The 57,671-nt window shown below is 54.7% G+C and carries 50 protein-coding genes, 2 tRNA genes and 4 rRNA genes (2 of these 56 only partly in view); 26 read left to right on the top strand and 30 right to left on the bottom strand.

What is annotated here, in order from left to right; all coding sequences use genetic code 11:
- The 6 genes from EnteroDNA1_RS11845 to rrf (EnteroDNA1_RS11820) all read left to right on the top strand — a co-directional run.
- Window positions 1-434, top strand: a 16S ribosomal RNA gene (locus tag EnteroDNA1_RS11845); it begins 1,108 nt to the left of the window's first position.
- A gap of 85 nt (window positions 435-519) precedes the next feature.
- A tRNA-Glu gene (locus tag EnteroDNA1_RS11840) sits at window positions 520-595 on the top strand.
- Window positions 596-777: 182 nt separating this feature from the next.
- A 23S ribosomal RNA gene (locus EnteroDNA1_RS11835) occupies window positions 778-3,682 on the top strand.
- 70 nt (window positions 3,683-3,752) lie between these two features.
- Window positions 3,753-3,868, top strand: a 5S ribosomal RNA gene (gene rrf / locus EnteroDNA1_RS11830).
- A gap of 14 nt (window positions 3,869-3,882) precedes the next feature.
- A tRNA-Thr gene (locus tag EnteroDNA1_RS11825) sits at window positions 3,883-3,958 on the top strand.
- A gap of 43 nt (window positions 3,959-4,001) precedes the next feature.
- Window positions 4,002-4,117 (top strand): 5S ribosomal RNA (rrf, locus tag EnteroDNA1_RS11820).
- The 16S, 23S and 5S rRNA genes sit together here with 2 tRNA genes alongside, the layout of an rRNA operon.
- Before the next feature lie 104 nt (window positions 4,118-4,221).
- On the opposite strand, the gene EnteroDNA1_RS11815 is transcribed toward rrf (EnteroDNA1_RS11820), so the two are convergent.
- From EnteroDNA1_RS11815 to EnteroDNA1_RS11785, 7 genes are all read right to left on the bottom strand, one after another.
- Complete coding sequence (locus tag EnteroDNA1_RS11815) at window positions 4,222-4,980, bottom strand: amino acid ABC transporter ATP-binding protein (protein WP_023309440.1); 759 nt, start codon at window positions 4,978-4,980, stop codon at window positions 4,222-4,224.
- Between the two features lie 7 nt (window positions 4,981-4,987).
- Window positions 4,988-6,091, bottom strand: coding sequence for an amino acid ABC transporter permease (locus EnteroDNA1_RS11810; RefSeq protein ID WP_069303358.1), 1,104 nt, complete (start codon window positions 6,089-6,091; stop codon window positions 4,988-4,990).
- 9 nt (window positions 6,092-6,100) lie between these two features.
- A complete protein-coding gene (locus EnteroDNA1_RS11805) occupies window positions 6,101-7,282 on the bottom strand; it encodes an amino acid ABC transporter permease (RefSeq protein ID WP_048981143.1) in 1,182 nt (393 codons plus the stop codon).
- 67 nt (window positions 7,283-7,349) lie between these two features.
- Complete coding sequence (locus EnteroDNA1_RS11800; RefSeq protein WP_023333654.1) at window positions 7,350-8,375, bottom strand: amino acid ABC transporter substrate-binding protein; 1,026 nt, start codon at window positions 8,373-8,375, stop codon at window positions 7,350-7,352.
- 473 nt (window positions 8,376-8,848) lie between these two features.
- Window positions 8,849-9,070 carry a lipoprotein gene (locus EnteroDNA1_RS11795; protein ID WP_008502867.1) on the bottom strand — a complete coding sequence of 74 codons (222 nt, stop codon included), beginning with the start codon at window positions 9,068-9,070 and terminating at the stop codon, window positions 8,849-8,851.
- A gap of 303 nt (window positions 9,071-9,373) precedes the next feature.
- Window positions 9,374-12,487 (bottom strand): efflux RND transporter permease subunit, encoded by a 3,114-nt coding sequence (locus tag EnteroDNA1_RS11790; protein WP_069303357.1) that lies wholly within the window; start codon window positions 12,485-12,487, stop codon window positions 9,374-9,376.
- 11 nt (window positions 12,488-12,498) lie between these two features.
- Window positions 12,499-13,638, bottom strand: a complete 1,140-nt coding sequence (locus EnteroDNA1_RS11785) for an efflux RND transporter periplasmic adaptor subunit (protein ID WP_069303356.1) — start codon at window positions 13,636-13,638, stop codon at window positions 12,499-12,501.
- 385 nt (window positions 13,639-14,023) lie between these two features.
- Here EnteroDNA1_RS11785 and envR point away from each other — a divergent pair, with 385 nt between their 5' ends.
- The gene (gene envR / locus EnteroDNA1_RS21900; protein WP_071891644.1) at window positions 14,024-14,743 is read left to right on the top strand and encodes an acrEF/envCD operon transcriptional regulator; all 720 of its coding nucleotides are present in this window, start codon (window positions 14,024-14,026) and stop codon (window positions 14,741-14,743) included.
- Here the strand turns inward: envR and EnteroDNA1_RS11780 are convergent.
- The 14 genes from EnteroDNA1_RS11780 to acuI form a co-directional block, all read right to left on the bottom strand.
- Window positions 14,659-16,740, bottom strand: a complete 2,082-nt coding sequence (locus EnteroDNA1_RS11780) for a putative bifunctional diguanylate cyclase/phosphodiesterase (RefSeq protein WP_069303355.1) — start codon at window positions 16,738-16,740, stop codon at window positions 14,659-14,661. The genes envR and EnteroDNA1_RS11780 overlap by 85 nt on opposite strands.
- A 139-nt stretch (window positions 16,741-16,879) precedes the next feature.
- Complete coding sequence (locus EnteroDNA1_RS11775) at window positions 16,880-17,044, bottom strand: DUF2556 family protein (RefSeq protein WP_008502862.1); 165 nt, start codon at window positions 17,042-17,044, stop codon at window positions 16,880-16,882.
- A gap of 177 nt (window positions 17,045-17,221) precedes the next feature.
- Window positions 17,222-17,518 (bottom strand): DNA-binding transcriptional regulator Fis, encoded by a 297-nt coding sequence (gene fis / locus EnteroDNA1_RS11770; protein ID WP_000462905.1) that lies wholly within the window; start codon window positions 17,516-17,518, stop codon window positions 17,222-17,224.
- A 23-nt stretch (window positions 17,519-17,541) separates the two neighbouring features.
- Complete coding sequence (gene dusB / locus EnteroDNA1_RS11765) at window positions 17,542-18,507, bottom strand: tRNA dihydrouridine synthase DusB (RefSeq protein WP_023309409.1); 966 nt, start codon at window positions 18,505-18,507, stop codon at window positions 17,542-17,544.
- Window positions 18,508-18,837: 330 nt separating this feature from the next.
- Window positions 18,838-19,578 (bottom strand): carbonic anhydrase, encoded by a 741-nt coding sequence (locus EnteroDNA1_RS11760; protein WP_033146772.1) that lies wholly within the window; start codon window positions 19,576-19,578, stop codon window positions 18,838-18,840.
- A gap of 128 nt (window positions 19,579-19,706) precedes the next feature.
- The gene (gene prmA, locus EnteroDNA1_RS11755) at window positions 19,707-20,588 is read right to left on the bottom strand and encodes a 50S ribosomal protein L11 methyltransferase (protein ID WP_047650964.1); all 882 of its coding nucleotides are present in this window, start codon (window positions 20,586-20,588) and stop codon (window positions 19,707-19,709) included.
- Window positions 20,589-20,599: 11 nt separating this feature from the next.
- Window positions 20,600-22,051, bottom strand: a complete 1,452-nt coding sequence (gene panF / locus EnteroDNA1_RS11750; RefSeq protein ID WP_048981157.1) for a sodium/pantothenate symporter — start codon at window positions 22,049-22,051, stop codon at window positions 20,600-20,602.
- Entirely contained in the window at window positions 22,041-22,283 is a 243-nt protein-coding gene (locus tag EnteroDNA1_RS11745; protein WP_006178860.1) for a YhdT family protein, read from the bottom strand. Before EnteroDNA1_RS11745 ends, panF begins: the two co-directional genes overlap by 11 nt.
- 108 nt (window positions 22,284-22,391) lie before the next feature.
- Window positions 22,392-23,741, bottom strand: a complete 1,350-nt coding sequence (gene accC, locus EnteroDNA1_RS11740) for an acetyl-CoA carboxylase biotin carboxylase subunit (RefSeq protein WP_023333644.1) — start codon at window positions 23,739-23,741, stop codon at window positions 22,392-22,394.
- A gap of 10 nt (window positions 23,742-23,751) precedes the next feature.
- The gene (gene accB / locus EnteroDNA1_RS11735) at window positions 23,752-24,213 is read right to left on the bottom strand and encodes an acetyl-CoA carboxylase biotin carboxyl carrier protein (RefSeq protein WP_010436174.1); all 462 of its coding nucleotides are present in this window, start codon (window positions 24,211-24,213) and stop codon (window positions 23,752-23,754) included.
- Between the two features lie 21 nt (window positions 24,214-24,234).
- Window positions 24,235-24,687, bottom strand: coding sequence for a type II 3-dehydroquinate dehydratase (gene aroQ, locus EnteroDNA1_RS11730; protein ID WP_023309405.1), 453 nt, complete (start codon window positions 24,685-24,687; stop codon window positions 24,235-24,237).
- A 234-nt stretch (window positions 24,688-24,921) separates the two neighbouring features.
- On the bottom strand, window positions 24,922-25,521 hold the full coding sequence (gene msrQ, locus EnteroDNA1_RS11725) for a protein-methionine-sulfoxide reductase heme-binding subunit MsrQ (protein WP_032659655.1): 600 nt from the start codon (window positions 25,519-25,521) through the stop codon (window positions 24,922-24,924).
- Window positions 25,522-26,523, bottom strand: coding sequence for a protein-methionine-sulfoxide reductase catalytic subunit MsrP (gene msrP, locus EnteroDNA1_RS11720; RefSeq protein ID WP_069303354.1), 1,002 nt, complete (start codon window positions 26,521-26,523; stop codon window positions 25,522-25,524).
- Between the two features lie 77 nt (window positions 26,524-26,600).
- Entirely contained in the window at window positions 26,601-27,575 is a 975-nt protein-coding gene (acuI, locus tag EnteroDNA1_RS11715) for an acrylyl-CoA reductase (NADPH) (protein WP_048981160.1), read from the bottom strand.
- Between the two features lie 182 nt (window positions 27,576-27,757).
- Between acuI and csrD the strand changes: the two genes are divergently transcribed.
- From csrD to tldD, 8 genes are all read left to right on the top strand, one after another.
- A complete protein-coding gene (gene csrD, locus EnteroDNA1_RS11710) occupies window positions 27,758-29,698 on the top strand; it encodes an RNase E specificity factor CsrD (RefSeq protein WP_048981162.1) in 1,941 nt (646 codons plus the stop codon).
- 282 nt (window positions 29,699-29,980) lie between these two features.
- Window positions 29,981-31,024 carry a rod shape-determining protein MreB gene (mreB, locus tag EnteroDNA1_RS11705; protein ID WP_000913396.1) on the top strand — a complete coding sequence of 348 codons (1,044 nt, stop codon included), beginning with the start codon at window positions 29,981-29,983 and terminating at the stop codon, window positions 31,022-31,024.
- Between the two features lie 62 nt (window positions 31,025-31,086).
- The gene (mreC, locus tag EnteroDNA1_RS11700; RefSeq protein ID WP_033146767.1) at window positions 31,087-32,103 is read left to right on the top strand and encodes a rod shape-determining protein MreC; all 1,017 of its coding nucleotides are present in this window, start codon (window positions 31,087-31,089) and stop codon (window positions 32,101-32,103) included.
- Window positions 32,103-32,591 (top strand): rod shape-determining protein MreD, encoded by a 489-nt coding sequence (gene mreD, locus EnteroDNA1_RS11695; protein WP_023309399.1) that lies wholly within the window; start codon window positions 32,103-32,105, stop codon window positions 32,589-32,591. The genes mreC and mreD overlap by 1 nt, the downstream gene beginning before the upstream one ends.
- Window positions 32,592-32,600: 9 nt before the next feature.
- The gene (locus tag EnteroDNA1_RS11690; protein ID WP_023309398.1) at window positions 32,601-33,194 is read left to right on the top strand and encodes a Maf family protein; all 594 of its coding nucleotides are present in this window, start codon (window positions 32,601-32,603) and stop codon (window positions 33,192-33,194) included.
- Window positions 33,184-34,653 carry a ribonuclease G gene (rng, locus tag EnteroDNA1_RS11685; protein ID WP_010436156.1) on the top strand — a complete coding sequence of 490 codons (1,470 nt, stop codon included), beginning with the start codon at window positions 33,184-33,186 and terminating at the stop codon, window positions 34,651-34,653. The genes EnteroDNA1_RS11690 and rng overlap by 11 nt, the downstream gene beginning before the upstream one ends.
- A 42-nt stretch (window positions 34,654-34,695) precedes the next feature.
- The gene (gene yhdP / locus EnteroDNA1_RS11680; protein WP_069303353.1) at window positions 34,696-38,499 is read left to right on the top strand and encodes an AsmA2 domain-containing protein YhdP; all 3,804 of its coding nucleotides are present in this window, start codon (window positions 34,696-34,698) and stop codon (window positions 38,497-38,499) included.
- 84 nt (window positions 38,500-38,583) lie between these two features.
- A complete protein-coding gene (gene tldD, locus EnteroDNA1_RS11675) occupies window positions 38,584-40,029 on the top strand; it encodes a metalloprotease TldD (RefSeq protein WP_029740073.1) in 1,446 nt (481 codons plus the stop codon).
- 77 nt (window positions 40,030-40,106) lie between these two features.
- Here the strand turns inward: tldD and aaeR are convergent, their stop codons facing one another.
- Complete coding sequence (aaeR, locus tag EnteroDNA1_RS11670; RefSeq protein ID WP_023616809.1) at window positions 40,107-41,033, bottom strand: HTH-type transcriptional activator AaeR; 927 nt, start codon at window positions 41,031-41,033, stop codon at window positions 40,107-40,109.
- Window positions 41,034-41,212: 179 nt separating this feature from the next.
- On the opposite strand from aaeR, the gene aaeX reads away from it, so the two are divergent.
- From aaeX to EnteroDNA1_RS11645, 5 genes are all read left to right on the top strand, one after another.
- Window positions 41,213-41,416 carry a p-hydroxybenzoic acid efflux pump operon protein AaeX gene (gene aaeX, locus EnteroDNA1_RS11665; protein WP_003860416.1) on the top strand — a complete coding sequence of 68 codons (204 nt, stop codon included), beginning with the start codon at window positions 41,213-41,215 and terminating at the stop codon, window positions 41,414-41,416.
- A gap of 7 nt (window positions 41,417-41,423) precedes the next feature.
- On the top strand, window positions 41,424-42,356 hold the full coding sequence (aaeA, locus tag EnteroDNA1_RS11660; RefSeq protein WP_023309394.1) for a p-hydroxybenzoic acid efflux pump subunit AaeA: 933 nt from the start codon (window positions 41,424-41,426) through the stop codon (window positions 42,354-42,356).
- Between the two features lie 5 nt (window positions 42,357-42,361).
- Window positions 42,362-44,329 carry a p-hydroxybenzoic acid efflux pump subunit AaeB gene (aaeB, locus tag EnteroDNA1_RS11655; protein ID WP_048977697.1) on the top strand — a complete coding sequence of 656 codons (1,968 nt, stop codon included), beginning with the start codon at window positions 42,362-42,364 and terminating at the stop codon, window positions 44,327-44,329.
- Between the two features lie 90 nt (window positions 44,330-44,419).
- A complete protein-coding gene (locus tag EnteroDNA1_RS11650; RefSeq protein WP_069303352.1) occupies window positions 44,420-45,874 on the top strand; it encodes an NAD-dependent succinate-semialdehyde dehydrogenase in 1,455 nt (484 codons plus the stop codon).
- 45 nt (window positions 45,875-45,919) lie between these two features.
- Window positions 45,920-46,192: a barstar family protein gene (locus tag EnteroDNA1_RS11645; RefSeq protein ID WP_023309391.1), complete on the top strand. Its 273-nt coding sequence runs from the start codon at window positions 45,920-45,922 to the stop codon at window positions 46,190-46,192.
- A gap of 61 nt (window positions 46,193-46,253) precedes the next feature.
- Here EnteroDNA1_RS11645 and yhcN (EnteroDNA1_RS11640) read toward each other — a convergent pair whose 3' ends face one another.
- From yhcN (EnteroDNA1_RS11640) to argR, 3 genes are all read right to left on the bottom strand, one after another.
- A complete protein-coding gene (yhcN, locus tag EnteroDNA1_RS11640) occupies window positions 46,254-46,520 on the bottom strand; it encodes a peroxide/acid stress response protein YhcN (RefSeq protein WP_032659672.1) in 267 nt (88 codons plus the stop codon).
- Between the two features lie 110 nt (window positions 46,521-46,630).
- Window positions 46,631-46,894 carry a peroxide/acid stress response protein YhcN gene (gene yhcN / locus EnteroDNA1_RS11635; RefSeq protein WP_023309389.1) on the bottom strand — a complete coding sequence of 88 codons (264 nt, stop codon included), beginning with the start codon at window positions 46,892-46,894 and terminating at the stop codon, window positions 46,631-46,633.
- 375 nt (window positions 46,895-47,269) lie between these two features.
- Window positions 47,270-47,740 carry a transcriptional regulator ArgR gene (argR, locus tag EnteroDNA1_RS11630; RefSeq protein WP_023309388.1) on the bottom strand — a complete coding sequence of 157 codons (471 nt, stop codon included), beginning with the start codon at window positions 47,738-47,740 and terminating at the stop codon, window positions 47,270-47,272.
- Between the two features lie 397 nt (window positions 47,741-48,137).
- Here argR and mdh point away from each other — a divergent pair, with 397 nt between their 5' ends.
- The gene (gene mdh, locus EnteroDNA1_RS11625) at window positions 48,138-49,076 is read left to right on the top strand and encodes a malate dehydrogenase (protein WP_023309387.1); all 939 of its coding nucleotides are present in this window, start codon (window positions 48,138-48,140) and stop codon (window positions 49,074-49,076) included.
- Window positions 49,077-49,134: 58 nt separating this feature from the next.
- On the opposite strand, the gene degS is transcribed toward mdh, so the two are convergent.
- The 3 genes from degS to zapG all read right to left on the bottom strand — a co-directional run bounded on the left by degS (window position 49,135) and on the right by zapG (window position 52,231).
- A complete protein-coding gene (degS, locus tag EnteroDNA1_RS11620; RefSeq protein WP_023309386.1) occupies window positions 49,135-50,202 on the bottom strand; it encodes an outer membrane-stress sensor serine endopeptidase DegS in 1,068 nt (355 codons plus the stop codon).
- 91 nt (window positions 50,203-50,293) lie between these two features.
- Complete coding sequence (gene degQ / locus EnteroDNA1_RS11615) at window positions 50,294-51,661, bottom strand: serine endoprotease DegQ (protein ID WP_063442140.1); 1,368 nt, start codon at window positions 51,659-51,661, stop codon at window positions 50,294-50,296.
- 171 nt (window positions 51,662-51,832) lie between these two features.
- Entirely contained in the window at window positions 51,833-52,231 is a 399-nt protein-coding gene (zapG, locus tag EnteroDNA1_RS11610; RefSeq protein WP_008502832.1) for a Z-ring associated protein ZapG, read from the bottom strand.
- A 189-nt stretch (window positions 52,232-52,420) separates the two neighbouring features.
- Between zapG and zapE the strand changes: the two genes are divergently transcribed.
- The 5 genes from zapE (at window position 52,421) to sspB (ending at window position 56,123) form a co-directional block, all read left to right on the top strand.
- Window positions 52,421-53,545 (top strand): cell division protein ZapE, encoded by a 1,125-nt coding sequence (zapE, locus tag EnteroDNA1_RS11605; protein ID WP_069303351.1) that lies wholly within the window; start codon window positions 52,421-52,423, stop codon window positions 53,543-53,545.
- A 291-nt stretch (window positions 53,546-53,836) separates the two neighbouring features.
- Window positions 53,837-54,265 carry a 50S ribosomal protein L13 gene (gene rplM, locus EnteroDNA1_RS11600; protein WP_006178824.1) on the top strand — a complete coding sequence of 143 codons (429 nt, stop codon included), beginning with the start codon at window positions 53,837-53,839 and terminating at the stop codon, window positions 54,263-54,265.
- Between the two features lie 15 nt (window positions 54,266-54,280).
- Window positions 54,281-54,673 carry a 30S ribosomal protein S9 gene (gene rpsI / locus EnteroDNA1_RS11595; RefSeq protein ID WP_003860436.1) on the top strand — a complete coding sequence of 131 codons (393 nt, stop codon included), beginning with the start codon at window positions 54,281-54,283 and terminating at the stop codon, window positions 54,671-54,673.
- Window positions 54,674-54,981: 308 nt separating this feature from the next.
- Window positions 54,982-55,620, top strand: coding sequence for a stringent starvation protein SspA (gene sspA, locus EnteroDNA1_RS11585; protein ID WP_014885418.1), 639 nt, complete (start codon window positions 54,982-54,984; stop codon window positions 55,618-55,620).
- A gap of 5 nt (window positions 55,621-55,625) precedes the next feature.
- On the top strand, window positions 55,626-56,123 hold the full coding sequence (gene sspB / locus EnteroDNA1_RS11580; RefSeq protein WP_029740078.1) for a ClpXP protease specificity-enhancing factor: 498 nt from the start codon (window positions 55,626-55,628) through the stop codon (window positions 56,121-56,123).
- A 28-nt stretch (window positions 56,124-56,151) separates the two neighbouring features.
- Here the strand turns inward: sspB and gltD are convergent, their stop codons facing one another.
- Complete coding sequence (gene gltD, locus EnteroDNA1_RS11575) at window positions 56,152-57,570, bottom strand: glutamate synthase subunit GltD (protein ID WP_023309377.1); 1,419 nt, start codon at window positions 57,568-57,570, stop codon at window positions 56,152-56,154.
- A 9-nt stretch (window positions 57,571-57,579) separates the two neighbouring features.
- A protein-coding gene (gene gltB, locus EnteroDNA1_RS11570) for a glutamate synthase large subunit (RefSeq protein WP_064673375.1) crosses the window boundary here: on the bottom strand, window positions 57,580-57,671 show its end. Its footprint extends 4,369 nt past the window's final position; 92 of the gene's 4,461 nt are visible here — the last part of the coding sequence; its start codon lies beyond the right edge, outside the window — the gene reads right to left on this strand; the stop codon is at window positions 57,580-57,582.

Raw genomic sequence — 57,671 nt, 5'->3', positions numbered from 1 at the left:
CAACCCTTATCCTTTGTTGCCAGCGGTTAGGCCGGGAACTCAAAGGAGACTGCCAGTGATAAACTGGAGGAAGGTGGGGATGACGTCAAGTCATCATGGCCCTTACGAGTAGGGCTACACACGTGCTACAATGGCGCATACAAAGAGAAGCGACCTCGCGAGAGCAAGCGGACCTCATAAAGTGCGTCGTAGTCCGGATTGGAGTCTGCAACTCGACTCCATGAAGTCGGAATCGCTAGTAATCGTAGATCAGAATGCTACGGTGAATACGTTCCCGGGCCTTGTACACACCGCCCGTCACACCATGGGAGTGGGTTGCAAAAGAAGTAGGTAGCTTAACCTTCGGGAGGGCGCTTACCACTTTGTGATTCATGACTGGGGTGAAGTCGTAACAAGGTAACCGTAGGGGAACCTGCGGTTGGATCACCTCCTTACCTTAAAGAACCTGCCTTTGTAGTGCTCACACAGATTGTCTGATGAAAAGTAAATAGCAAGGCGTCTTGCGATTGAGACTTCAGTGTCCCCTTCGTCTAGAGGCCCAGGACACCGCCCTTTCACGGCGGTAACAGGGGTTCGAATCCCCTAGGGGACGCCACTTGCTGGTTCGTGAGTGAAAGTCACCTGCCGTCATATCTCAAAACTCATCTTCGGGTGACGTTTGAGATATTTGCTCTTTAAAAATCTGGATCAAGCTGAAAATTGAAACGACACACATGTTATGTGTGTTCGAGTCTCTCAAATTTTCGCAATCAGAAGTGAAACATCTTCGGGTTGTGAGGTTAAGCGACTAAGCGTACACGGTGGATGCCCTGGCAGTCAGAGGCGATGAAGGACGTGCTAATCTGCGAAAAGCGCCGGCGAGGTGATATGAACCTTTGACCCGGCGATGTCCGAATGGGGAAACCCAGTGTGATTCGTCACACTATCGTTAACTGAATACATAGGTTAACGAGGCGAACCGGGGGAACTGAAACATCTAAGTACCCCGAGGAAAAGAAATCAACCGAGATTCCCCCAGTAGCGGCGAGCGAACGGGGAGCAGCCCAGAGTCTGAATCAGCTTGTGTGTTAGTGGAAGCGTCTGGAAAGTCGCACGGTACAGGGTGACAGTCCCGTACACGAAAGCACACAGGCTGTGAACTCGAAGAGTAGGGCGGGACACGTGGTATCCTGTCTGAATATGGGGGGACCATCCTCCAAGGCTAAATACTCCTGACTGACCGATAGTGAACCAGTACCGTGAGGGAAAGGCGAAAAGAACCCCGGCGAGGGGAGTGAAAAAGAACCTGAAACCGTGTACGTACAAGCAGTGGGAGCACCCTTGTGGTGTGACTGCGTACCTTTTGTATAATGGGTCAGCGACTTATATTCTGTAGCAAGGTTAACCGTATAGGGGAGCCGAAGGGAAACCGAGTCTTAACTGGGCGTTAAGTTGCAGGGTATAGACCCGAAACCCGGTGATCTAGCCATGGGCAGGTTGAAGGTTGGGTAACACTAACTGGAGGACCGAACCGACTAATGTTGAAAAATTAGCGGATGACTTGTGGCTGGGGGTGAAAGGCCAATCAAACCGGGAGATAGCTGGTTCTCCCCGAAAGCTATTTAGGTAGCGCCTCGTGAACTCATCTTCGGGGGTAGAGCACTGTTTCGGCTAGGGGGCCATCCCGGCTTACCAACCCGATGCAAACTACGAATACCGAAGAATGTTATCACGGGAGACACACGGCGGGTGCTAACGTCCGTCGTGAAGAGGGAAACAACCCAGACCGCCAGCTAAGGTCCCAAAGTCATGGTTAAGTGGGAAACGATGTGGGAAGGCACAGACAGCCAGGATGTTGGCTTAGAAGCAGCCATCATTTAAAGAAAGCGTAATAGCTCACTGGTCGAGTCGGCCTGCGCGGAAGATGTAACGGGGCTAAACCATGCACCGAAGCTGCGGCAGCGACGCTTAGGCGTTGTTGGGTAGGGGAGCGTTCTGTAAGCCGTTGAAGGTGTCCTGTGAGGGGTGCTGGAGGTATCAGAAGTGCGAATGCTGACATAAGTAACGATAAAGCGGGTGAAAAGCCCGCTCGCCGGAAGACCAAGGGTTCCTGTCCAACGTTAATCGGGGCAGGGTGAGTCGACCCCTAAGGCGAGGCCGAAAGGCGTAGTCGATGGGAAACAGGTTAATATTCCTGTACTTGGTGTTACTGCGAAGGGGGGACGGAGAAGGCTATGTTAGCCGGGCGACGGTTGTCCCGGTTTAAGCATGTAGGCGGAGGTTCCAGGTAAATCCGGTACCTTTTAACGCTGAGGTGTGATGACGAGGCACTACGGTGCTGAAGTAACAAATGCCCTGCTTCCAGGAAAAGCCTCTAAGCATCAGGTAACATCAAATCGTACCCCAAACCGACACAGGTGGTCAGGTAGAGAATACCAAGGCGCTTGAGAGAACTCGGGTGAAGGAACTAGGCAAAATGGTGCCGTAACTTCGGGAGAAGGCACGCTGATATGTAGGTGAAGCCCCTGCGGGTGGAGCTGAAATCAGTCGAAGATACCAGCTGGCTGCAACTGTTTATTAAAAACACAGCACTGTGCAAACACGAAAGTGGACGTATACGGTGTGACGCCTGCCCGGTGCCGGAAGGTTAATTGATGGGGTTAGCGGCAACGCGAAGCTCTTGATCGAAGCCCCGGTAAACGGCGGCCGTAACTATAACGGTCCTAAGGTAGCGAAATTCCTTGTCGGGTAAGTTCCGACCTGCACGAATGGCGTAATGATGGCCAGGCTGTCTCCACCCGAGACTCAGTGAAATTGAACTCGCTGTGAAGATGCAGTGTACCCGCGGCAAGACGGAAAGACCCCGTGAACCTTTACTATAGCTTGACACTGAACACTGGTCCTTGATGTGTAGGATAGGTGGGAGGCTTTGAAGCGTGGACGCCAGTCTGCGTGGAGCCAACCTTGAAATACCACCCTTTAATGGCTGGTGTTCTAACGTAGACCCGTGATCCGGGTTGCGGACAGTGTCTGGTGGGTAGTTTGACTGGGGCGGTCTCCTCCCAAAGAGTAACGGAGGAGCACGAAGGTTAGCTAATCCTGGTCGGACATCAGGAGGTTAGTGCAATGGCATAAGCTAGCTTGACTGCGAGAGTGACGGCTCGAGCAGGTGCGAAAGCAGGTCATAGTGATCCGGTGGTTCTGAATGGAAGGGCCATCGCTCAACGGATAAAAGGTACTCCGGGGATAACAGGCTGATACCGCCCAAGAGTTCATATCGACGGCGGTGTTTGGCACCTCGATGTCGGCTCATCACATCCTGGGGCTGAAGTAGGTCCCAAGGGTATGGCTGTTCGCCATTTAAAGTGGTACGCGAGCTGGGTTTAGAACGTCGTGAGACAGTTCGGTCCCTATCTGCCGTGGGCGCTGGAGAATTGAGGGGGGCTGCTCCTAGTACGAGAGGACCGGAGTGGACGCATCACTGGTGTTCGGGTTGTCATGCCAATGGCACTGCCCGGTAGCTAAATGCGGAAAAGATAAGTGCTGAAAGCATCTAAGCACGAAACTTGCCCCGAGATGAGTTCTCCCTGACCCTTTAAGGGTCCTGAAGGAACGTTGAAGACTACGACGTTGATAGGTCGGGTGTGTAAGCGCAGCGATGCGTTGAGCTAACCGATACTAATGAACCGTGAGGCTTAACCTTACAACGCCGAAGCTGTTTCGGCGGATGAGACAGAGACGATTTTCAGCCTGATACAGATTAACAGAATTTGCCTGGCGGCTTTAGCGCGGTGGTCCCACCTGACCCCATGCCGAACTCAGAAGTGAAACGCCGTAGCGCCGATGGTAGTGTGGGGTCTCCCCATGTGAGAGTAGGGAACTGCCAGGCATCAAATTTAGCGTGCTGATATGGCTCAGTTGGTAGAGCGCACCCTTGGTAAGGGTGAGGTCCCCAGTTCGACTCTGGGTATCAGCACCACTTTATACTTAGGTTAAAGTTCGGCAAGAAGTAAAAGAATTTGTCTGGCGGCTTTAGCGCGGTGGTCCCACCTGACCCCATGCCGAACTCAGAAGTGAAACGCCGTAGCGCCGATGGTAGTGTGGGGTCTCCCCATGTGAGAGTAGGGAACTGCCAGACATCAAATAAGTGAAAAGGCCATCCGAAAGGATGGCCTTTTTGCGTTTATGGGCGAAAAAAGGTAGGCCGGGTAAGGCGAAGCCTCCACCCGGCAGAGCAAACACCTAATGAATTACCTGTGACAGGAATGCTCGCGTACGTTCTGACTTCGGATGGGCAAAGAACTCATCCGGCGGCGCCTGTTCGACAATCTCACCGCGGTCCATAAAGATCACCCGGTCGGCCACGGTTCGCGCAAACCCCATCTCATGCGTCACACACAGCATGGTCATGCCGGATTGTGCCAGCCCAATCATGGTGTCCAGAACCTCTTTCACCATTTCTGGATCGAGGGCAGATGTCGGTTCATCAAACAGCATAATTTTCGGCTTCATACACAGCGAACGGGCGATAGCCACACGCTGCTGTTGGCCACCCGATATCTGGCCAGGGAACTTATTGGCATGCTCTGCGATACGTACGCGTTCCAGGTAGTGCATTGCCAACGCCTCCGCTTCCTTTTTCGGCATCTTTCGTACCCAAATCGGCGCAAGCGTACAGTTCTGCAGAACGGTCAGGTGCGGAAACAGATTAAAGTGCTGAAATACCATTCCTACTTCCTGACGTACGCGTTCGATATTGCGGATATCTTCATTCAGCTCGATACCATCAACCACAATGCGTCCTTGCTGATGTTCTTCAAGATGATTAATACAGCGAATGGTTGTGGATTTTCCGGAGCCCGAAGGGCCGCAAAGGACGATGCGTTCTCCCTGCTTTACCTTAAGATTAATGTCCCTCAGGACATGAAATTGTCCGTACCATTTATTCACATTTTCCAGCGTAATCATCGCGTCGGCGGGTGTCATAGTTATTTGGCTCATAATTTCCTCAGTGCGGTGTACGCCCGGTGTTAAAGCGCTTTTCCAGATGCTGGCTGTAGCGCGACATGCTAAAACAAAAGATCCAGTAGATCAGGGCAGCAAAGACATATCCTTCGGTGGACATACCCAGCCAGACAGGGTCAACGGTTGCCTGTTGCACGCTGCTAAAGAGATCGAACAATCCGATAATGATCACCAGGCTGGTATCCTTGAAGAGGGCAATGATCGTGTTGACCAGACCCGGAATGACCAGCTTGAGTGCTTGTGGAAGAATGACCAGTCCCTGCGTTTTCCAGTAACCGAGAGCCAGTGATTCCGCCGCTTCGTACTGGCCCTTAGGCAACGCTTGCAGACCACCACGTACAACTTCAGCGACATAGGCGGACTGGAAGAGAATCACCCCCACCAGGGCACGGATCAGCTTGTCGATGGTTGTTCCCTCTGCCATAAACAGCGGCAGCATGACTGATGACATAAACAGAACGGTGATAAGCGGTACGCCGCGCCAGAACTCAATGAAGATAACGGAGAGCACGCGGACGATCGGCATTTTTGAACGCCGTCCCAGGGCCAGTAAAATCCCCCACGGTAAAGCACCGGCTATCCCCACTGAAGCGATAATCAGCGTCAGCGTCAGCCCGCCCCACTGGCGTGTTTCAACGCGTTCCAGTCCCAGGAAACCGCCATACAACAGTACCCAGACAATAATCGGATAAACCACGGCCCAGCCGGCAATATAGCGTCCTCGATGTGGCAGCTTTTTCCAGAACATAGCCGCGACAGAGAGCAGGCCGACAACCAGCGCCAGATTTATCCGCCAGCGCTGTTCGTGCGGATACAATCCATACATGAACTGGCCGAAGCGCTCATGAATAAACACCCAGCAGGCGCCGGCTTTAGTGCAGTCAGCTCGGGTTGAACCGACCCAGTTGGCCTGTAAAAACGCCCAGTTCAGCAGGGGAGGAATCAATTCCCACATGAGCCACAGGCAGACAATCGTCAGCAGGCTGTTGCTCCAGCTGGAGAAAAGATTCTTACGCGCCCAGAGAATGAAACGTCCACCTGTCGAGTTGGCAGGGCGCGAGGAGTGCGACAGTATCGCTTTTGTCATCATAGATCCTTAGCGCTCGACCAGTGCTATACGGCGGTTATAAAGGTTCATCAGCAGTGAAATCACCAGGCTGATGATCAGATAGACAGACATCGTGATGGCGATGGTTTCAATGGCTTGTCCGGTCTGGTTAAGCACGGTTCCGGCGAAGAGTGACACCATATCCGGATAACCAATCGCAGCGGCCAGCGACGAGTTTTTGACAATATTGAGATACTGGCTGGTCAGGGGGGGAATGATGACCCGTAAAGCCTGCGGAATAATGACCTGACGAAGCGTCACGGTATGGGGTAATCCCAGCGAGCGTGCCGCCTCGTGCTGTCCATAAGGAACGGCCTGGATCCCTGCACGGATAATCTCTGCGATAAACGCGGACGTATAAATCGACAGCGCCAGCGTCAGGGCTGCCAGCTCGGGAATTAATACCATTCCGCCCTGAAAGTTAAAGCCCCGCAGATGTGGAATATCCCAGTGCAAAGCGGCCCCAAACAGCCAGTGTGCAATTAGCGGGAGGCTAACGATCAGGACAACTGCCGTGGGCCAGGTTCTACGAAGCTGACCGGTTTTGATCTGATGCTTGCGGTTAAAACGGAATACCCCCGCAGAGAGCGCAAGCACTATCACAATCGCGCCGATAAAAGCGTACAGCCCTTCACCCGGCTGAGGAGAAGGAATGGACAACCCACGGTTACTCAGGAAGAACAGCTCAAACGCGTCGACGGCCTGGCGGGGACCGGGAAGGTTACGCAGTACGGCGAAATACCAGAAGAAGATCTGCAGGAGCGGGGGGATATTGCGGAACGTCTCGATGTAAACAGTCGACAGTTTCCGCAGAAGCCAGTTTTCAGAAAGACGCGCCAGGCCAATAAAGAAGCCCAGTATCGACGCGAAGACGATACAAAGCGCCGATACCAACAGCGTATTCAGTAAACCGACCACGAACACGCGTCCGTACGTGTCACCTTCCTGGTAATCAATAAGGTGCTGAACAATACCAAACCCCGCGCTGCGATCTAAAAACGCGAAACCGGAGGTAATGCCGCGGTTATTCAGGTTGGTGATGGTGTTATGGATGAGATACACGGCGATGAGAACAACCGCAACAATAGCAATAATCTGGAATAGCCAGGCGCGGACCGCGGGATGAGAAAAGGATAGCGATCCTTTTACGGCTGAGCGGCGATGGGACATAAAGAAACCTCAGTAACCATGACTCTGGAGTGGGCACTGCCGGAGCAGTGCCCGTTACAGCTATGACTTAACGTACTGGTGGTGCGTACTGAATACCGCCGTTGTTCCAGAGATTGTTCTGGCCGCGTTTGATCTTCAGCGGGCTTTCCGATCCCACGTTGCGCTCAAAGATCTCAGAGTAGTTGCCCACCTGTTTGATGATGTTGTAAGCCCACTTGTTATCCAGCTTCAGATCCTTGCCGAAATCACCTTCTTTACCGAGCAGGTGTGCCATATCCGGGTTGGATGGCTTAGCGGCTTTCTCATCAACGTTTTTAGAGTTGATGCCCATCTCTTCTGCGTTCAGCATGGCAAACAGCGTCCAGCGAACAATGGAGAACCAGTCTTCATCACCACGACGAACGACGGGGCCGAGAGGCTCTTTGGAGATGACTTCAGGCAGGACAATCCACTCTGCCGGGTTGCTCAGCTTAATGCGTAAGGCATACAGCTGTGACTGGTCAGAGGCCAGCGTGTCGCAACGGCCGGATTCCAGCGCTTTGGCCGATTCATCCGAGCGGTCGAATGTCACAGGGGTGTATTTCATGTTGTTTGCTTTGAAATAATCCGCGACGTTCAGCTCGGTATCGGTGCCCGCCTGGATACAAACGGTGGCGCCATCCAGTTCCTTGGCGCTTTTCAGGCCCGCTTTATTGTGGGTCAGGAAGCCGATGCCGTCATAATAGGTCACGCCCGTAAATGACATCCCCATGCCGGCATCACGGGAGGAAGTCCAGGTGGTATTACGGGAGAGCATGTCGACCTCACCGGACTGCAGCGCCGTAAAGCGTTCTTTCGCCGTCAGCGGGGTATATTTTACTTTGCTGTCATCGCCAAAAACGGCGGCTGCAACGCCACGGCAGACATCCACATCAATACCGGTAAATTTGCCGTTCGCATCGGCATAAGAGAAGCCAGGCAAACCGTCACTGATACCACATTGAACAAAACCTTTCTTTTTAACGGCATCCAGTGTTGTTCCCGCATGGGCTTGACCGGCTACGGCAAACAACATGCCTGCAGCGGCCAGGCTGGCTATCATCGTCTTTTTCATAATGCATCCTGTGTGGCGAAATTTATCGTTATAGAGGCGTTTTTAAACGCTTTACCTGTCTGTGGCTTTGGCCAACGTTTATAAAGCAAACGTAATGCCAGTTTTGCGTTCGACAAAATAAGAGACGAGTGAACGCTTAATGCTGAGTGTAGACAGGCTTAAATAAAATGAGCGCCCCAGAACGGTGCGAAATTACAACCTGTGCCACAAATCGGAGCAAAAGTTGCGAGTTGGGTCAGGAAAAAGACGAGATAGTTTTCAGCGTGAATATTGGCAGGGTATTCAATAATCTTAATGTGTGAAAATCATCACGATAGAATAAGTAATTTGAATGAATATGCGAAAAAGTTGTGACTGACTTCAGGCTTAGATTAATTTAGTGAATATTTACAGGGCTATTTTTTTACTTATTTGAAAATATTGCACTCATTAAAAGCAAAAGCGCGGCCAGAGCCGCGCTTTCTCAACAGATGTTACTTCGTGAGGGCAACAATACCCAGTGTTAAACCCGCTACTGCGGCAGCACCGCCGGCGATAGCACCCGCAGTCTCCCAGTTATCCTGGGTGGTGCCTTTCATACAGGTATTGGTATGAACCAGTCGGCCCTGGTCGTCGTAAACCGGTACACATGGAGAATCGTGCGCGCAACCAGCAAGCAGCGCAGCGAGAAGTGCAACGGAAATGAATCTTTTCATGATGTTACCTCAGTATTATTTCTCATCCGCTATAAAGCCAGGAGGGCTATTAACGAACTGGAGGTTATTTTACCACCGGGGTAAGTCCTCGTTACACGAGGAATAATCTCAAATTATGTAGTTTGTAAAAATCGTGGAGAAAAGTCGGTTTCAGGAGGAATTAATGGAGACATTATGGAGTTGCAAGAGACTGTTTTTACTTAATGCAAATCATCATATTCTTAATGCTTCCTTTATGTAAAACCTAATTGGTTGTTTAAGTTAAAAATAAAAAGGCACCAGAGGTGCCTTTTCAGGGAAACATTAACCTTTATGGTGAGTAAACCGTCGCCGAACAACCACAAAGAAAACGGGCACGAAGAAAATCGCCAGAAGCGTTGCGGAAAGCATTCCCCCCATAACGCCCGTACCGACGGCGTTTTGCGCGCCGCTCCCGGCCCCGGTGCTGATCACCAGCGGCATGACGCCAAGAATAAAGGCCAGGGATGTCATCAGGATCGGTCGAAGGCGCATCCTGGAAGCTTCCAGCGTGGCTTCAATAATGCCTTTGCCTTCTTTATCCATCAGGTCTTTAGCAAATTCGACGATCAGGATGGCGTTTTTCGCCGATAAACCAATCGTCGTCAGCAGGCCGACCTGGAAATAGACGTCATTGTTTAACCCGCGCAACGACGCTGCGAGAAGAGCCCCAATGACCCCAAGCGGCACAACCAGCATAACGGAGAACGGAATGGACCAGCTTTCATACAGCGCAGCCAGGCACAGGAACACCACGATCAGTGAAATGGCGTACAGGGCAGGCGCCTGGTTACCCGAGAGCCGCTCCTGATAAGACATCCCCGTCCAGTCATAGCCGATGCCGGAAGGCAGTTTTGCCGCGAGACTTTCCATCATAGCCATGGCCTCACCGGTGCTTTTACCCGGGGCTGATTCACCCAGGATCTCCATAGAGGGCATCCCGTTATAGCGTTCCAGACGAGGTGAACCATACACCCAGCGAGCGTTGCTGAAGGCGGAGAACGGGACCATTTCCCCATTCGCGCTGCGCACGTAAAGGTTGTTAATATCTCCCGGCAACATACGGAATTTTGCGTCGGCCTGGACGTAGACCTTTTTCACTCGGCCATGATCGATAAAGTCATTCACATAGGTGCCACCTAAGGCCGTCGAAATCGTCTGGTTGACGTCAGAAAGGCTGACGCCCAGCGCCTGCGCTTTCTCCTGATCGACATCCAGCTTGAACTGAGGCGTATCTTCAAGACCGTTAGGGCGTACGCGAACCAGCAGGTCAGGGTGCTCATGCACCATGCTGAGCAGTTGGTTACGCGCCTGCGTCAGCTGGGTATGCCCCAGGTTGGCCTGATCGATCAATTCAAAATCGAAGCCCGTGGCGGTACCCAGTTCGATAATTGCAGGCAGGTTAAACGGGAACACGAGGCCATCTGTAATTTGACTGAAGGCTTTTGTCGCGCGGCTCACAATGGCTTCGACGCCGTTTTCCGCCCCCGGGCGCTCCTCCCAGGGCTTCAGGCTGACGAAGGCGATACCGGCGTTCTGACCCTGGCCGCTAAAGCTAAAGCCGTTTACGGTAAAGACGGATTCCACGTTCGCCTTTTCGTTGTTCAGATAGTAGTCCTGAACCTGATCGAGGACCTGCTGAGTACGCGTCTGGGTTGCACCCGCCGGGAGTTGAACCATCGTCATAAACACCCCCTGATCCTCTTCGGGCAGGAAGGAGGTAGGCAAGCGCAGGAAGAGCACCGCCATCCCTCCGACGATAATGACGTACACTGCCAGATAGCGCCCTGTCTTACGCAAAATACCGCTCACGCTGTTGCTGTAGTGCTCCACGCTTTTATCAAAGAGCGCATTAAACCAGCCGAAGAAGCCGCCTTTCTTCTCATGATGGTCGCCGGATACGGGCTTAAGCAACGTTGCGCAGAGTGCGGGCGTCAGGATTAGCGCAACCAGTACGGACAACGCCATCGCGGAAACGATAGTCAGCGAGAACTGGCGATAGATCGCCCCCGTTGAGCCGCCAAAAAAGGCCATCGGAATAAAGACCGCCGAGAGCACCATGGCGATCCCCACCAGTGCACCCTGGATCTGCTCCATCGACTTCTGCGTGGCCTCTTTCGGCGGCAGTTTGTCTTCGACCATGACGCGTTCAACGTTCTCAACGACCACGATAGCGTCATCGACCAGCAGACCTATCGCCAGCACCATACCGAACATCGTCAGGGTGTTGATGGAGAAACCGAATGCCGCCAGAACCGCAAAGGTACCCAGCAGAACGACCGGCACCGCGATAGTCGGGATGAGCGTCGCCCGCAGGTTTTGCAGGAACAGGTACATCACCAGGAAGACGAGAACGATCGCTTCAAACAGGGTCTTCACCACTTCGTGAATGGAGATTTTCACAAAAGGGGTGGTGTCATAGGGATAGACCACTTTCAGCCCCTGCGGGAAGAACTGCTGCAGCTGCGCCAGCTTGCTCTTAATGGCTGCCGCGGTGTCCAGCGCATTTGCCCCGGTTGCCAGCTTAATCCCCAGGCCGGTTGCCGCCTGCCCGTTGATTTTAGTGACCATGTTGTAGTTTTCGCCACCCAGCTCAATACGAGCCACGTCCTTCAGATGAACCATCGAGCCGTCCTGATTCACCTTGAGCGTCACGCGGCCAAACTCCTCCGGTGATTTCAGGCGGGTTTGCGCGATGATCGAGGCATTCAGCTGCTGCCCGGGAATGGACGGCGTTCCGCCCAGCTGGCCTGCCGCTATCTGGTCGTTCTGCGTTTTCAGCTGGTTGATAATATCCTGCGGCGTCAGCTGGTATTTGTTCATCGCATTGCTGTCGAGCCAGATGCGCATCGCATACTGGGCGCCAAACAGCTGAACGTCACCGACGCCAGACGTTCGGCTGATGGCATCTTTGACGTTCGAAGCGACATAGTCAGAGATGTCATTCTGCGTGAGATTTTTGTTGTCTGAAACAAAGCCAGCGACCAGCAGGAAGCTGCTGCTGGATTTCTCCACGCCAATCCCTTGCTGCTGAACCTCTTGCGGCAGCAGCGGCATGGCGAGCTGCAGCTTGTTCTGCACCTGTACCTGGGCGATGTCCGGATCGGTTCCTGACTCGAAGGTCAGGGTGATGGTGACGTTACCCGCCGAATCGCTGGTGGAGGACATATACATCAGCTTATCGATACCGTTCATGTTCTGTTCGATAACCTGGGTCACGGTATCCTGCACCGTTTGAGCGTCCGCTCCCGGGTAAGTCGCGGATATCGCCACGGCGGGAGGAGCAATGGTCGGATACTGTGCGACGGGAAGTTTGAGAATGGCCAGCCCGCCTGCAATCATCAAAATGATGGCAAGTACCCAGGCGAAAACCGGTCTCTGAATAAAGAAATTAGCCATGTCGTCGTCCCTTAACCGGCTGGCGTCGTGGTGATATCAGGCGTGGCGACGACGGTTACCCCGGGTCTGACTTTCTGTAGCCCGCTGACTATCACGCGGTCACCGTTTTTCAGCCCTTCCGTCACCAGCCAGCGATCGCCAATTGCCTGAGGGGCCACGACGGTTCGCGGCTCAACCTGGTTTTTATCGTTCACCACCAGCACGGTTGCATCGCCTCGCGGTGTACGGGTCACGCCCTGCTGTGGTACCAGAATCGCATCCGGCTGGGTGCCTTCATCAATGCGGGCGCGAACAAACATGCCGGGTAACAACAGATGCTGAGGGTTCCGGAAAATGGCGCGCAGGGTGATCGAGCCGGTACTTTCATCGACCGTGACGTCAGAGAACTGCAATGTGCCTTTTAGCGGGTAGGGCTGCCCGTTCTCCATCAGCAGCTCAACGTTGCTGGCGATATCACCTTTTTGCAGGCTCGTTTGTTTCAGGCGCATAAAATCATTACTGGACTGGGTGACATCAACATAAATCGGATCGAGCAGCTGGACCGTTGCCAGCGCTGCGGCTTGCCCGTTCGTCACCAGCGCCCCTTCGGTCACGCTGGATTTTCCGATACGACCATCAACCGGAGAGGTCACTTTGGTGTAGGCAAGGTTGATACGTGCGCTCTCAACACCCGCTTTTGCGGCAACCACGCTGGCATCTGCCTGCTGAGCCGTCGCCACGGCCTGGTCATACTCCTGCTTACTGACATACTGGGTGCCTACCAGCGGGAGATAACGTTTCACCGTCAGGTGCGCAATATTGGCCGCCGCCTGAGCCTTCGCCAGTTCGCCTTTCGCGCTGTCATAGGCTGCCTGATAGGGCGCAGGATCAATCTGGTAAAGTGACTCGCCCGCTTTTACATCGCTACCCTCCGCGAAGTTACGGCGCAGGATAATGCCGCTAACCTGAGGACGAACCTCCGCAACGCGAAATGCATCTGTTCTGCCCGGGAGTTCAGTGGTGACCGCCAGAGGCGCGCTTTTCACAATATGCACGCTGACCTGAGGCACCTGCTGGTGTTGCTGTTGATTTTCCTGACCATCGCATCCAGTGAGCAGTACCGCGCAGACAATGAAACCGGATAAGGGCAAACGTCTGAAATGATTCGTCATTACTGTTCCTTTAAATACCCATTCACCGATATATGCCGCGAATCGGTAGCAGGGGCAGAGGGATAAAAATAAAATGTAGCTGCGTATAATAATGAGGGTATTTAATGTTTTTTAATTTATAAGTGCGAATGACCATGCTCGTAGAAAAAATCAGAATCAGACCGGGTCCATTCAGGGATATACTTCAGGCATGTTAATCAGGTAAATGAGTTTAATGTTTTTAATTATTCACTCCGCCAATTTAATTGGGGCGATATATTTATATTGATTATAAATTAAGAGGGGTGACTTTTTTTGTGCAAAATTAAAACGGATTTTAGTGAATACTTACATTTGCATGAACGCAATATTACTTTTAAACCTTGTGAGTAACGAGTGGTTGCCTATGGCGCGTAAAAAGAAAGAAGAGGCTCAACAAACCCGGCAGCAGCTGATTGAGGCGGCTATCGAACAGTTTGCGACGCGTGGCGTAGCCAGCACGACGCTGACGGATATCGCTGATGCTGCTAAGGTGACGCGCGGCGCGATATACTGGCACTTCACCAGTAAATCTGAAATATTTAATGCCATCTGGGAACAACAATTACCGCTTCGCGAGATTATTCATGACAGGCTTTCCCTTTCCGATAGTGACGATCCATTGTTAAAACTTCGTGAGCAATTTATTACCGCGCTGCAGTATATTGCCCATGAACCCCGGCAATGTGCGCTTTTACAAATTCTGTATCATAAGTGTGAATTTAGCAGTGATATGATTTCTGAGCGCGAAATCAGAAAGCGTATCGGATTCAACGATGACACGCTACGCGCCACGCTGGAGACCTGTATTTCGCGAAACATCATTTCGCCACAGGTGAATGTTGATCTCACCTTGATTGTATTCCACGGTTTTTTTAGCGGAATAATTAAAAACTGGTTAATGAATAACGACAGTTTTAATCTTTATCAGCAGGCTCCCGCTCTGGTCGATAGCATACTGGCGACACTCCCGGTTATTCGCGTGTCGCCAGATGAGGGTGCTTATTGCTCAGCGCCGGGTAACATTTCCCCTCGGGCACAAAGTGCTTCTATGGTCTGCGCGCTGACGGGTTTACCTAACAGATAACCCTGAAGGGTGTTACAGCCCAGCTCGGTTAAAAAGGCTTGCTGCGCTTCGGTTTCCACACCTTCAGCCACGACTTTCAGGTTAAGTGTTTTAGCGAGAGCCACAATCGCAGAGACAATAGTGGCATCCTCGCTCTCGCCGCTGAGCTCTTGCACAAACGCCCTGTCGATTTTCAATTCACAGGCCGGTAAGCGCTTGAGGTACAGCAGGCTCGAATATCCGGTGCCAAAATCATCAATAGAGGCCTTCACCCCCGCATTCGTCAGCTCTGTCAGCACCCGTACGCTCTCATCCGGGTTACTCATCGCCGTGGTTTCCGTCACTTCGAGGATCAACATTTCCGGTGGCACCTGGTGAAGTGCCAGGCAGTCGAGAACCGTTTTAACCAGCGAAGGTTGTTCAAACTGCAGTGTCGACAGGTTTACCGCCATTGACCAGCTTTGATGTCCCTGAAGATGCCATTCCCGCAGCTGGCGACAGGCTTCATTAATCACCCAGTTGCCAATCGGGACGATCAGCCCCGTTTTTTCCGCCAGCGGCAGAAAAAGGTCCGGCGTCAGTAACCCTTGCTTAGGATGCTGCCAGCGCAACAGCGCCTCGAATCCGAGGACCGGGCCCGCCGGGGCGTGAAATTTTGGCTGATACAGCAGGCGCAGCTCATTGCGATCGATCGCCATCCACAAATCGTTCATTAACTGGAGATGGGTCTGCGCCAGGGTGTTCATGGAGGGCTGGAAGAAGTGGTAACCGTTACGGCCCATATGCTTCGTGTGATACATCGCCGCGTCGGCGTTAAACATCAGCTCACGCTCGGTTTTGCCGTCGTGAGGGTACAGCGCGATACCAATGCTGAGGGTCACCACCAGTTCATAGGGGCTGAGATTGAAGGGGCTATCGATCGCGCGCACCAGCGAATTCGCCAGCGATGCCGCGTCGTCCGGACCTTCTCCCTCTGCCAGCAGAACAAATTCATCACCGCCGATGCGTGCAAGGGTGAACTGGCCTTTCAGGAGAAGCAGCAGACGCTGCGTAACGGCGACCAGCAGCCTGTCACCGACATCATGGCCGTAGGCGTCATTGATAGCTTTAAAGCCGTCAAGATCCATGAACATCAGGGCAAAGTGATTCCCTTCACGATCGGCTTTGCTGATGGCCTGATCGAGTCTGTCTTCCAGCAGGATACGGTTGGGCAGACGCGTCAGGGTATCGTGTAGCGCCAGCTGAGCGAGTTCCCGGTTAGCTTCTGCCAGCGACGAGGCCAGAAGGGCGGTGCGTGCCTGAAGGCGGGCATCCAGCATCGACACCAGCAGGGTGATCCCAAGAATAGAGAGCGCGACGACGCTGACCAGCACCGCCAGCCAGCTCCCGTTAATCCCCTCATGGTGAACCACTGTGGACATCGGAAACTGCGCCGCTTTCATCCCGGCATAGTGCATGCCGGCAATGGCAATTCCCATCGTGATGGCGGCACCCATGCGCATCAGCACGACCTGCGCGGCTTCGCGACGCAGGCGGAAGGTCAGCCATAATGCCGCGAGTGAAGCGGCAAGCGCAATCACGACCGAAATGGCCACCCAGACCTTGTCCCAGATTATCCCGGGCATCACCTCCAGCGCCGCCATGCCGGTGTAATGCATGGCCACAATACCGCTCCCCATCACCAGCGCGCCGGGCAGCAGTCGGCGCAGGCGTAGTTGCTCGCAGCTCACAAGCCATAGCGCAAACAGCGACGAACCCACGGCGATGACCATGGATAGCACCGTCAGGGTGGCGTTGTAGCTCATGCTCATGGAGAGGTCCATCGCCAGCATGCCGATAAAATGCATGGCCCACACGCCAATCCCCATAGCAATACCGCCGCCAGCCAGCCAGACGCGGGCAGCGACGCCCTCACTCCCGGCGACACGTGCAGCCATGTTCAGCGCGGTATACGCAGCAAGAATGGCAACAACAAAGGAGAGGACGACAAGGATATGGTTGTATTGGCTGACCAGCATGGACGGTTCTACTCGAGTGTGGGGTTACGCTAGAGCGGTTGAGAAGGGCGAGACATTATCACCGTCAGGTAATGGCTCAAAGGGATTTAAATCCCCGTTTTTAGTGGGTAATAACGGGGTGATTTGCGCAATCGGGCGGTTAGTCGAGCTCTGAGCAGTTCACGAGTTTCAGCGGATTGACGGAGTTCATATTGCGACACTTATCGGTTTCGGTGCTCATCAGTTCAATCCACTGCATCAGGAGTGCATCGAAAATGAGAACGGAGATTGCAAAGACAACCAGCCACCAGTATTTACGAATCATTGTGTCATTCCGCGGGAAGAGCGCCAGTAAGGTGGGGGAAATATACACGAAAAATCGGGGTTGAAAAGCAGGAGAGGCGAAGGTTTACAATGCGTTGACGGAGAAGCGCAGGTAATAAAAAAGGCGCTTCCCCATGCCGAAGAGCGCCTTTTTAAACAAGCATTTAACTGATTAGTATCAGTTCATGCCGTATTTTTTCAGTTTCTTACGCAGAGTACCACGGTTGATACCCATCATCAGCGCAGCGCGGGTTTGGTTACCGCGGGTGTATTGCATCACCATGTCCAACAGTGGCTGTTCAACTTCAGCCAGTACCAGCTCATACAGGTCATTAACATCCTGACCGTTCAGTTGAGCAAAATAGTTCTTCAGTGCCTGTTTAACCGAGTCACGCAGGGGCTTTTGAGTTACCTGGTCCTGAGAGTTAACGGTAGAAACGGTCAGTACGTCAGAATTTACGCGTTGTTCGAACATAGTTCTGTCAGCTCTTTATTTCATTACGCAAGATTTTCGAAGTATGCCTCCAACGCCTCCAGCTGTACGCTGGCATCCTCTATGGCGTTGAATGTGCGCCGAAACTGGTCATCTGGAGCGTGCTCCTGGAGATACCAGGAGACGTGTTTACGCGCAATTCGGTACCCTTTTGCCTGACCGTAGTGGTCATGCAGTTCCCGAACATGCGAACAAAGCAAGCGCTTAACCTCTGCCAAAGGCAGCGGGGCAAGCAGCTCCCCAGTGTCCAGATAATGCTGGATTTCCCGGAAGATCCAGGGTCTTCCCTGAGCTGCACGTCCTATCATCAGAGCATCAGCTCCCGTATAGTCGAGTACAGCCCTGGCTTTAAGCGGGTCAGTTATGTCGCCATTCGCGATAATCGGAATGGAAACTTTCTGCTTAACTGCCCGAATGCTGTCGTATTCAGCTTCACCGTTGAACAAACAGGCGCGAGTGCGTCCATGGATGGTCAGGGCCTGAATGCCACAGTCTTCGGCCAGTTGGGCAATCTCTACACAGTTACGGTGTTCCGGCGACCAACCCGTGCGAATCTTCAACGTAACAGGAACGTCCACCGCGCTGACAACCGCCGTCAGGATAGCTTTCACCTGGTCGGGGTATTGCAGAAGGGCTGAACCTGCAAGCTTGCGATTCACCTTTTTGGCCGGGCACCCCATATTGATATCAATAATCTGGGCACCACTTTCCACGTTAATCCGCGCGGCATCTGCCATCTCTTCAGGCACGCTTCCGGCAATTTGCACGGTGCGAATACCTGGTTCATCAACGTGCACCATCCGAAGGCGGGATTTATCGCTTTCCCAAACCTGCGGGTTAGACGACATCATCTCGGATACGGTTAAACCGGCTCCCATCTCATAGCACAGCGTCCTGAACGGCCGGTCTGTAATACCTGCCATTGGGGCTGCGATCAGGCGATTTCTAAGCTGGTGGTGTCCGATGCGCATGAGTTAAGAAATGACCATACTGTGACTGCAAGGCGGCGTATATTACGCATTTTTTGCACGAGATGAAAGGCCAAACTTTGAACAATCCACTGTTGTAGATCAAGGAATCGCCGCCCAATCTTCCCGTTAAAAATTATTCATTATTTAAATCATTAAGTTATATGGTAATGGTTATTTTATGGGCGCTTACAATTTCCCGTAACTTCTCATCATTTCTGAATAAATGCGTCGCTGAAGCGGGATAATCTGCTGTTTTTAACAGCAGATTTCCCCACTTCTTTGCGATCTGCGTCGCATTTTAGAACATGATCGTCATGCGAAAAATGCGTGTTATTCGACCACGACGCGCCCATGCAGCGATTGTACCGGACGGTTATTATCGTGATGCATTGTTCGGGTGAATCTGGCAAGTTGTTCTGCAGAAACCGTCAGGGGCTGCTTAAGTACAATCCAGGTAACGCCTTCTGAACACGGTGGAGTGGTCAGTGAACCGCTAAAGCGCCAGTACGTTTTATTTTTTGGCAGCAGTTTGTTCAGGTTGAGATCCTGTTTGATGGAGACGTTCTGCTCGGCCTGCTGAGGCATAACGCGCCACAGTTTTTCAAGCTCCGGGTTTGCGGCCCCTTTATCAAACATGACCGCCACCACCGTCAGTTCCCCACTGGCATTTTTATGAACCAGATGCATTTCCATCGCGTACCTCTTGCCATGTACGGTGTTTTCGCTCGGCGCGTGGAAATGGAACTGCTGTAACGTCCAGGTTTGCTTATCGAGAGTAAGGGTATCGCGGGTGTTCGCCTGTTCACCTGCCTGAATGGTATGGCCATTGTTCGTCAGCGTAACAGGGCCGTCAACGTAGTGGGTTTGTAGCGGGGAGAGATGGGCGTTAGTGGTCGAATCAATATTAACAGGAGACTGGTTCATACCGCTTTGACAGGTCTTGTATGCCTCGTCCATCTCGCCCCAGTGTTGCGGTGAACCTTCCCCTTCATAGCTCCAGTGTGATGCAAATGCTGAAGCCGAAATCATGCTCAGCGCCAGCAGCGCTGCCTTGCCTGTAACGTGTGTCATCATATTCTTCCGGTGAATTTTTGTAATACAAATCAACATGATTTGTAGGGTTATTTTACCGAAGAATGAACGGGGGAGAGAGGATTATCAGAGGGTGAGAGGCGTGGTCAGATGACCACGCCAGATTCTTATTTTTTACGCCCGGTGATGCGGCACCACTCTTCTTTTTCCACCACCGGGTCGAGGGCAAAGAGATCGGCGTAGGCTTCACACACGCTGTCGGCCTGGCTTGCCAGGATACCGGAAAGCCCCAGCAGACCGCCCTCAACGGGCAGCACGCTGATTAACGGGGCCAGTTCGCGCAGTGGGCCCGCCAGAATGTTAGCGACCACCACATCGGCTTTCATGGCGTCTGGCTGAGCATCCGGCAGATACAGCTCCAGACGATCGGAGACGCCGTTACGCTCGGCATTATCGCGGCTGGCCTGAATCGCCTGCGGATCGATATCGATCCCGATGGCTTTTGCCGCGCCCAGCTTCAGGGCTGCAATCGCGAGGATCCCGGATCCACAGCCGAAGTCGATCACTGTCTTACCGTCCAGATCCAGACCATCCAGCCACTGCAGGCACAGAGATGTGGTTGGGTGAGTACCGGTACCAAACGCCAGGCCCGGGTCGAGCATCACGTTCACTGCGCTTTCATCAGGGACATCGCGCCAGCTCGGACAGATCCACAGACGTTTGCCGAACTGCATCGGGTGGAAGTTATCCATCCACTCGCGTTCCCAGTCTTTATCTTCCAGCTGTTCGATTTTATGCACGAAACCTGCGCCCAGCAGAGGATGATTCTCCAGAATCGCGACAACCTCTTTCATATCGGTTTCGGCATCAAACAGGCCAATAACGTCGGTATCACCCCACAGGCGGGTTTCGCCCGGCAGCGGCTCAAAGACCGGCGTGTCATGCGTGTCCTGGAAGGTGATAGAGACCGAACCGGCCTCCATCAGCGCATCGCTCAGCTCTTCGGCGTTCGCGCCGGTTGTGTTCAGTTTTAGTTGGATCCACGGCATGGCAAAACTCTTTATTTATCAGTAGAAATCATAGCGGGTTGTGGGACGGGCTGACCGAAACGGTTCCCCACCACAAACGCCAGTAAACTTAGCAGTAACGAAGGCACAATTGGATGGAAGCCCAGGTACTGAATCTTAAACGTTGCGAGGACGGCGTAAAGCACGCCGCCTACAATCATCGCGCTCAGCGCACCGGCGGCATTCGCGCGCTCCCAGTAGAGCCCTAACACCAGCGGCCACAGGAATACCGCTTCAAGCCCACCAAATGCCAGCAGGTTCAGCCAGATGATCATCTCCGGCGGGCGCCACGCGGCTAACAGCAGCAATGCCCCTAACACCAAAGTAATAACGGCCGACATGCGCTTCAGGCGCCGTTCATTCTCTGCCTGCTCAGGACGCAGGTTCAAATAGAGATCTTTAATGATCGTAGCGGAACTTTGCAGCAGCTGAGCGTTGATGGTCGACATAATGGCGGCCATCGGTGCGGCGAGGAAGATCCCGGCGGCAAATGGCGGCAGCACTTTAACCATCAGGGTTGGGATAACCAGATCGGGTACGGTAAGGTCAGGAATAACTGCCCGACCTAACGCGCCCGCCAGGTGCATACCAAACATCAGGATTGCGACAACGATAGTGCCGATAATGATACCTCTGTGCACGGCTTTGCTGTCTTTGTAAGAGATACAGCGTACGGCGGTATGCGGCAGGCCAATCACCCCAAAGCACACCAACACCCAGAACGAGGTCATAAAGGTTGGCGAAAGGATGTCATCCGCGCCCTGCGGCGAAACCAGTTTTGGATCGATCGTCTCGAGCGTTTCAACCGCATGGCTCAGGCCGCCCGCGGCGTGGACGATGCCGACCAGCAGGACAAGAGTGCCGATAAGCATAACCATGCCCTGCATCGTATCGTTCAGCACGCTGGCGCGGAATCCGCCAAACGCGGTATACAGCGCAATGCTGACTCCGAAGATGATCAAGCCTGTCTCGTAGGGAATACCCGCTGCCGTTTCCAGCAGGCGTGCCCCGCCGATAAACTGTACCGTCATTGCGCCAATAAAGGCCACCAGCAGGCTTAAGCTGGCCAGCCACACCAGTAAACGGCTCTGATAGCGGGCAAACAGCATATCGTTGAGCGTCACGGCATTATAACGGCGCGCCAGAATGGCAAATTTTTTACCCAGTATGCCCAGCGAGAGCCAGACGGCAGGAAGCTGGATCATCGCCAGCAGCACCCAGCCTAACCCGTATTTATAGGCTGCTCCGGGTCCGCCGATAAACGAACTGGCGCTGATGTAGGTCGCGGTCAGCGTCATGGCCAGCACGACGCCGCCCATCGAGCGGCTGCCAAGAAAATACTCGTTCAGGAAGGTGCCCGTCGTTCTTTTACGCATGGCGTAAACGGATAAACCAAACACCACTAACAAGTAAGCGATAAGCGGCAGAATGACTTCAAGCTGCATCATCGTCCTCCAGCGGAATATCGCGATAAATGAATTTCACCATTGCCCAGCACAGCAGGATGAAGACCAGCGGTACCAGCAGACACGCCATTTCGAACCAGTGCGGCAGGCCGGTGATGCCAATAGCGGAGTCAGGTAAGTAAGCAGTTACTAACCATGCAGCGAGATAGAGAAGGGTCAGCCACAGCGCCCAGCGCGCTTCTTTATGGGCCTGAACAAAACGTTTGTCCATTTTTTGTCCCTTGTGGATGAAGAAAGCGGGGATTGTACATGATGGGGCCTGGCGATCCCCAGAAATAAAAAAGGCCGGATAATCCGGCCTTTTAGCAACACAGGTCTCTTACTTCTCGTTCAGACCGAGTTTTTTCTCCAGATAGTGGATATTAGTTCCACCATTCTGGAAGTGCTCGTCGCTCATGATACGCATCTGCAGATCTACGTTGGTTTTGATACCGTCGATGATCAGCTCCTGCAGGGCGTTTTTCATGCGGGCAATCGCCACGTCACGGTTTTCGCCGTAGCAGATAAGCTTGCCGATCATTGAGTCATAGTACGGCGGTACGGTGTAACCGGCGTAGATATGAGACTCCCAGCGCACACCAAAGCCACCCGGCGCGTGGAAACGCGTGATTTTACCCGGGCTTGGCAGGAAGGTGTTCGGGTCTTCGGCGTTGATACGGCACTCTACCGCATGGCCTTTCACCACAACTTCTTCCTGCTTGATGGACAGCGGCTGGCCTGCAGCGATACGCAGCTGTTCTTTGATCAGGTCAACGCCGGTGATCATTTCGGTAACCGGGTGTTCAACCTGAATACGGGTGTTCATTTCGATGAAATAGAACTCGCCGTTTTCGAACAGGAACTCAAAGGTACCTGCACCGCGATAGCCGATATCGACACACGCTTTGGAGCAACGCTCGCCGATGTAGCGACGCAGTTCCGGGGTAATGCCCGGTGCTGGTGCTTCTTCGACCACTTTCTGGTGACGACGCTGCATGGAGCAGTCACGTTCTGCCAGATAGATCGCGTTACCCTGACCGTCAGCCAGCACCTGAATTTCGATGTGGCGTGGGTTTTCCAGGTATTTTTCCATGTACACCATGTCATTGCTGAAAGCGGCTTTCGCTTCTGCTTTGGTCATGGAGATGGACTGCGCCAGTTCAGCATCGCTACGCACAACGCGCATACCGCGACCGCCGCCGCCGCCGGACGCCTTGATGATAACCGGGTAGCCAATGCGTTTAGCATGAGCACGGTTAGCATCCATGTCGTCGGTCAGAGGGCCGTCAGAGCCTGGTACGGTTGGAACACCGGCTTTTTTCATCGCGGTGATTGCAGACACTTTGTCGCCCATCAGGCGGATGGTGTCGGCTTTCGGGCCGATGAAGATGAAGCCAGAGCGTTCAACCTGCTCAGCAAAGTTGGCGTTCTCAGAGAGGAAGCCGTAACCCGGATGAATTGCCACCGCGCCGGTGATTTCAGCGGCGCTGATGATAGCCGGGATGTTCAGATAGCTTTTTACGGACGGAGCCGGGCCAATACAGACCGTCTCATCCGCCAGCAATACGTGTTTTAAATCGCGATCCGCGCTTGAGTGCACAGCGACGGTCTTGATGCCCAGTTCTTTACAGGCACGAAGAATACGCAGTGCGATCTCGCCGCGGTTGGCGATAACAATTTTATCCAGCATGTACGCCTCGTTACTCGATGACGACCAGCGGCTCGTCAAATTCAACCGGCTGACCACTTTCGACCAGAATCGCTTTAACAGTACCTGATTTGTCTGCTTCGATCTGGTTCATCATTTTCATCGCTTCAACGATGCACAGGGTATCGCCTACGTTGACTTTCTGACCCACTTCGATGAACGCCTTCGCGTCCGGGCTCGGGGTGCGGTAGAAAGTACCAACCATTGGGGAACGTACGATGTGACCACTGATTTCTGCTGCAGCGGCAGGTGCGGCTTCAGCTGCTGGCGCAACGGCTGCGGAGAGCGCAGGCTGCTGCACTGGCGCAGCATAAGCTTGCTGCATTACCGGGAAGCTAGCGGCTGGGGCTGCACGGCTGATGCGTACAGACTCTTCGCCTTCAGAAATTTCCAGTTCGGAGATGCCTGATTCTTCAACCAGCTCGATCAGTTTTTTAATCTTACGAATATCCATGAGTGGGTTCCGTACTCTTGTTTAGTGTGATTGTGACAAGCGTTTTACCGCTGTCTGTAAAGCGTATGAATAGCCGTCTGCGCCCAGTCCACAGATAACGCCAGCAGCGATATCTGACAGATACGAATGGTGACGGAACGGCTCTCGGGCGTGCACATTACTCAGGTGGATCTCGATAAACGGGATACTCACCGCGAGCAGTGCGTCGCGGATAGCAACACTGGTGTGCGTAAACGCGGCCGGATTGATCAGGATATAGTCCACATTGTCTTTAGCCTGATGAATACGGTCGATGAGTGCGTACTCCGCATTCGACTGAAAATGATCCAAATCCACATTCAGTGACGCTGCTTCCGTTCCCAGACGGTTAACAATTTCACTCAATGTTAGCGTGCCGTACTTCTCTGGCTCACGGGTGCCGAGCATGTTCAGGTTCGGTCCGTTCAAAACTAAGATATGGAATTTATCAGTCATTATGCCGCTATCTCCTGCGATTTTCGGGTAAAAAACAAAATATACCTTCGAAACGCAAATGTCACCTTTTCAGAGGCTTAAAACCGCTGTCAGGCGAACCAAGGTCGCACATTATAACGATTTCGTAGCATTTAGCAGCTAAATACTGGTCTTATCAGGGAAGATTATCAACCGCTATCCGAAAAAGATTTGCGGTTGACGGGTAATCTGCGGGAAAACGCACAGTTTCGCGAACTATCGCAACCACTGGCGGAACTTCTTGTAACGCCATGCCAAAAGCGCCACGGCCGCCAGTGCATAAAGGATTGGCTGCGGCGAGAGGATCTTCACCGACCACAGGTAATGAATGGGAGCGAGGATCGCGACAAGATAGACGAAGTTATGCAGAAGCTGCCAGCGCCTGCCCAGTTTTCGCTGCGCATATTGCGTGGATGTCAGCGCTAACGCCAGTAAAACCACCCAGCTCACGATACCCAGCGTCAGATAAGGACGTGTCACCAGTTCGCGGCCAAGCAGCGCCAGATTGTTAATTCCCAGTTCCAGCAGGGCGTAGCTGGTGAGGTGCAGCGTCGCCCAGGCAAAACACCATAGCCCTAACAGGCGACGGGTGCGTATCAATAAGGGCTGTTTAGCGTAGCGCGCCAGCGGCGAGACGAGCAAGGTGGCCAGCAAAAATTTCAGAGCCATCCGACCGGTAAAATGCTGGATATCCTTCGCCGGGTCTGCGCTAAAGAGCCCCTGGCTTGCGGCCCAGAACAGCCATATAAAAGGAAGCAGCCCGGCCAGGTGCAGCAGCACTTTCAGCCAGGTAATCTGTTTTGCCGTTAAACGCACTCAGAAGTTCTCCCGTAAGTTGAGGCCACGGTAAAGCGAGGCCACTTCATCCGCATAGCCGTTAAACAGCAGCGTCGGCTGGCGCTTCACGTCCAGCGCACCGCCGGAACCGATAAACCGCTCGGTTGCCTGCGACCAGCGCGGATGATCCACGTGCGGGTTCACGTTGGCGAAGAAACCGTATTCGTCCGGGGCCGCCAGATTCCAGGTGGTTGGCGGACGTTCGCGGGTAAGCTTAATGCTGACGATAGACTTAATCCCTTTGAAGCCATATTTCCACGGTACGGTTAAACGGATGGGGGCACCGTTCTGCGGCGGAAGCGCTTTGCCATAAACGCCAACGGTCAGCAGGGTGAGGGGGTGCATAGCTTCGTCGAGACGTAGCCCTTCCACATATGGATATTCAAGCCCGCCGCCGATGAACCGATCTTTCTGCCCGGGCATCTCGTCCGGCGCATAGCGCGTCTGGAAAGCGACATATTTTGCATTGCTGGTGGGTTCAACCATCGCCAGCAGTTTATGCAGCGGGAAGCCGACCCAGGGCACAACCATCGACCAGGCTTCCACGCAGCGCATGCGATAGATACGCTCTTCGAGCGGGAAACTGGTGGTGAGATCGTGATGGTCCAGCGTCAGGGGTTTCGCCACTTCGCCATCAATTTTCAGCGTCCACGGATCGGTTTTGAGGCTCCCCGCGTTGGCGGCAGGATCGGCCTTATCGAGACCAAATTCGTAGAAGTTGTTGTAGCCGGTAACTTTATCTTCCGGCGTGAGCGTCAGCTTGTTTTGCCATTCGGCCGGTTTGGTAAAGGTGAGCGGGGCGCCGGATGGGGCCTTTGGCCGATCGTTGCCTTTAAACCAGTCGAGCAGGTCGGCGTGTGCCGCGGGAGAGAGCGTCAGGGCTGTGGCGCTGATGCCAAGCATTTTCAGGATCTGGCGGCGCTGTAACATAAAGACAGACTCAGACGTTACGTCAGCTTCCGTCAGTTTTCGGTTTTTCATGGCATCCTCCGTCATGCGTTTTTCTAAGCATGACGGAGGAGAGGGATTCGCGCGAATATGTCACGAAAATTTGAAGATTAGGCGATTTTCACCAGCGCGCGGCCGTGGAATTGGTTGTCCATGATCTTACTGGCGTATTCCGGCGCCTGGCTGAGGGTTATCTCCGTTGCGCTCTGGGTATAGAAAGATTCCGGCAGATCGCGCACCAGCCGTTCCCAGGCTTGATGACGACGGGCCGGCGGGGTCATCACGGAATCCACGCCCTGCAGGCGTACGTTACGCAGAATAAATGGCATCACGGTGGTTGGCAGGGCAAATCCGCCCGCCAGACCGCAGGCTGCCACGCAGCCGCCGTAGTTCATCTGCGCCAGGACTTTTGCCAGCACCTTATCACCGACGGTATCCACCGCCCCAGCCCAAACCTGTTTTTCCAGCGGACGGGTTTCGGCAAATTCGTCGCGGCTGAGAATGCGGCTGGCACCGAGCTGGCGCAGATAGTCATGGGTGCTTTCTCGGCCGGAAACCGCAGCGACCTGATAGCCCAGCTTGTGGAGCAGCGTGACTGCCGTGCTGCCCACGCCTCCGCTGGCGCCGGTGACGACAATTTCCCCTGACTCAGGGCGGATAGCTGCATCTTCCAGCGCCATCACGCACAGCATGGCGGTAAAGCCTGCCGTGCCGACGATCATCGCCTTGCGGCCATCCATGCCTTTCGGCACAGGCACCAGCCAGTCGCCCTTCACGCGCGCCTGCGTTGCCAGCCCGCCCCAGTGATTTTCACCCACGCCCCAGCCGGTGAGCAGCACATGCTGGCCCGGATGGAAGCGCGGATCCTCGCTGGTATGAACCCGCCCAGCGAAATCGATCCCCGGCACCATAGGGAAATTTCGGATGATTTTACCCTTACCGGTAATAGCCAGCGCATCTTTATAATTTAAACTGGACCAGTCGATGTCGACGGTTACGTCGCCTTCCGGCAGGCGACTCTCTTCAACCGCCTGCACTGAGGCAAGCGTTTTGCCGTCCTGCTGTTCTAAGATCAAAGCCTGCATACGGGGTCCTCACGACTCAGATGATTGGAAAATAATTTCTGAAGACTATACTCGCTCAGGGAAACGCAGTGCCGATTTAACGCAATAAATTGCCAGATACGCCCGATTTGGTAGTATGCCGCATTTGAAATGCAAGTTAGCGCTTACTCGCTACCCCATCAACCCACGGAGTAATCTCAAGGATGCGATTAACGACGAAGTTCTCAGCTTTTATCACCTTGCTGACGGGGCTTACCATTTTTGTCACGCTTCTGGGCTGTTCCCTGAGTTTTTACACCGCCATTCAGGACAAGCTGGTCAACCGGGTACAGTCTGTTGCCTCGGTGATTGATACGCGTCTGCTGACGACGCCCCTACCGGCGCTCTCCCGTGAGCTTGATGAGTTGATGGTACCTGTTGATATCGTTCAGATCGACATTCTGCAGGGAAAGCATCGTGTTTTAAGCCATGAACGACCGGGAAGCTATCGCCCCGCGGGCGTGGTAAGCCAGTATCGGGAAGTGACGGTGCATTCCCTTAAAAATCCGGGGATGACCATACACATGGTCTACCTCGATCCGATGGCCAGCTATTTCCGTTCCATGATGACCACCGCACCGCTCACCGTCGCCGTTGCGTTTATCGTCCTGCTGATCTTTCTCGCGGTCCGCTGGCTGCGCCGCCAGCTTTCCGGTCAGGAGCTGCTGGAGATGCGATCCGTACGTATCCTGAACGGTGAACGCGGCCCGCAGGTGCGTGGCTCTGTCCACGAGTGGCCGTCACGCGCCAGCAGCGCGCTCGATACCCTGCTCTCCGAAATCCAGTTTGCCAGCGACCAGCGCAGCCGTATGGATACGCTGATCCGCTCTTATGCGGCGCAGGATAATAAAACTGGCCTTAACAACCGTCTTTTCTTTGATAATCAGCTCGCCACGCTGCTCGACGATTCAGAAAAAGTGGGGACACACGGGGTGGTGATGATGATTCGCCTGCCCGATTTCGATCTCCTGCGCGACACCTGGGGACAGCGAGCCGCGGAAGAAAACCTCTTTACGCTGATCAACCTGCTCTCCACCTTTATTATGCGCTACCCGGGCGCGCTGCTGGCCCGCTATCACCGCAGCGACTTTGCCGTGCTGTTGCCTCACCGTACGCTGAAGGAATCCGAAAGCATCGCCAGCCAGCTGCTGAAGGCGGTAGATGCGCTGCCGCAGAGCAAAATGCTCGACAGGGACGATATGGTCCACATGGGGATCTGCGCCTGGCGTGGCGGACAATCCACAGAGCAGGTGATGGAACATGCGGAAGCCGCTACCCGCAACGCCGTGTTACAGGGGGCCAACGGATGGGCGGTTTACGATGACTCGCTGCCGGAAAAAGGGCGCGGCAACGTGCGCTGGCGAACGCTGATTGAGCAAATGCTCAGCCGCGGCGGTCCACGTATTTATCAAAAACCCGCGGTCATGAAAAACGGCAACGTTCATCACCGTGAACTGATGTGTCGTATTTTTGACGGTACCGAAGAGGTCATCTCTGCGGAATATCTGCCGATGGTGCTGCAATTTGGCCTGTCCGAAGAGTATGACCGCCAGCAAATTACCCGGCTGATTCCGTTTTTATCCTTCTGGCCTGAAGAAAACCTGGCGTTACAGGTCACCGTGGAGTCGTTAATACGCCCACGTTTTCAGCGCTGGCTACGTGATACGCTAATGCAATGCGAAAAATCGCAACGTAAACACATTATTTTTGAACTTGCTGAGGCCGATGTAGGTCAACACATCAGCCGGTTACGTCCGGTGGTACGTTTGATCAATGCGCTCGGTGCACGTATCGCTGTGACGCAGGCAGGTTTAACGCTGGTCAGCACCAACTGGATCAAGGAACTGGATGTGGAGTTATTAAAGCTACATCCGGGGCTGGTAAGGAATATTGAGAAGCGTACGGAAAACCAGCTGCTGGTACAGAGTCTGGTAGAAGCGTGCAAGGGTACGCGAACACAAGTATTTGCCACGGGCGTGCGCTCCAGAAGCGAATGGCAGATGTTAACAGCGCGCGGCGTGATGGGCGGTCAGGGGGATTTTTTTGCTGCCTCTCAACCGCTTGACACCAACGTGAAAAAATATTTGCAAAGATACTCTGTTTGACCTGCCGTTTACGCTGTTTTCACGTAGAATATCGCGCCTGTAGCTTTGAGTATGTCGAGCAAAAAGCCAGTGAACGACCTGTAACGGGTTACAAACGTCAGTGGGGAACGCTACTGTTTACTCAGCCCTGAGGGAATCAGGGGATGATTTTGTAACATCAGGAAACGTACTGCACAAATTTTCACCGTTGCAGATGATTTTTGCGCCTTGTCGCTGCTGCGTGTGGTTGGTAAAGTAAGCGGATTTTGTTTTCCGCCCCAGCTTTCAGGATTATCCCTTAGTATGTTGAAAAAATTTCGTGGCATGTTTTCCAATGACCTGTCCATTGACCTGGGTACCGCGAATACCCTTATTTATGTAAAAGGACAAGGCATCGTATTGAATGAGCCTTCCGTTGTGGCCATTCGTCAGGATCGTGCAGGCTCGCCGAAAAGCGTTGCTGCAGTGGGTCATGACGCGAAGCAGATGCTGGGTCGTACCCCTGGCAACATCGCCGCCATTCGCCCAATGAAAGACGGCGTTATCGCCGACTTCTTCGTGACTGAAAAAATGCTTCAGCACTTCATCAAGCAGGTTCACAGCAACAGCTTCATGCGTCCAAGCCCGCGTGTTCTGGTGTGTGTGCCGGTTGGTGCAACCCAGGTAGAGCGTCGCGCAATCCGTGAATCTGCCCAGGGTGCAGGTGCACGTGAAGTGTTCCTGATTGAAGAGCCAATGGCTGCGGCCATCGGTGCTGGCCTGCCTGTTTCCGAAGCTACCGGTTCTATGGTTGTGGATATCGGTGGTGGTACCACTGAAGTGGCCGTTATCTCTCTGAACGGCGTGGTGTACTCCTCTTCCGTACGTATCGGTGGTGACCGCTTCGATGAAGCCATCATTAATTATGTGCGCCGTAACTACGGCTCTCTGATCGGTGAAGCCACCGCAGAGCGTATCAAACACGAAATCGGCTCTGCGTATCCGGGCGATGAAGTGCGTGAGATCGAAGTACGTGGCCGTAACCTGGCTGAAGGTGTTCCACGCGGTTTCACCCTGAACTCCAACGAAATTCTGGAAGCTCTGCAGGAACCACTGACGGGCATCGTGAGCGCGGTAATGGTTGCGCTGGAACAGTGCCCACCAGAGCTGGCGTCCGATATCTCCGAGCGCGGTATGGTTCTGACCGGTGGTGGTGCGCTGCTGCGTAACCTCGACCGCCTGTTAATGGAAGAGACAGGTATTCCTGTCGTAGTTGCAGAAGATCCACTGACTTGCGTCGCCCGTGGTGGTGGCAAGGCGCTGGAAATGATCGACATGCACGGCGGCGATTTGTTCAGCGAAGAGTAGTCGAGTTTGAGAGGGTAGCAATTTGCTACCCTTTCTCTCTGACGCGAGAATACGCATAGCCTATGAAGCCAATTTTTAGCCGTGGCCCATCGCTACAGTTTCGCCTTATTCTGGCGGTTCTGGTTGCGCTTGGGGTCATTATTGCCGATAGCCGCCTCGGTACGTTCAGCCAGATCAGAACGTACATGGATACCGCCGTCAGTCCTTTCTACTTTGTTTCAAATGGTCCCCGTGAACTGCTCGACTCCGTTTCTCAAACGCTGTCTTCGCGCGACCAACTCGAACTCGAAAACCGGGCATTACGTCAGGAACTGCTGCTGAAAAACAGCGAACTGCTGATGCTGGGGCAATACAAGCAGGAGAACGCGCGTCTGCGTGAACTGCTCGGCTCGCCGCTGCGTCAGGATGAGCAGAAAATGGTCACGCAGGTGATCTCCACCGTGAACGACCCCTACAGCGATCAGGTTGTGATCGACAAAGGGAGCGTGAACGGGGTGTATGAAGGTCAGCCTGTTATCAGTGATAAAGGCGTTGTGGGCCAGGTTGTTGCCGTGGCCAAACTGACCAGCCGCGTGCTGCTGATTTGCGATGCCACGCATGCTCTGCCGATCCAGGTTCTGCGCAACGACATCCGCGTGATTGCGGCCGGTAACGGCTGTACCGACGACCTGCAGCTGGAACACCTGCCGGCTAACACGGATATTCGCGTGGGCGACGTGCTGGTGACGTCCGGCCTGGGTGGACGCTTCCCTGAAGGCTATCCGGTTGCGGTGGTCTCTTCGGTCAAGCTGGACACCCAGCGTGCCTATACCGTGATTCAGGCCCGTCCAACCGCCGGTTTGCAGCGTCTGCGCTATCTGCTGCTGCTGTGGGGCGCCGATCGTAACGGTTCTAATCCGATGACGCCTGAAGAGGTGCATCGCGTGGCGAACGAGCGCCTGATGCAGATGATGCCGCAGGTTCTCCCACCTGCGGATTCCATGGGGCCGCCTGCGCCAGTACCGGCGCCGGCAACCGGGTTAACGCAGCCGCTGCCGGATGCGCCGCCACCGCCTAAACTCTCTTCGGGAGGGCAGTAGTGGCAAGCTATCGTAGCCAGGGACGCTGGGTCATCTGGCTCTCGTTTCTCATTGCACTGTTACTGCAAGTGATGCCCTGGCCGGATGACATTCTCGTTTTCCGGCCAAACTGGGTATTGCTCATTTTACTCTACTGGATCCTTGCCCTGCCGCATCGCGTAAATGTCGGCACAGGTTTCGTGATGGGTGCCATACTGGATCTCATTAGCGGCTCTACGCTTGGCGTGCGCGCCTTGTCCATGAGCATTATTGCGTACCTCGTCGCACTCAAATTCCAGCTCTTTCGTAACCTTGCGCTCTGGCAACAGGCCCTGGTAGTGATGCTATTGTCGCTCGCTGCGGATATCGTTGTTTTCTGGGCTGAGTTTTTAGTGATCAACGTCTCTTTCCGACCGGAAGTGTTCTGGAGTAGTGTAGTAAACGGTGTGCTCTGGCCTTGGTTATTCCTGCTGATGCGTAAGGTTCGCCAGCAGTTTGCTGTGCAATAAAAGGTTTCTATGACGTCTTTGTATCTCGCTTCCGGCTCCCCGCGCCGTCAGGAACTCCTGACGCAGCTAGGCGTCTCTTTTGAACGCATCGTTACCGGCATTGAAGAAAAACGTGCTGAGGGCGAAAGCGCTCAACAGTACGTGTCTCGCCTGGCGCGCGAGAAAGCGCAGGCGGGCGTGGCCAGTGTGCCACGCGATCTTCCCGTCCTGGGAGCAGATACCATCGTTATTCTGAACGGTGAAGTGCTTGAGAAACCGCGCGACGCCGATCATGCGGCGCGCATGCTGCACAAAATGTCCGGACAAACGCATCAGGTGATGACGGCCGTCGCGCTGGCTGACCGCCAGCACGTGCTGGATTGCCTGGTAGTGACCGAAGTGACGTTCAGAGTACTTACCGACGACGACATCGCCGCTTATATTGCCAGCGGTGAACCAATGGATAAAGCAGGTGCATACGGTATTCAGGGGCTGGGTGGCTGTTTTGTCAGGAAGATTAATGGCAGCTATCACGCCGTAGTCGGCTTACCGCTGGTGGAAACGTATGAGTTGCTGAGCAATTTTAACTCACTGCGTGAGGGAAGGGATAATTATGACGGCTGAATTGTTGGTAAACGTAACGCCATCGGAAACCCGTGTGGCCTATATTGATGGTGGCATTCTTCAGGAAATTCATATTGAGCGTGAAGCGCGGCGCGGAATAGTAGGCAATATCTACAAAGGTCGTGTCAGTCGTGTACTACCGGGTATGCAGGCGGCTTTTGTAGATATTGGACTGGATAAGGCGGCGTTTTTACATGCCTCCGATATCATGCCGCACACCGAGTGCGTCGCTGGCGAAGAGCAAAAGCAGTTTGCCGTGCGCGATATTTCTGAACTGGTACGTCAGGGACAGGATCTGATGGTGCAGGTGGTGAAAGACCCCCTCGGTACCAAAGGCGCCCGTCTGACCACCGACATCACCTTACCTTCCCGCTATCTGGTCTTTATGCCCGGCGCGTCGCACGTGGGCGTTTCGCAGCGTATTGAGAGCGAAACCGAGCGCGAGCGTCTGAAGAAAGTGGTCAGCGCCTACTGCGATGAACAGGGCGGGTTTATCATCCGTACCGCTGCGGAAGGGATCAGCGAAGAAGACCTGGCGTCGGATGCGGCTTACCTGAAGCGCGTCTGGACCAAGGTGATGGAGCGTAAAAAACGCAACCAGACCCGCTACCAGCTCTACGGTGAGCTGGCCCTTGCTCAGCGCGTTCTGCGCGACTTTGCCGATGCCCAGCTCGACCGCATTCGCGTGGACTCGCGCCTGACCTATGAAGCGCTGCTGGAATTTACCGCTGAGTACATCCCGGAGATGCCTGGCCTGCTGGAACATTATTCAGGGCGTCAGCCGATTTTCGATCTCTATGATGTCGAAAACGAGATCCAGCGCGCGCTGGAGCGTAAGGTTGAGCTGAAGTCAGGCGGCTATCTGATCATCGATCAGACCGAAGCGATGACCACCGTCGATATCAACACCGGCGCGTTCGTCGGCCATCGCAACCTGGATGACACCATCTTCAACACTAACATCGAAGCCACGCAGGCGATTGCGCGCCAGCTTCGTCTGCGCAATCTGGGCGGCATTATCATCATCGACTTCATCGATATGAGTAATGAAGACCATCGTCGCCGCGTGCTGCACTCGCTTGAGCAGGCGCTGAGCAAAGATCGCGTGAAAACCAGCATCAACGGCTTCTCGCAGCTGGGGCTGGTGGAAATGACGCGTAAGCGTACCCGCGAGAGCGTTGAGCATGTGCTGTGTAATGAATGCCCAACCTGCCATGGGCGCGGAACGGTAAAGACGGTTGAGACCGTCTGCTATGAAATTATGCGCGAAATCGTCCGTGTTCATCATGCCTACGACTCCGATCGTTTTCTGGTCTATGCTTCCCCTGCGGTGGCTGAAGCGCTGAAAGGCGAAGAGTCACACGCGCTGGCGGAAGTGGAAATCTTTGTCGGCAAACAGGTAAAAGTACAAATTGAACCGCTCTATAACCAGGAGCAGTTTGACGTCGTGATGATGTAAGACGCAGTACGCTGCGTGACGAAAGCTGACAAGGAGAGATGCGTGAGGCGATTGCCGGGGATTTTATTGCTTACAGGGGCAACGCTGGTCGTGATTGTCGCGTTGCTCGTGAGCGGGCTACGCCTCGTATTACCGCATCTGGACAGCTGGCGTCCGCAACTGCTGGCTAAAATTGAATCCACCACCGGCGTGCCGGTGAACGTAAGCCAGATTAGCGCTAACTGGCAGAATTTTGGCCCGACGCTCGATGTCCGGGATATCAACGCCAGCCTCAAAGATGGCGGCCACCTGAAAATCAAACGCGTGACCCTGGCGCTGGACGTCTGGCAAAGCCTGCTGCATCTGCGCTGGCAGTTTCGCGATCTCACCTTTTATCAACTCCAGTTCCTGACCAATACGCCTCTGTCCGGCGGCGATAGCGGTCAGGGTCTGGAAGCCAACCGCTTCAGCGATCTTTTCCTCCGTCAGTTCGATCACTTCGATCTGCGCGACAGTGAAGTGAGCTTCATTACCCTCTCCGGCCAGCGCGCCGAACTGGCGATCCCTCAGCTGACCTGGCTCAACGGTAAAGAACGTCACCGCGCTGAGGGGCAGGTCAATCTCTCAAGCCTGAACGGCCAGCACGGCGTGATGCAGGTGCGCATGGATCTGCGGGACGATGACGGCCTGTTAAACAACGGCAAAGTCTGGCTGCAGGCCGACGATGTTGACGTAAAGCCGTGGCTGGGCGACTGGCTCCAGCAAAATATGCAGCTGGAGACTGCCCGTTTCAGCCTTGAAGGCTGGCTGACCCTGACCAAAGGTGAATTTGCCAGCGGCGATATCTGGCTCAAGCAGGGGGGCGCCAGCTGGAAAGGCGAAAAACAGCAGCATCAGCTTTCCGTCGATAACCTCACCGCGCACGTGACGCAGGAAAAAGAGGGCTGGCAGTTTGCCATTCCGGATACGCGCATCACCATGGACGGCAAGCCGTGGCCGCGCGGTGCGCTGACGCTGGCCTGGATGCCGGAGCAGGACGTCGGCGGCACGGCCAGTAAACGCAGCGACGAGCTGCGCATCCGCGCCAGCAACCTCGATTTGGCGGCCATTGAGGGCCTGCGCTCGATGGCGGCAAAACTCTCTCCGGACCTGGGCGAGATCTGGCTGGCAACCCAGCCGAGCGGGACGATCGATGCGCTGGGGCTGGACATCCCGCTCCAGGCGACGGAAAAAACCCGCTTCCAGGCAACGTGGAAAGATCTTGCCTGGAAGCAGTGGAAGCTGCTGCCGGGGGCGGAGCACTTTAGCGGCAAGCTGGAAGGCAGCGTGGAAAACGGCAGGCTGACGGTTGATATGCACGACGCCAAAATGCCTTACGAGACGGTCTTCCGCGCGCCGCTGGAAATCGAACAGGGCAGCGCGGTGCTTAACTGGCTCCGTAACGACAAGGGTTTCCAGCTTGATGGCCGCCATATCGATGTGAAAGCCAAAGCGGTGCACGCGCGCGGCGATTTCCGCTATCTGCAGCCTGAAGGCGATGAGCCGTGGCTGGGCATTCTGGCCGGGATCAGCACCGATGACGGCTCTCAGGCCTGGCGCTACTTCCCGGAAAACCTGATGGGAAAAGCCCTGGTGGACTATCTCAGCGGCGCGATTCAGGGCGGTCAGGCGGACAATGCCACGCTGGTGTACGGCGGTAATCCGCATCTTTTCCCGTACAAACACAATGAAGGCCAGTTCCAGGTGCTGGTGCCGCTGCATAACGCGACCTTTGCGTTCCAGCCCGGCTGGCCCGCGCTGAAAGATCTGGATATCGAGCTCAACTTCCTCAATGACGGACTATGGATGAAGTCCGACAGCGTGGCGCTGGGCGGCGTGACGGCCAGCAACCTGACGGCCAACATCCCGGATTACTCCAAAGAGAAGCTGCTGATTGATGCCGACATCAATGGCCCGGGCAAAGCGGTGGGGCCGTACTTTGAGGAGACGCCCCTGAAAGATTCGCTGGCGGCGACGCTCCAGCAGCTACAGCTTGATGGCGATGTTAATGCTCGCTTACATCTTGATATCCCGCTGGACGGCGAGATGACCACCGCCAAAGGCGACGTCCGCCTTAAGAACAACAGCCTGTTCATCAAACCCCTTGAGAGCACGCTGAAAAATCTCAGCGGGCAGTTCAGCTTTGACAACGGAAACCTGAAGAGCGAGCCGCTTACGGCCAGCTGGTTTAATCAGCCCGTTAATATCGACTTCACGACCACCGAGGGTGAAAAGGCTTATCAGGTAGCCGTCAATCTGGACGGTAACTGGCAGCCAGCGCGCATGGAGGTCCTGCCGAAACCCATTGAGGCGTCAGTGCAGGGCGCAGTCGCCTGGCAGGGTAAAGTGGCAATCGACCTGCCTTATCACGCGGGTGCTCAGTATAAGGTCGACATCACGGGCGATCTGAAAAACCTTCAGAGCCAGCTGCCTGCGCCGCTGGATAAACAGGCCGGACAGCCGCTGCCGGTAAAGCTGAACGTCGATGGCAACCTGAACAGCTTCGCGTTGACCGGAAGCGCGGGCGGGACAAACCACTTCAACAGCCGCTGGCTGCTTAACCGCAAGCTCACCCTCGACAAAGCCATCTGGACAACGGATAGCCGCTCCACGCCGCCTCTGCCGGAGCAGTCGGGCATTGAGCTGAATCTCCCGCCGATGGACGGTGCAGAGTGGCTGGCGCTGTTCCAGAAAGGTGTTGGGCAAAACGTTGATGAAACCGCCCAGTTCCCGCAGGCCATTACCGTACGCACGCCGTCGCTGATGCTGGGCGGGCAGCAGTGGAACAACCTGAGCATTGTCTCGCAGCCTGGCGCTAACGGCACGAAGGTGGAGGCCCAGGGCAGAGAGATCAACGGTACGCTGACCATGCGCAATCACGCGCCGTGGCAGGCGGCGATCCGCTACCTCTACTACAACCCGGCAAGCGCCGCGAGCGGGAAAGATAAACCGGCAGAGGCGTCGCCGCTGAGTAATGTCTCCCGCGTCGATTTTAGCGGCTGGCCCGATCTCCAGCTGCGCTGCGCGGAGTGCTGGCTGTGGGGGCAGAAATATGGCCGTATTGACGGTGATTTCACTATTCAGGCCAACACGCTTACGCTCTCCGGTGGCCTGGTTGATACCGGTTTTGGCCGCATGACGGCCGCAGGGGAATGGGTGAATAACCCGGGCGAGCAGCGAACTTCCCTGAAGGGCGACATTAAAGGCAACAAGCTGGATGCGGCAGCCAATTTCTTTGGAATCAGCACGCCGCTGCGCGGCTCGTCGTTTGACGTCGATTACGATCTTCACTGGCGTGACGCTCCGTGGAAGCCGGATGAGGCCTCGCTGAACGGCATTCTGAAAACCCGCTTCGGCAAAGGTGAAATTGCCGACGTGAGCACGGGGCGCGCCGGGCAGATCCTGCGCCTGCTGAGTTTTGATGCGCTGCTGCGCAAGCTGCGCTTCGATTTCAGCGATACCTTCAGCGAAGGTTTCTACTACGATTCCATCCGCAGCACGGCGTGGATCAAGGACGGTGTTCTGCATACGGACGACACGTTGGTGGATGGCCTGGAAGCGGATATCGCTATGAAAGGCTCCGTTAACCTCGTGCGTCGCGAGCTGGATATGGAAGCCGTGGTGGCGCCGGAAATTTCCGCGAGCGTGGGCGTGGCGGCGGCCTTTGTGGTGAACCCGATTGTCGGTGCGGCAGTGTTTGCCGCCAGCAAAGTGCTGGGGCCGCTGTGGAGCAAGGTCTCCATTCTGCGCTACCGCATTACCGGTCCGGTAGATAAACCGCAGATTAACGAGGTGCTGCGCCAGCCGCGCAAAGATGCACAGCAATGATTTGACGTGGGCAGGTAATTGCCTCACTCTCAATAAATACGATCTTTATACCGCCACGGGCGGCAACGAACGAGTAGCAATACGATGAGTCTGAACCTGGTAAGTGAACATTTGCTCGCAGCGAACGGCCTGAGCCATCAGGACCTGTTCTCCATTCTTGGTCAACTGACCGAACGCCGCCTCGACTACGGCGACCTTTATTTCCAGTCGAGCTATCACGAATCCTGGGTTTTAGAAGACAGCATCATCAAAGATGGCTCCTACAACATTGACCAGGGCGTCGGCGTCCGTGCCGTCAGCGGCGAGAAAACCGGTTTTGCCTATGCCGATCAGATTAGCCTCACCGCACTCGAGCAGAGCGCGCAGGCCGCGCGTACCATTGTGCGTGATACCGGTGATGGTCGCGTGAAAACCCTGGGAGAAGTGCAGCACTCTGCGCTCTATACCAGCATCGATCCGCTGCAGAGCATGAGCCGTGAAGAGAAGCTGGATATCCTGCGTCGCGTGGACAAAGTCGCCCGCGCGGCGGACAAACGCGTGCAGGAAGTTTCTGCCAGCCTGAGCGGCGTGTATGAGTTGATTCTGGTTGCGGCAACGGACGGTACCCTTGCGGCAGACGTTCGCCCGCTGGTGCGTCTCTCCATCAGCGTGCAGGTCGATGACGACGGCAAACGCGAGCGCGGCTCAAGCGGCGGCGGCGGTCGTTTCGGCTATGACTGGTTCCTGGGCGACGTTGACGGTGAAGCACGCGCCGACGCGTGGGCGAAAGAAGCCGTGCGCATGGCGCTGGTGAATCTGAATGCCGTCGCGGCGCCGGCGGGCTCATTCCCGGTGGTGCTGGGCGCCGGATGGCCGGGCGTGCTGTTACACGAAGCCGTAGGCCACGGCCTGGAAGGCGACTTTAACCGTCGCGGGACGTCCGTGTTCAGCGGTCAAATCGGGCAGCTTGTCTCCTCTGAGCTGTGCACCGTGGTGGATGACGGCACCATGCGCGATCGTCGCGGCTCGGTGGCTATCGACGATGAAGGTACGCCAGGGCAGTACAATGTGCTGATCGAAAACGGCGTGCTGAAAGGCTACATGCAGGACAAACTCAACGCGCGCCTGATGGGCGTCGCGCCGACGGGCAACGGACGCCGTGAATCTTACGCGCATCTGCCGATGCCGCGCATGACCAACACGTACATGCTGCCGGGCAAATCGACGCCGCAGGAGATTATCGAATCCGTCGATTACGGTATCTTTGCGCCAAACTTTGGCGGCGGCCAGGTGGACATCACCTCCGGTAAGTTTGTTTTCTCCACGTCAGAAGCGTATCTGATCGAGAAAGGTAAAGTGACCAAAGCGGTGAAGGGGGCGACGCTGATTGGCTCCGGTATTGAAGCCATGCAGCAGATTTCCATGGTCGGTAACGATCTGAAGCTGGATAACGGCGTGGGCGTCTGCGGTAAAGAGGGCCAGAGCCTGCCGGTTGGCGTGGGCCAGCCAACGCTGAAGGTGGACAACCTGACGGTGGGCGGCACGGCGTAATTTCCTGACCCTCTCCCCAAAGGGGAGAGGGGGCTGCTCCGCGCTGTCTTTTCTCCCTCGTCCTTATGGAAAAAGGCCTACTCTTTCCTTCTCCCCCGCATCCCCTGAAACAGCTCCGCCACGTCCACAAAATATTCGGTCAGATAGTTAATACACACCTGCACCTTGAGCGGAAGTTTGTCTTTTTCGGTATACAGGGCGTACACAGGACGCGGATCGGACTGGTAGCGCGGGAAGAGGATCTCCAGCACGCCGCTGTTGATCTCGTTGATCACCCACATTAACGGCACGTAGGCGATCCCGGCGCCGGCCACCAGCCAGCGTGAAATCGTCATCGGATCGTTAGTGACAAACCGCCCTTCCGGCAGCAGTTTGGTAGAAATCCCTTCCGGGGCAATCAGCTCAAATTCATTATCGGGCCGCACGCTGTACTCCAGCCACGAGTGGTTGGTGAGATCGGCGGGCTTCTCCGGAACGCCGTACTGCGCCAGATAGCTTTTCGAGGCGCAGACCACCATCGGCATGCTGCCCAGCCGTCGCGAGAACAGGCTGGAATCCTGCAACGCGCCGACGCGGATCACCACGTCCAGCCCGTCGGCAATCAGATCCGGCGCCGGGATACCCGTCACCAGATTGACCGTAAGACCGGGGTACTCTTTCAGCATATCCGCCGTCATGGCAGCGAGAACATTTTGTGCCATAGTTGAAGAACACCCGATGCGCAGCGTGCCGATGGGGGTGTTGTTGAAGGCATAGAGCTGTTCGTGAACATCCTGCACTTCAAGCAGCATACGGCGACAGCCCTGATAGTAAATTTTACCCGCTTCCGTCAGCCCAATGCTGCGGGTACTGCGGTTGAGCAGCTTGACCTGAAGCTCATCTTCCAGTTTGGACACCGTCTGGCTGATGGATGAGACGCTCATCTGAAGCTGGCGTGCAGCGGCGGTAAAAGAGCCCAGCTCAACCACTTTGGCGAAGACCGACATGCGTTTTAAACGTTCCATTGTTCACTCTGGCTTAAAAGTGATTTAGATCACATATTATAGATAACAGCATAACAGTTACGTTAATATATTATTAATTACATAACGGCTGCGCCATTCTCGCCCGGCGTTTCTTGCTCTCCTGCGGTGGCGTGCGCTAAAAAATTCTGAAGCCTGCACTCTCTCTTATCAAGGTCAACATGAGTCTGTTTCCCGTTATCGTGGTGTTCGGTCTGTCGTTCCCACCGATATTTTTCGAGCTTCTTTTATCACTGGCGATCTTCTGGCTGGTGCGCAAGGTGCTGGTCCCTACCGGGATCTACGATTTCGTCTGGCACCCTGCATTGTTCAATACCGCGCTGTATTGCTGCCTGTTTTATCTGATATCGCGCATGTTTGTCTGAGGTTGATGTGAAAACGCTAACAAGAAAAATCTCCCGCACTGCCATCACAATGGCGCTGGTTATCCTCGCCTTCATCGCTATTTTCCGCGCCTGGGTTTATTACACCGAATCACCGTGGACGCGTGATGCACGCTTCAGCGCCGATGTGGTGGCAATAGCCCCTGACGTGGCCGGCCTTATCACGGCGGTCAACGTCCACGATAACCAGCTGGTGAAAAAAGATCAGGTCCTGTTCACCATCGACCAGCCTCGTTACCAGAAAGCGCTGGAAGAGGCGGAAGCGGACGTGGCCTATTATCAGGCGCTGGCTGCGGAGAAACGCCGCGAGGCAGGTCGCCGTAATCAGCTGGGCGTTCAGGCAATGTCCCGCGAAGAGATTGACCAGTCCAACAACGTGCTGCAAACCGTGCTGCACCAGCTGGCGAAAGCGCAGGCAACGCGCGATCTGGCGAAGCTCGATCTCGAGCGCACCGTGATCCGCGCGCCATCCGATGGTTGGGTCACCAACCTTAACGTCTATGCCGGGGAATTCATTACCCGTGGCTCTACCGCCGTGGCGCTGGTTAAACAGAACTCCTTCTACGTGCTAGCCTATATGGAAGAGACCAAGCTGGAAGGCGTGCGCCCAGGTTACCGGGCGGAAATCACGCCGCTCGGCAGCAACCGCGTCTTTAAAGGCACCGTCGACAGCGTTGCCGCAGGGGTGACTAACTCCAGCAGTTCTAACGATGCCAAAGGGATGGCGACGGTCGATTCCAACCTGGAGTGGGTGCGTCTGGCCCAGCGCGTGCCGGTACGTATTCATCTGGATGAACAGCAGGGAAATCTGTGGCCTGCGGGTACCACGGCGACGGTGGTGATCACCGGTGAAAAGGACCGGGATGCCAGCCAGGACTCGTTCTTCCGTAAAATTGCCCACCGCCTGCGCGAGTTTGGTTAATCGCCATGGGTATCTTTTCCATCGCCAGCCAGCACATTCGCTTCGCCGTGAAGCTGGCGTGCGCCATCGTGCTGGCGCTGTTTGTTGGCTTTCACTTCCAGCTTGAAACTCCTCGCTGGGCAGTGCTGACGGCTGCGATTGTCGCGGCGGGCCCTGCCTTTGCCGCGGGCGGGGAGCCCTATTCTGGCGCGATCCGCTATCGCGGGATGCTGCGTATCATCGGGACGTTTATCGGCTGTTTCGCGGCGCTGACCATTATTATTCTCATGATCCGCACCCCGCTGCTGATGCTGATGGTGTGCTGTATCTGGGCGGGTTTCTGCACCTGGCTCTCGTCTCTGGTGAAAGTGGAGAACTCCTACGCCTGGGGACTGGCGGGCTATACCGCGCTGATTATTGTCATCACTATCCAAAGTGAACCGCTGCTCGCCCCGCAGTTTGCGGTTGAGCGCTGCAGCGAGATTGTGATTGGCATTGTCAGCGCGATCGTCGCTGACCTGCTTTTCTCTCCGCGCTCCATCAAGCAGGAAGTCGACCGTGAGCTCGACGCGCTGATTGTTGCCCAGTATCAGCTGATGCAGCTGTGCATTAAGCATGGCGACAGCGAAGAGGTGGATAAAGCCTGGAGCGGGCTGGTACGTCGTACGCAGGCGCTGGAAGGAATGCGCAGCAACCTTAATATGGAGTCGTCGCGCTGGGCCCGCGCGAATCGACGCCTGAAAGCCCTCAACACCGTCTCTCTGACGCTGATTACCCAGGCCTGTGAAACCTATCTGATTCAGAACACCCGGCCGGAAGCGGTCACCGATACGTTCCGCGAACTGTTTGCCGAGCCGGTGGAAACCGTACAGGACGTGCATAAGCAGCTTAAGCGCATGCGCCGGGTGATTGCCTGGACCGGGGAGCGCGACACGCCGGTAACCATCTACACCTGGGTCGGCGCCGCGACGCGCTATCTGCTTCTGAAGCGCGGCGTGATCGGTAACACCAAAATCAGCGCGGCGGAAGAAGAGGTGCTGCAGGGGGAAGTGGTGATCAAGGCGGAATCCGCCGAGCGTCATCACGCCATGGTCAATTTCTGGCGTACGACGCTTGCCTGCATGCTCGGCACGCTGTTCTGGCTGTGGACGGGCTGGACATCCGGCAGCGGCGCGATGGTGATGATTGCCGTTGTGACCGCACTGGCGATGCGTCTGCCTAATCCGCGTATGGTCGCCATTGATTTCCTTTACGGCACGATTGCCGCGTTGCCGATAGGCGCGCTCTATTTCCTGGTCATCATCCCGTCGACGCAACAGAGCATGCTGCTGCTCTGCATTAGCCTGGCGGTAATGGCGTTCTTTATCGGCATTGAAGTGCAAAAGCGGCGTCTTGGATCGCTGGGGGCGCTGGCGAGTACGATTAACATCATCGTTCTCGATAACCCGATGACCTTCCATTTCAGCCAGTTCCTCGACAGCGCGTTAGGCCAGCTGGTGGGCTGCTTCCTGGCCATGATGGTGATACTGCTGGTGCGGGATAACTCGCAGGCAAGAACGGGCCGCGTGCTGCTGAACCAGTTCGTGTCGGCTGCCGTGTCATCTTTGACAACCAATACCGCGCGCCGTAAAGAGAACCACCTGCCCGCGCTCTACCAGCAGCTGTTTTTGCTGCTGAACAAGTTCCCGGGCGATATCGCGAAGTTCCGCCTGGCGTTAACCATGATCATTGCGCACCAGCGTTTGCGTAACGCGCCCGTGCCGATCAACGACGATTTGTCGGCATACCACCGCCAGCTGCGTCGTACCGCCGATCACGTGCTTTCTGCCAGCAGCGATGACAAACGGCGTCGCTACTTTACGCAGCTGCTTGAAGAGCTCGATACCTATCAGGAAAAGCTCAAGCACTGGGAGGCGCCGCCTCAGGTGACCGAGCCGGTAGGACGGCTGGTGTTTATGCTGCATCGCTACCAGAATGCCCTCACGGATAACTGACTGAAGTAAAAAAACCGACGCCAAAAGCGTCGGTTTTTTTGTGGCTATACTTATTCCAGCACGTTCTTACATTTCAGAAAGGGAGAACACATGACGACCCAGGCGCTTCAGGACCACATCCTTTTTCAGACCGGTTATCTGGTCAACGGAATCTGGAAAACGCTGGATACAACCTTTGATGTGCTGAATCCCGCGACAGGCGAGGTCATTGCTAAAGTCGCAAAAGCGGGTAAAGCGCAAACCGAAGACGCTATTGCAGCGGCTACCCAGGCCTTCCCGGCATGGCGTGCCAAAACCGCGAAAGAACGCTCGGCGATTCTCTACCGCTGGTACGAACTGATTATTGAGAATAAAAGCTGGCTCGGGCGGTTGATGACCACCGAACAGGGCAAACCCCTGAAAGAAGCGGAGGGAGAAGTCGAGTACGCCGCCAGCTTTATCCAGTGGTTTGCCGAAGAGGCCAAACGCGCGAACGGAGAAATTATTCCGCCGATAAAACCCGGCTCACGCATTCTGGCGACCCGTGAACCTATTGGTGTGGTCGCGGCGATTACGCCGTGGAACTTCCCGATGGCCATGCTCACCCGCAAGTTAGGCCCGGCGCTGGCAGCAGGATGCACCGGGGTCATTAAACCGGCCAATAACACGCCGCTCAGCGCATTTGCGCTGCTTACGCTGGCGAAACAGGCCGGTGTGCCCGACGGTGTTCTCAACACCGTCGCCGGGAATACGCATGAAATCAGCGATGCGATCATGGCAAGCCGCGACGTGCGTAAAATCTCCTTTACCGGCTCAACCTCCGTCGGCAAAACGCTGGTGCGTAACGCCGCAGAAACCATGAAAAAAGTCTCGATGGAGCTGGGGGGAAATGCCCCGTATATCGTTTTTGAGGATGCGGACATCGACGCGGCGGTTAAGGGCGCGATCGCCAACAAGTTCCGCAATGCCGGGCAGGTCTGCGTCAGCGTGAACCGTTTTTATATTCAGGAAACCGTCTACGACAAATTTGTGAATAAACTTGCCGATGCGGTGAAGGCGCTGAAGGTGGGTAATGGTCTTGAGGAGGGGGTGGTCGTCGGGCCGCTGATTGAACCTTCGGCGGTCAACAAGGTGCGTGAACACATCGACGACGCCGTTGCCCGGGGCGCAACCGTACTGGCAGGAGGGAAGCCTCATCCGCTTGGCGGGAATTTCTGGATGCCAACCGTACTGGGCGACTGCCATGAAGGCATGAAGCTGGCAGAAGAAGAGACGTTTGGCCCGGTGGCGGCGTGCTTCCGTTTCACCTCGGAAGATGAAGTCATCCAGCGCGCCAACAACACGCCCTATGGGCTGGCGGCTTACTTCTACACCCAGAATCTTTCTCGGGTCTTCCGCGTTTCACAGGCCATCGAGAGCGGGATGATCGGCATCAACGAGTGCGCCGTCTCCACGGAGCTTGGGCCCTTTGGCGGCGTAAAAGAGTCAGGTCTTGGACGAGAGGGCTCCGTGCTGGGACTGGAAGAGTATCTGGAAGTTAAAACCCTGCATATTGGGGGATTATAATAGACAGGGCGGCATCTGCCGCTCGCCTGGACTGGGTGGCTGGCAATGAAAACCTATACGTTTGATTTTGACGAGATCGACAGTCAGGAAGACTTCTACCGTGAATTTATCCGGGCGTTTGATCTTGAACGGGAAAGCGTGACGAATCTGGATACGCTGTGGGACGTGGTCACCGGCAGTCAGTTGCCGCTACCGCTGGAAATTGAGTTCATCCATTTGCCCGATAAGCTGCGAAGACGTTTTGGCGCGCTGATATTGCTGTTCGATGAAGCGGAAGAAGAGCTTGAAGGGCAGCTGCGCTTTAACGCGCGGCATTGAATGAAAAAAGCCCCTGACCATAAGGCCAGGGGCAAGTCGTATGATGAGATACGACGAGGGTTTATTTATACAGTTCTGCCGTTGCATGCCAGTGGTCACCCTGATTCAGTTCGGTGACGCGATAGCTGCTGGCGCCTGCTTTTTCAGCTTTGGCGGCAAGTTCGTGACGAATATCCATCGGTGAGCCGGTGACAGACGTTACGGAGACGCTGCCCATACGCTGTAGATTTTGTGCCTGGTCGGCATTTACCTGCTGTACGGCTGCGCTCGCGCCGAAAGAGAGAACGGATGCCAGACCGAGGGTTGCGATGATCAATTTGGTTTTCATAGTCTTTACTCCTGAATAGGGTTTTTACTCAACGGCGAGAAGGGTTGAACCGCTATTTTTATGCCTGGTGCCGTTGAGTGGAGATTTACGTCTTCAGTTATTACTAAAACTTATTTGTACAGCTCAGCGGTGGCGTGCCAGTGGTCACCGGAACGCGCTTCGATGATGCGATAGGATGACGCACCCTGTTCTTCCGCTTTTTTGTTCAGCATCTCATGCATGTCCATTGGCGATGTGCCGACCGCGCCGACAGAAACCGTACCGATGGCCTGACGGGATTGCGCCTGGTCAGCATTGATAGAGTCAGCTGCGAAAGCACCGAATGACAGGACGGACAGGACGCTGAGCGCCGCTACAGTTGATTTGATTTTCATGTTTTTTACCTCGTCGAATTTTTTAGTGGGGTCTTGTTTCGTGACCCTCATCACAAAATCAAGTATACACTAATAACGGTAAAAATTAATACCAGGCTAATGGTTTCTATTGTTATTACGTGTTAACCAGTCTGTTTTTTATAACCAAATTGCATAATATTGGACGTTTTTTGTTCATTCTTGTTGGTTATATCTAATAAAATCATATGGATATCAGCTTTTGATTTTTTGTGCGATTTTTTGATTTAGCATTCACCAGATGAATGTTAATAGGTGGTAAAAAGCACTATTTGTCAAAGTGAAGGGCAGTAGAAAAGAGGGGAGAACGCAGCGGAAGCAGAACGATCCCCGCAGCGGCGCTACGGGGAGAGGGGATTAGAGTTCCTGTTCGAACAGTACCAGAATGGCTTCGTGGAGATCTTTCACGGAGAAACCGCTAGCCGGTGTGGTAAAGATGGTGTCATCACCGGCGATAGTCCCGAGGATACCTTCCGTTTTACCCAGCGAGTCCAGCATGCGGGCAATGAGCTGCGCGGCACCCGGGCTTGTGTGGATCACCACGACGGCATCGTTATGATCGATATCCAGAACCAGGTTTTTGAGCGGGCTGGAGGTGGTCGGCACGCCAAGTTCTGCCGGCAGGCAATAGACCATCTCCATCTTGGCGTTACGCGTACGCACCGCGCCAAATTTCGTTAACATGCGGGAGACTTTCGACTGGTTGATGTTATCGAAGCCTTGTTCCTGCAGCGCCTGAACAATTTCTCCCTGAGAACTGAATTTCTCTTCTTTGAGTAGCGCCTTAAACGCCTTTACTAATTCTTCTTGCTTAGACGAGCTTCGCATAAGTCACCCGGAATATGACGATAGAAACAACATTATTATGCGTGTGGATGAATTTTTATGCAAATTATCTACTCAGCGCCAGGCTGAAATAATGTTATGAAAGGGAGTGATTTTATCAGATTTCGTTATCAGAAAACATGCCTGGGTCACGCCGCGCAAATAAGCTTAAAAGTAAATTAAATGTTATCAAAATGATGTTGTTTTGGTGGCGGGGCAGGGTGTATTGTAACCACCTCTTAATGCGTTGCCCTCTGTCGTCAGATAGTCTTCTGGTGAGAGATAAAGTCGCGTGACCTCAAATTCTTTAGCTACGAAAATTGTAATTATTTACTTGCTGAATTATGGTCGCCGCAACGGATTTACAGATACTTAAGTTAACCATAATAAGGAGTTTAGGATGAAAGTCGCAGTCCTCGGCGCTGCTGGTGGTATCGGCCAGGCGCTTGCCCTACTACTGAAAACCCAACTGCCTTCAGGCTCAGAACTCTCCCTGTACGATATTGCTCCGGTAACCCCAGGTGTGGCGGTTGACCTGAGCCACATCCCGACTGCTGTAAAAATCAAAGGCTTCTCCGGTGAAGATGCACGTCCTGCGCTGCAGGGTGCCGACGTGGTGCTGATTTCTGCAGGCGTGGCGCGTAAGCCAGGCATGGATCGTTCAGACCTGTTCAACGTCAACGCGGGCATCGTGAAAAACCTGGTGCAACAGATTGCAGAAATCTGCCCGAAAGCATGCATCGGGATCATCACCAACCCGGTGAACACCACCGTGGCTATCGCGGCAGAAGTGCTGAAGAAAGCGGGTGTTTACGACAAAAACAAACTGTTCGGCGTAACCACGCTGGATATCATCCGTTCCAACACCTTTGTTGCTGAGCTGAAAGGCAAGCAGCCAACAGAAGTGGAAGTACCGGTAATCGGCGGTCACTCTGGCGTCACCATCCTGCCTCTGCTGTCGCAGATCCCAGGCGTGAGCTTCACCGAGCAGGAAGTGGCTGACCTGACTAAACGCATCCAGAACGCGGGCACCGAAGTGGTGGAAGCGAAGGCGGGTGGCGGTTCTGCAACCCTGTCTATGGGCCAGGCGGCTGCGCGTTTTGGTCTGTCACTGGTTCGCGCTCTGCAGGGCGAGAAAGGCGTTGTTGAATGCGCTTACGTTGAAGGCGATGGCGAACACGCTCGCTTCTTCTCTCAGCCGCTGCTGCTGGGTAAAAACGGTATCGAAGAGCGTAAATCCATTGGTACGCTGAGCGCGTTTGAACAACACGCGATGGAAGGCATGCTGGATACGCTGAAGAAAGATATCACCCTGGGCGAAGAGTTCGTTAACAAGTAATACGAACCCGTCTCCCGGTAAAAAAAACGGAGCTTATCGCTCCGTTTTTTTATGCCTGTCAGTTAGTGGCCGGGTATTCCTGAATCGTCACGTGCAGCGTCAGTTTCTTATCGTTGCGCATGACCTCAACAGGAATGATAGAACCCGGGCGAATTTCTGCCACCTGATCCATCGTCTCCAGCGCAGAGACCGCTGGCGTGCCGTTGACCGACACAATGACATCGTTTACCTGAATCCCCGCGTTAGCCGCCGGGCCACCCGGTGCCACCTCGTTAACCACGATGCCCTGAATCTGATCGATACCGCCGCCCTGGGTATGCATCGGTGCAATTTCGCGCCCGCCGATACCGATATAGCCGCGGATCACGCGTCCGTCGCGGATCAGTTTATCCATGATTTTGGTCGCCAGCTGGAACGGAATGGCGAAGCCGATCCCTTCCGGCGTCTCACCGTCGTTACTTTTATCGAACGAGAGGGTATTTATACCCATCAGCTCGCCCAGCGAGTTGACCAGCGCCCCGCCGGAGTTACCGTGGTTGATGGAGGCATCGGTTTGCAGGAAGTTCTGCCGCCCGGAGGGGTTCAAACCGATACGACCGGTCGCGCTGATAATCCCCTGGGTGATGGTCTGGCCTAGGTTGTAAGGGTTACCGATAGCCAGTACGACGTCACCAATATGCGGGGTACGTTTACGGTTGATCGGGATGACCGGCAAACCGCCCGTGGCGTTAATTTTCAGAACGGCCAGGTCGGTCAGGCTGTCAGACCCAACGAGTAACGCCTCAAACACGCGGCCATCCTGCAGGGCGACGATGATCTGGTCAGCATCGTTAATCACGTGCTTGTTGGTAATAATGTAGCCGCGCTCGTCCATGATCACGCCGGAGCCGAGGGTACGGATCTCCAGCTGGTTATGGGCTGAGGTATTCAGACCACGGTTATAGACGTTAACCACGGCAGGTGCGGCACGGCGGACGGCCTGGTTATAGGTGGCCGGCGTTTCATCCGTGCTATCGAACTGGGGAGCCGACAGTTTATTGAACTGACGTAAAGACGGCAGCGCCAGCAGCAGCAGGCCAGCGACAATCAAACCGATGACAGTAGAACGTAAGAGCTTTAAAAGCATGATGCGCGTGTCGTTAAAAAAGGAACGATTTGCAGCATAACATGAGTTATCCGGACATCACACGCAGCGGTGATGTCCGGGTCGCAAATGCTTAGCGCAACAGAATATAGATGGACTCATTGCCACGCATGACCTGCAGGGCAATAACCGCTGGTTTGCTTTCCAGCACCTTGCGCAGTTCGGCAATGGACTGCACGCGATTGCGGTTGACACCGATGATCACGTCATCCTGATGCAATCCAGCCTGTGCCGCAGGGCTGCTCTTCTCGACGGTGTCGATACTAATGCCTTTCGTACCGTCCTTCAGCTGCCCATCGCTCAGCGTAGCCCCTTGCAGCGCCGGGGCGATAAGCTCCGCACTGGCCGAGGAAGAGGTGCTCTTATCCAGCGTCACTTCAACGTCAAGCGGCTTACCGTCACGTATCAGGCCCAGCTTCACTTTGGCGCCAGGTTCCGTTGTGGCAATCCGCGAACGCAGTTCTGCAAAGCTGCTCAGCGGTTTGTCGTTCAGGCTGACGATCACATCACCCGACTTCACGCCCGCTTTTGCCGAGCCGGAGTTTGGCAGCACTTCACTGACAAACGCCCCGCGCTGCACGTTGATGTTGAACGCTTTTGCGATATCCGCGCTCATCTCCATCCCTTTAATACCCAGCAGCCCGCGTTTGATTTCACCGAACTGGATGAGCTGCTGCGCCAGCGTTTTGGCCATATTGCTGGGGATAGCAAAACCGATTCCGATGCTGCCGCCGCCCGGGGCCAGAATCGCCGTGTTAATCCCAATCAGCTCGCCGTTAAGGTTGAGCAATGCCCCGCCGGAGTTCCCACGGTTGATTGAGGCATCGGTCTGGATAAAGTTTTCCAGCCCTTCCAGATTGAGGCCGCTGCGCCCGAGCGCGGAGACGATCCCGGAAGTCGCGGTCTGCCCTAAACCAAAGGGGTTGCCCACGGCGACGGCAAAATCGCCGACGCGCAGTTTGTCAGAGTCAGCGATGGCAATCTGGGTCAGGTTGCTTGGGTTTTGCACCTGCAGCAGCGCGATGTCGCTCTGGTCATCGCCGCCGATCAGTTTGGCATCAAATTCGCGGCCATCGTTCAGCTGGACGCTGATTTTATCGGCCTGGCTGATGACGTGGTTGTTGGTCAGGATATAGCCTTTTGCCGCATCAATAATGACGCCAGAACCCAGGCCTTCAAAAGGCTGAGCCTGCTGGTCGGGAGACTCATCGCCAAAATATTTTTTCAGTTCTTCAGGGACGCGTTGGCTTTGTACTGCGGTGCCCTCAACCTGAACGCTGACGACCGCCGGCAACACTTTTTCCAGCATAGGCGCGAGGCTTGGAATGGCCGCCTGGCCAGGCACCTGGGAGGGAATGGCGGCAAATACAGGGACGGACGCCGAGAGAGATAACCCGACACTTAACGCGATAGCGCTCAACAGCTGGTTTTTTTTCTTCATCGATGTTGACTCTCGTAACCTGGAATAAAGGAAAAACGGCCCTAAAAACACGTTGATGTTATTGAATTTTAAACCGCTGAACAATGAGGTGTTTAACTAAATGATAGCTGGGGTCATCAGGAAAGGACGGGCGCAATCGCTGCGCCCGTAAAATATATTCAGGTTGTGCGATTAATCGCGTTTTACACCGCCGCGCAGCAGGCCGGACGCGCCATCGGAATAGTCGCGAGGCATCTGAACGGGCGCCTGATCGTTACCGGCTTCAGAGTCAGCCAGACGGTTGCGGAACGGGTTGGTTTCCGCAGTCATTTCCGGCAGCAGGCTGCTGGAGCTTTTTGCCATATGTTGATAAAGCTGACGATAGTCGGTTGCCATGTTGTCCAGCAGCTCGGCGCTACGGGCAAAGTGGCTGACCAGCTCTTCACGATACTCTTCCAGCTCGGCTTTGTTCTTTTCCAGTTCGTACTGCAGTGACTGCTGCTGACGCAATTTGCGATTACCGAAACGCATGGCCACAGCACCGATGACGATGCCGACGACTAAACCGATTAGCGCATATTCCCAGGTCATGAACTTCTCCCGTTGTCTTGTTGTTCCGTAGGGTGTTGGCTCGGCTCCTGCCTGTGCCTGATAATGCCACTATAACCGCTATTTCTGCAGAAGTGGAATCCTGACGTATCATCGCGTAGTGTAGAACGGCCTTTTTTTCATCAGTCACGTCTGCTGGTGAGCGTTAATTGAAGGAATAACAATAATATTATGCAAAACCTGTCCCCTGCATCGCGATATCAACTGGCCCTAAACGAGGGCACTCATCAGCCTGATGACGTTCAACGTGAGGCGGTAAACCGTCTGGAGATGATTTACCAGGAGCTCACGGCAAAACCCGCTGAAGTCGAACAGAACGGTGGGCTAAAGGCGGCGTTTGGGCGGTTGCTCGGTAAAAAAGCGCCACAGGCTCACGCGCCGGTGCGCGGTTTATATATGTGGGGCGGGGTCGGTCGCGGAAAAACCTGGCTGATGGACCTGTTTTATCTAAGCCTGCCTGGCGCACGTAAACAGCGTCTGCACTTCCATCGTTTTATGCTGCGGGTGCATGAAGAGTTGACCGCACTGCAGGGCAAAAGCGATCCGCTGGAGATTGTGGCCGACAGGTTCAAGGCGGAAACGGACGTGCTCTGCTTCGATGAATTTTTTGTGTCTGACATCACCGATGCCATGCTGCTAGGCGGCCTGATGAAGGCGCTATTTGCCCGCGGGATCACGCTGGTGGCCACGTCGAATATCCCGCCGGATGAACTCTATCGTAACGGCCTGCAGCGCGCACGCTTCCTGCCCGCCATCGATGCCATCAAGCAGCACTGCGATATCATGAACGTCGATGCCGGTGTCGATTATCGTCTGCGCACGCTGACCCAGGCGCATCTGTGGCTTTCGCCGTTAAATGCCGATACCACCCGCGAGATGGATACACTCTGGCTGGCGCTGGCGGGAGCAAAACGCGAGCACGCCCCAGAACTCGAGATTAACCATCGCCCGCTGCCCACACTCGGCGTCGAAAACCAAACGCTGGCGGTCTCCTTTACGACGCTCTGCGTGGATGCCCGCAGCCAGCACGACTACATTGCGCTTTCGCGTCTGTTCCACACCGTGATGGTGCTGGGCGTGCCGGTGATGACGCGGCTGATGGAGAGCGAAGCACGGCGCTTCATTGCGCTGGTGGACGAGTTTTATGAGCGCCACGTCAAGCTGGTGGTCAGCGCCGAGGTACCTTTATATGAGATTTACCAGGGCGAGCGGCTGAAGTTCGAGTTCCAGCGCTGCCTGTCGCGCCTGCAGGAGATGCAGAGCGAGGAATACCTGAAGCTGGAGCATATGCCGTAACAAATGCCCCCCTCTCCCGTGGGAGAGGGGCTGGGGTGAGGGCACCAGACCGCACAATACCCACCCCCGAAAAACCCATTCCAAAACGCATTTAAGGGTCGATCTTTGACCTCAACTTCTCTATAATCTTGCGACCCCACGTTACGAGAAGGTTTTTTTCCCAAAACTTTCTATGTGTCGGCATGTGCTATTCGAAGGGGTAGGTTTGCCGGACTTTGTCGTGTGAGCCTCAACTGACTAAACGTTTGGGTGTTCACCAACGTGTAACTTATTTATTTGGGTAAGCTTTTAATGAAAACTTTTACAGCTAAACCAGAAACCGTACAGCGCGACTGGTATGTTGTTGACGCGACCGGTAAAACTCTGGGCCGTCTGGCTACTGAACTGGCTCGTCGCCTGCGCGGTAAGCATAAAGCGGAATACACTCCGCACGTTGATACCGGTGATTACATCATCGTTCTGAACGCTGATAAAGTTGCTGTAACCGGCAACAAGCGTACTGACAAAGTGTACTATCACCACACCGGCCACATCGGTGGTATCAAAGAAGCGACCTTTGAAGAGATGATTGCCCGCCGTCCTGAGCGTGTGATTGAAATCGCGGTTAAAGGCATGCTGCCAAAAGGCCCGCTGGGTCGTGCTATGTTCCGTAAACTGAAAGTTTACGCAGGCAACGAGCACAACCACGCGGCACAGCAACCGCAAGTTCTTGACATCTAATCGGGATTATAGGCAATGGCTGAAAATCAATACTACGGCACTGGTCGCCGCAAAAGTTCCGCAGCTCGCGTTTTCATCAAACCGGGCAGTGGTAAAATCGTAATCAACCAGCGTTCTCTGGAACAATACTTCGGTCGCGAAACTGCCCGCATGGTAGTTCGCCAGCCGCTGGAACTGGTTGATATGGTAGAAAAACTGGATCTGTACATCACCGTTAAAGGTGGTGGTATCTCCGGTCAGGCAGGTGCGATCCGTCACGGTATCACCCGCGCTCTGATGGAGTACGACGAATCCCTGCGTTCTGAACTGCGTAAAGCTGGCTTCGTTACTCGTGACGCGCGTCAGGTTGAACGTAAGAAAGTGGGTCTGCGTAAAGCACGTCGTCGTCCACAGTTCTCCAAACGTTAATCCATTCTGCTTACGCAGAACGATTGGCGAAAAACCCGCTTCGGCGGGTTTTTTTATGGATAATGCGCAGGTTATCCACAATATCCATGCATATATCTTCTCTTTTTCCACATTTCCAGAATCCCCTCACCACAAAGCCATCAAAATCTGGTAAACTATCATCCAATTTTCTGCCCAAATATCGGTGAATACTCGATTTTTGTTCGTTTCTTGAACAATGTGTTTTCTCTGGGATGGGCGATACAACATCTGGCTGGCCCCTGTTGGGCTGGTAGCAGTAAAAATTCTGAATATACCTGGAGGTTTTCATGGCTGTCGCTGCCAACAAACGTTCGGTAATGACGCTGTTTTCTGGTCCTACTGACATTTATAGCCATCAGGTTCGTATCGTGCTGGCCGAGAAGGGTGTCAGTTTTGAGATCGAGCATGTGGAAAAGGATAACCCGCCTCAGGATCTGATCGATCTCAACCCGAGCCAAAGCGTACCGACGCTGGTGGATCGCGAGCTGACCCTGTGGGAATCCCGTATCATTATGGAATATCTGGATGAGCGTTTCCCGCATCCGCCACTGATGCCTGTTTACCCTGTCGCGCGTGGTGAAAGCCGCCTGTACATGCAGCGTATCGAAAAAGACTGGTACTCGCTGATGAACGTGATTACCAGCGGTTCCGCTTCTGAAGCTGACGCTGCACGTAAGCAACTGCGTGAAGAGCTGCTGGCAATCGCCCCTGTGTTTGGTCAGAAACCATTCTTCCTGAGCGATGAGTTCAGCCTGGTGGATTGCTACCTGGCACCGTTGCTGTGGCGTCTGCCAACCCTGGGCGTAGAGTTCAGCGGTCCTGGCGCGAAAGAGCTGAAGGGCTATATGACTCGCGTATTTGAACGCGACTCTTTCCTGGCATCTTTAACTGAACCGGAACGTGAAATGCGTCTCGGCCGAGGCTAATGACTGTGGAAATGTCACAACTTACCCCACGCCGTCCGTATCTGCTGCGCGCCTTCTATGAATGGCTGCTGGATAACCAGCTCACGCCGCACCTGGTTGTGGATGTGACGTTGCCGGGCGTGCTGGTTCCAATGGAATACGCGCGTGACGGACAAATCGTACTGAACATTGCGCCGCGTGCGGTGGGTAACCTGGAGCTGGCAAACGATGAAGTGCGCTTCAACGCGCGTTTCGGCGGCGTGCCGCGTCAGGTTTCCGTGCCGCTGGCAGCCGTGCTGGCTATCTACGCGCGTGAAAACGGTGCGGGTACCATGTTCGAGCCGGAAGCGGCGTATGATGAAGATGTTGCCAGCCTGAATGATGACAACGCATCCGATGAGCGTGAAAGCGACACGGTGATGTCACTTATTGATGGCGATAAACCCGATCGTCACGACGACAATGACCCTGATGACGATCCGCCTCCGCGCGGTGGTCGTCCGGCTCTTCGCGTCGTGAAATAAAAACAGGCCCAATCGGGCCTGTTTTTTTTTACACTTCCAGGTAGTTCAGGATCCCGTCAGCCGCCTTACGGCCTTCGGCAATCGCCGTTACCACCAGGTCAGAACCGCGAACGATATCGCCACCGGCGAAGATTTTCGGGTTGCTGGTCTGGAATGCGTTGTCGCTGCCTTCTGGCGCAATCACGCGGCCCTGCGAATCCAGCTCAACGCTGTGCTTCGCCAGCCATTCCATGCTGTGAGGACGGAAACCGAACGCCATCACCACGGCATCGGCCGGGATCACGTGCTCAGAACCGGCGACGATCTCGGCGCGACGACGGCCTTTCGCATCCGGTGCGCCCATCTCAGTGCGCGCCATCTTCACACCGCTCACTTTACCGTTGGCATTCACTTCAATACCCAGAGGCTGGATGTTGAACTGGAACTCCACGCCCTCTTCACGCGCGTTTTTCACTTCGCGTTTAGAGCCCGGCATGTTCTCTTCGTCACGACGGTAGGCGCAGATCACGTGTGCCGCATTCTGACGAATGGAGGTACGCACGCAGTCCATCGCGGTATCACCGCCGCCCAGCACAACCACGCGTTTGCCTTCCATGCTGACGAACGGCTCATCGGCGGTTTCACCGTAGCCCATGATCTGCTTGGTGTTGGCAATCAGGAACGGCAGCGCGTCGTACACGCCCGGCGCGTCTTCGTTCTCCAGACCGCCGCGCATGGACTGATAGGTGCCCACGCCAAGGAACACGGCGTCGTAATCCTTCAGCAGGTCGTCGAGCTGCACGTCGCGGCCCACTTCCACGTTCAGTTTGAACTCAATGCCCATGCCGGTGAAGATTTCACGGCGACGGGTCATGACCTCTTTTTCCAGCTTGAAGGCCGGGATACCGAAGGTCAGCAGACCGCCGATTTCCGGATGGCGATCAAAGACCACCGCCTTCACGCCGTTGCGGGTCAGCACGTCCGCACAGGCCAGGCCCGCCGGGCCCGCGCCGATGATTGCCACACGCTTGTCGGTTTGCTTCACGCCGGTCATATCCGGACGCCAGCCCATCTCGAACGCTTTATCATTGATATAGCGCTCAATGTTGCCGATGGTCACCGCGCCGAACTCGTCGTTCAGCGTACAGGAGCCTTCGCACAGACGGTCCTGAGGACACACGCGGCCGCACACTTCCGGCAGGGTGTTGGTCTGGTGAGACAGCTCGGCGGCTTCAAAAATACGTCCTTCGTTAGCCAGCTTCAGCCAGTTCGGGATGTAGTTATGTACCGGACATTTCCATTCGCAGTAAGGGTTACCGCAGGACAGGCAGCGGTCTGCCTGTGCCTTGGCCTGGCCTTCTGAAAACGGCTCGTAGATTTCAACAAATTCAATTTTGCGGATCTTCAGCGGTTTCTTTGGCGGATCAACACGCTGCAGGTCGATAAACTGGTATACGTTCTGGCTCATCTGAATTCCTTACTGCGCCTGCACGCGCAGCTCTGCTGCGCTACGACTACGGTGACCCAACAGGGCTTTAACATCGCTGGACTTCGGCTTAACCAGCGCGA

The organism is Enterobacter sp. HK169 (assembly GCF_001719105.1).
Classification (GTDB): domain Bacteria; phylum Pseudomonadota; class Gammaproteobacteria; order Enterobacterales; family Enterobacteriaceae; genus Enterobacter; species Enterobacter asburiae_B.
This window is presented reverse-complemented; position numbering and strand designations above follow the sequence as displayed.

Coding starts and splice junctions, on each gene's coding strand:
- EnteroDNA1_RS11815 (WP_023309440.1), bottom strand. CDS start 4,980: ATGAGCCAAATAACTATGACACCCGCCGACGCGATGATTACGCTGGAA.
- EnteroDNA1_RS11810 (WP_069303358.1), bottom strand. CDS start 6,091: ATGACAAAAGCGATACTGTCGCACTCCTCGCGCCCTGCCAACTCGACA.
- EnteroDNA1_RS11805 (WP_048981143.1), bottom strand. CDS start 7,282: ATGTCCCATCGCCGCTCAGCCGTAAAAGGATCGCTATCCTTTTCTCAT.
- EnteroDNA1_RS11800 (WP_023333654.1), bottom strand. CDS start 8,375: ATGAAAAAGACGATGATAGCCAGCCTGGCCGCTGCAGGCATGTTGTTT.
- EnteroDNA1_RS11795 (WP_008502867.1), bottom strand. CDS start 9,070: ATGAAAAGATTCATTTCCGTTGCACTTCTCGCTGCGCTGCTTGCTGGT.
- EnteroDNA1_RS11790 (WP_069303357.1), bottom strand. CDS start 12,487: ATGGCTAATTTCTTTATTCAGAGACCGGTTTTCGCCTGGGTACTTGCC.
- EnteroDNA1_RS11785 (WP_069303356.1), bottom strand. CDS start 13,638: ATGACGAATCATTTCAGACGTTTGCCCTTATCCGGTTTCATTGTCTGC.
- envR (WP_071891644.1), top strand. CDS start 14,024: ATGGCGCGTAAAAAGAAAGAAGAGGCTCAACAAACCCGGCAGCAGCTG.
- EnteroDNA1_RS11780 (WP_069303355.1), bottom strand. CDS start 16,740: ATGCTGGTCAGCCAATACAACCATATCCTTGTCGTCCTCTCCTTTGTT.
- EnteroDNA1_RS11775 (WP_008502862.1), bottom strand. CDS start 17,044: ATGATTCGTAAATACTGGTGGCTGGTTGTCTTTGCAATCTCCGTTCTC.
- fis (WP_000462905.1), bottom strand. CDS start 17,518: ATGTTCGAACAACGCGTAAATTCTGACGTACTGACCGTTTCTACCGTT.
- dusB (WP_023309409.1), bottom strand. CDS start 18,507: ATGCGCATCGGACACCACCAGCTTAGAAATCGCCTGATCGCAGCCCCA.
- EnteroDNA1_RS11760 (WP_033146772.1), bottom strand. CDS start 19,578: ATGACACACGTTACAGGCAAGGCAGCGCTGCTGGCGCTGAGCATGATT.
- prmA (WP_047650964.1), bottom strand. CDS start 20,588: ATGCCGTGGATCCAACTAAAACTGAACACAACCGGCGCGAACGCCGAA.
- panF (WP_048981157.1), bottom strand. CDS start 22,051: ATGCAGCTTGAAGTCATTCTGCCGCTTATCGCTTACTTGTTAGTGGTG.
- EnteroDNA1_RS11745 (WP_006178860.1), bottom strand. CDS start 22,283: ATGGACAAACGTTTTGTTCAGGCCCATAAAGAAGCGCGCTGGGCGCTG.
- accC (WP_023333644.1), bottom strand. CDS start 23,741: ATGCTGGATAAAATTGTTATCGCCAACCGCGGCGAGATCGCACTGCGT.
- accB (WP_010436174.1), bottom strand. CDS start 24,213: ATGGATATTCGTAAGATTAAAAAACTGATCGAGCTGGTTGAAGAATCA.
- aroQ (WP_023309405.1), bottom strand. CDS start 24,687: ATGACTGATAAATTCCATATCTTAGTTTTGAACGGACCGAACCTGAAC.
- msrP (WP_069303354.1), bottom strand. CDS start 26,523: ATGAAAAACCGAAAACTGACGGAAGCTGACGTAACGTCTGAGTCTGTC.
- acuI (WP_048981160.1), bottom strand. CDS start 27,575: ATGCAGGCTTTGATCTTAGAACAGCAGGACGGCAAAACGCTTGCCTCA.
- csrD (WP_048981162.1), top strand. CDS start 27,758: ATGCGATTAACGACGAAGTTCTCAGCTTTTATCACCTTGCTGACGGGG.
- mreB (WP_000913396.1), top strand. CDS start 29,981: ATGTTGAAAAAATTTCGTGGCATGTTTTCCAATGACCTGTCCATTGAC.
- mreC (WP_033146767.1), top strand. CDS start 31,087: ATGAAGCCAATTTTTAGCCGTGGCCCATCGCTACAGTTTCGCCTTATT.
- EnteroDNA1_RS11690 (WP_023309398.1), top strand. CDS start 32,601: ATGACGTCTTTGTATCTCGCTTCCGGCTCCCCGCGCCGTCAGGAACTC.
- rng (WP_010436156.1), top strand. CDS start 33,184: ATGACGGCTGAATTGTTGGTAAACGTAACGCCATCGGAAACCCGTGTG.
- tldD (WP_029740073.1), top strand. CDS start 38,584: ATGAGTCTGAACCTGGTAAGTGAACATTTGCTCGCAGCGAACGGCCTG.
- aaeR (WP_023616809.1), bottom strand. CDS start 41,033: ATGGAACGTTTAAAACGCATGTCGGTCTTCGCCAAAGTGGTTGAGCTG.
- aaeX (WP_003860416.1), top strand. CDS start 41,213: ATGAGTCTGTTTCCCGTTATCGTGGTGTTCGGTCTGTCGTTCCCACCG.
- aaeB (WP_048977697.1), top strand. CDS start 42,362: ATGGGTATCTTTTCCATCGCCAGCCAGCACATTCGCTTCGCCGTGAAG.
- EnteroDNA1_RS11650 (WP_069303352.1), top strand. CDS start 44,420: ATGACGACCCAGGCGCTTCAGGACCACATCCTTTTTCAGACCGGTTAT.
- EnteroDNA1_RS11645 (WP_023309391.1), top strand. CDS start 45,920: ATGAAAACCTATACGTTTGATTTTGACGAGATCGACAGTCAGGAAGAC.
- yhcN (WP_032659672.1), bottom strand. CDS start 46,520: ATGAAAACCAAATTGATCATCGCAACCCTCGGTCTGGCATCCGTTCTC.
- yhcN (WP_023309389.1), bottom strand. CDS start 46,894: ATGAAAATCAAATCAACTGTAGCGGCGCTCAGCGTCCTGTCCGTCCTG.
- argR (WP_023309388.1), bottom strand. CDS start 47,740: ATGCGAAGCTCGTCTAAGCAAGAAGAATTAGTAAAGGCGTTTAAGGCG.
- mdh (WP_023309387.1), top strand. CDS start 48,138: ATGAAAGTCGCAGTCCTCGGCGCTGCTGGTGGTATCGGCCAGGCGCTT.
- degS (WP_023309386.1), bottom strand. CDS start 50,202: ATGCTTTTAAAGCTCTTACGTTCTACTGTCATCGGTTTGATTGTCGCT.
- degQ (WP_063442140.1), bottom strand. CDS start 51,661: ATGAAGAAAAAAAACCAGCTGTTGAGCGCTATCGCGTTAAGTGTCGGG.
- zapG (WP_008502832.1), bottom strand. CDS start 52,231: ATGACCTGGGAATATGCGCTAATCGGTTTAGTCGTCGGCATCGTCATC.
- zapE (WP_069303351.1), top strand. CDS start 52,421: ATGCAAAACCTGTCCCCTGCATCGCGATATCAACTGGCCCTAAACGAG.
- rplM (WP_006178824.1), top strand. CDS start 53,837: ATGAAAACTTTTACAGCTAAACCAGAAACCGTACAGCGCGACTGGTAT.
- rpsI (WP_003860436.1), top strand. CDS start 54,281: ATGGCTGAAAATCAATACTACGGCACTGGTCGCCGCAAAAGTTCCGCA.
- sspA (WP_014885418.1), top strand. CDS start 54,982: ATGGCTGTCGCTGCCAACAAACGTTCGGTAATGACGCTGTTTTCTGGT.
- gltD (WP_023309377.1), bottom strand. CDS start 57,570: ATGAGCCAGAACGTATACCAGTTTATCGACCTGCAGCGTGTTGATCCG.